The following is a 57,002-nucleotide window of genomic DNA, read 5'->3' on the forward strand; positions in this document are numbered from 1 at the left end:
TGAACATTCTGGTAACAGAAGGAGCCGGTCAGGTTGGCATGTGGGAAGACGCTGCCGGGCGTAGTGGCGATATCAACTTGCTGAAAGGTTTTCGCGGCAATATTGCCGAGTTTGCGGCCAACAGCGGGCTGGCGAAAAAATCCTGGCTGGAAAAGCCTGAACTGGATGCCTGGCTGATCTGGAACCACTGGCAGATTGACAACCCCGAAATTGCGGATGCCGTAGCCGTAGAGCCGGAACTCACCATCTGGCGAGCCACGGGCGTTGCCCTGACTGACAGGGGAGAAAAACTGCCTGCCGCCAGCGAATTTGTTGCTTACGTCAAGTCAGCCCAAGGTGAAGCTGTCTTCAAACAACATGGCTGGAAACGTTAAAATCTACAGGAGCTTTCTTATGTCTCAGAATAATCTTTCCCGGCATTTCCGCTGGTTGGCGGCTACCAGCCTGCTGGTTTCACTGGCAGCCTGTAATGGCGATGACAATCAAACATTGCTGCCAGAACCGACGCCAACCCTGACTACGGGAGCGGCTGTGCCACCGGGTACAACCCTTGAAACCAGCCAGCCTTACAACCGTGTTGTTGTACAGGAAAGCGCCCCCAGCGATGCAGATATACGCACGGATAATGAGTTGGGTGACATCCTGACCGACAAAGCAGATGATCTGACCTTGTATGTCTTTGCCAAAGATTCCCCCGACGTATCGGTTTGCGAGGTGTCAGACAGCTCGCAATGTGCCAATGTCTGGCCGCCGTTATTTGCCGCAGAAACAGCGCAACCGCAAGGCGACTACACCATTATCTCGCGCGCGGATGGCTCGCGGCAGTGGGCGTATCGGGGCCTGCCGCTGTACTTTTTCAACGGCAACGTCAGCCAGTTGCCTGACCTGATACCGGGCGATACCAACGGTTTTCTGGTCGGGGGCGTATGGTTTGTCGTGCGACCCGACCCTTTCGCGGCAGCAACAGTGAATGGCACTGATATTTGGGTCGGGAAAGGCAGCATCCTGGATGTTGGAGCTGATGCCGATGTCAGCATCAAGGATCCGCTGACAGAGCTGGACTCCACCCGCCGCCGTTCCGTGGATGGCCTGACGCTTTACACCTTCAATAATGACCCCGGTAATGGCACATCTGTCTGCAACGGTGAATGCGCTCGCAAATGGCCACCGTTGTATGCAGACCTGTTCAGCATTCCACCTGGTACGGATTTCACCATCATCACCCGTGATAATGGTACGCTCCAGTGGGCTTACCGTGGCAAGCCACTGTATTTCTGGTATCAGGATCTGCAACCGGGCGACACGCTGGGGACACTGGTTCCCAACTGGTCGCTGGCAACACGCTAAGGAGGACAGGGTGAATCTGGGTGAGGCTCTGACGGCTTGCATTCCCCGCCTGCGCCGCTATGCACGCGCATTGCATGGCGACGCGGCGGATGATCTGGTACAGGATACGCTGGAGCGTGCCTGGCGTAAGTCTCACCAATGGGACAGGGGCAGAACCATCTGCCCCTGGCTGTTCAGCATCATGCATAATCTGCACATTGACCAGCGACGCAAACCTTACATGGAAACCTTGCCTTTGGAAGACAGCCTGCCGGAAGCTGTAATCAGAGCACCCCAGGAAAGCCTGATTGCTGCACGCGACCTACAAGAGGCTTTACAGCTATTACCGGTGGAACAGCGCGAAGTCCTGTTACTGGTGGCGGTTGAACAAATGAAATACCGGGATGTCGCCGCGACCCTCGGCATTCCCCAGGGAACCGTCATGTCCCGCCTGTCACGCGGCCGGGATCGTCTGCGGGAATTACTGGAAGGTACTGGCGGCAAAACATCCCTGAAGGTGGTGAAATGACTCAAACCCCAATAACCGAAACTGACTTGCAGGCTTACGTTGACGAGCAACTGGAACCGGCACGCAGGGCGGAAGTGGATGCATGGCTGCACCGCCACCCGACAGACGCTGCCCGTGTACAGGATTTCCAGCGTCAGAACGAAGCACTGCGCAAACTGTTTGACCCTATGCTGGAGGAACCGTTGCCACCGCAATGGGCATTGCCCAAGCCACGCAACAGGCTTGCCCCAAACTTGATGCGCATGGCAGCCATGCTGTCAGCACTGGGCGTGGGGGTCATACTGGGCTGGTTCGGGCGGGGTGGTCTGCTGTTACAGGAACCGGTTACGGTAGCTGACAGTACCCCACCCGTAACGGCCCTGGCAGTGGCAGATTCAGGGTTGGCGCACAGGGCTGCCATTGCCCACGCTGTCTATAGCCCAGACATCCGTCGCCCGGTGGAAATCGGCGCAGATCAGGAGTCACAACTGGTGGCCTGGCTTTCCAACCGTCTGGGAATCAAGCTTAAACCACCCAGCCTGGGGGCCTTGGGATACGAGCTGATTGGTGGGCGACTATTGCCCGGTGCAGCAGGGCCGGTTGCCCAGTTCATGTACCATGATGCTTCGGGCAAACGTCTGACATTGTATGTTTCCCATGAAGCGGATACACCCTCGACCACAGCCTTTCAGTTCGTCAAGGAAGGCCCCATCAGTGTGTTCTTCTGGGTTGACGAAGACATGGGCTACGCCATTTCTGCGGGCACGGACAAGGCCGAGTTGGCTCAGGTTGCCCTGACAGTCTACAAGCAGCTGCATCAGGATTAAAGAAACAGGCCGCGTGTGTGAGGCTCAATACCGGCTAAGAGAGGTGCGCTGGAACAGCAAATCCCCGATATAACGCGCGCCATCCTGGGTCAGGTGGCCACCGTCGTAGGAAATCAGCTTCAGGTCGTCGGTAAACACCAGGCAGCTCGCAGGGGCTTCGCAGACCAGCGGCTGCACGTCGACGAAGGCATTTGCGTCGAGGCTGGACTTGAGGATGCCATTGATTTTTTCCTGGTCACTGTCGGGTTTGTTGCGCAAGGCACGCAGTTCTTCCTCCGTCATGCGCAGGTAGTTGTTGACGGATATTTTGCCGAAACTTTTGCGGCCAACGACGAACAGTTTTTGTTGTGACGTCAGGTTCAAATGGCTGATGGTGGTGGGTAGTTCACGGGCAGACCATTCCTTCCAATTGGCTACCAGCACGATGATGTCGGCTTCGGCAATCTGCGGCTTGGCCTCTTCCAGGCTATCCGCTTTTTCACAGAATTCCTGATCCTGCCTTGCGCTGAATTTGGTGGCATTTTCGCCCAGCGCTGGCTGGCAGCGGGTGGGGATGTCGCGCGTCCTGATCTGGTAGCCATCCTGCCAGTGCCCGCCTTCAAATACCATATTGGTGAAATCCTGTGCATGACTATCGCCGAGGATCAGCACCTTTTTCCCGCCATCGGGCTGGAACGGTTTTTTCAACAGTTCAAGGAAACGCTTGCGGACGTACTGGCTGCTGGTTTCACGGTCTGCGGCCTGCATCAGGGCGTTACGCACGCTGGAATCAGCAAGACTTTGGCTACTACTGGCAAACGCTGCTGCCGACAAAATGATTGGGAGCATGGCGCGAGGATAGCGCCAGCCCCTGGGTAACGAAATGAGCATGTTTAATATGATGCCGTTATGTGCAAAGACACCATTATACCCCAACTGTGGCGTTAGCGCTTATGCCGCCTCAATGTGCATCGGCAACTGTCCTGTTTCCATCAGGGTCGGGTACAGATGGACAATCTCGTCATCAATCCGGCGGATCATCAGGGTAAAGAGTTCGCGCGTGTCATCGACGAAGGCGGTATGGTCGCGGATACGCAGCGCTTTGCCCTTGCACCAGCGTTTTTGGTACTGGTTGATGATGCGCTTGATCTCGCCGGAACCGGAGAGGAATTTTCTGCCAATATTGCGCACGTCATTGTCGCTATCAACCAGCAGTGCCTGGTACAACTCGCGTTCTTCCACTTCCAGATGCTCGCGCACCATGTTCATGTAACGGAAAAACAGCTCACAGGATACTTCGGAATCACAAATGGATCGTTCGTTGATCAAGTAAGTCAGTACGTTGGAAAGTTCGGTAATCTTATGGTTTTGTTCGTTCAATTCCATGTAGGAAATCATGGCGGCTTCTCCTGTGAGCATTCATCCTAGCGGTTATATTTTCCCAAATAATAAGGGTTTTTATACTACCCCAACAGCAAGGGTAAAACCAATATTTTTCAAGGGTCTGCACTAGGTTTAGGGCGGAGAAAGGGTTCGGCACAGCCAGCGTGCTTATTTTGCACCCAAAAGGAGCGCCTCCCACTCCTTCCCCTCTTGCGGGGGAAGGTTGGGATGGGCTATGAGGATGAGGAATTAATACGCCCCCAGCAAATCCGCCCCGATAGTGCCGCGCAGATTATGCAGGTATTCCGGCTTGCGGATGTCAGCCAGTTTGGCCTGTGCCTGTTGCAACCTGCCCGCAATATCCATACGCTCGGCCACGTCGTGGTGCGTTTCTTTTACCAGGAAATGTTGCAGGTAGCGGCAATGCCGTTCCCATAACTCCACGTCACGCTGCTGTTTGGCTTCCAGACGTTGCTGATACCAGTGCGAATTCAACAGGTAATCACGGGTGAACATGGCGCGGATGTCAGGGTGGTGCGCATCCTTGCCCCCGTAACTGCCGGTCGCCATGATGTGGAGCAATGCCTTAATCGGTGGGCAGGCATCTTCAATGCTGCCGTCGTCAAGGTAACATTGGGCAACCTTCTGCTGGGCTTCGACGATATTGTTGATGCCATCGACATACACCTCCAGCCCCTGCGTTTCCGGCTTGAGGATGTCTTCACCAAACACCACCGCCGGATTGTCGAAAATCTTGCCCATAAAAGTGGCAACAAAGCGGTCGGTAATGCGATAGCCGAGGCGGCTGGCCAACACGGGCTTGCCATTGTGCTCAAAGTCTTTCAGCTTCTCCAGATAGCCATTTTCGATCATGTAGCCTGGGTCGCGTTCATGCACGCGCAGCCGTGACCAGATTTCCGGGATCAGCAAACTGATGTCGTGATCAACCCGCAGCCGGGAACCGATGTAGCCCGCCGCGCTGGAAAAACCAGCATAGCCGCTGATCAGGAACGACACCAGCGTGTTGTTCAGGTCGGCGGTCGTGCGCAGGGCGTTGAACGGCCCCTTGGTCAGCGCCCCCTCGCTGCCCGCTCCGGTGGTCGATGGCGACTTGCCGGTAACGCTGCAAATGAAATCCATGAACAGTTCCGGCAGCTCCTGATAATGGATCGGGTTGAACACCGCCAGCGGGCGGATGCCTGGCTCCGGCGGATTGTTACGCCGCCCGGTCAGTACCGCATTGACCGGGTTCATCAGCGGTTGCTCCAGCGGCACGCGCCGCAGGAAACGTGCGCCCATTTCCGCCGCATAAGTACGCAGCGGGCGTTGCAGGTCAGGGCGGATTTGCAGATAGCGCGGATTCTTGCTCGGTTTGCCACCGACCAAACGCGGGTTGGCGGAAGACACCGCGTATTCGCCTGACTTGCTGGCCGTTTTCAGCAACTTGCGCATCGGCTTGGTGTACTTCTGGAATTCAACCACATCGTCAACGATTTCGCTCAGGCTATCACCATGCAGCGGCTCGAAGTTGGCAATGAAGTTGCCCGGCTGCGCCATGTCAAACTCGGTCTGTTTATCGAAACCACGATGGATAGCCTCGTCCGGGCGCTGGAACAAACGGTATTCACAGTTCTTGGCCAACTTGACGCTGGGGTTGGGGCACTTGGGGGAATGGTTGGGCAGCATGTCAGCCCTGACCACGACCGAAGCAGTGATGTCGTCTTCCATCTGCACTTTTTCGGTGGCGATGAAATCCTGCCGAACCTTGTAGGTGCGCCACGCACCGGTCTCGCACAAGCCTACCCGCAGGTAAGACGCCACCAGTTCGCGTCCCTCATATTTCAGCGCGTGCCCCGGCATACCGTTGATCACATCCACCGAGAAATGGCTGCGCCAGTTGTTGCCCCAGTCCGGCTCGTACATACGCTTGATGATGAAGGCTTGCGAAAAAATACGTGGCGGAATGCACGCCAACCATTCATTGTAAGCGTCGGTATTACTGGGCGAAGGCGTCAGCAGCTTGATCACGGAACCCAGGCTGCGCTCCTCACTGAGCGGCTGGCGGCTGGAGTCACGGTCTTCGGCGGCGAACTCCGGCTTCAGGCGGCTGCTGTAATCGTGGTTGAAAATGGCTGCGACCTGATCCATATCCTCCTCAAAATCCTGCACGAATACCGGCCCGTAGATCACGGCATCATCCAGCGACTTGGAGATTTCTGACTTACCACCACCAGACACGGTACACGGCTTGTGACAGAAAGTGCCTTCCGCATCGGTACCAAGAATACGCCAGCTGGGCGCAGACGGGTGTTTCTGCATTTCGGTCTTGTAACCGTTGGGCTGCATGTAAATCTTGCCGGGGCGCAACTTGATGGTGTGCTCGCCATCAGCGTTTTTCCAGCGGATGGTCTGGCTACGCAAATCCATGCGCACATCCAGCGGGATGTAAACCAAATCGGGGAAACGCTTGTCGATGGCGTAGCCTTGCGGCTGCACATCCATGATGTCCCCGAATTGTGCCAGCATATTGTCGAAGGTGTAGATGTCGGGGTGCTTGCGGGTGCGGCTGTCCGCGCCGTATTCCTCGCCGTGGTTGCGGCGCTGGAACGCGAGCGCACCCCCAGCGTGTTCCTCCTCCGCCAGCCCGAACAGGTTGGTGGAATAGCTGATCTGGGTTTTGACTTCCTTCTTGCAATAACCGTAGTAGTTGTCGGCCAGGATGGTGACAATCACGCCGCGCTTGTCGCGGGCAGTAATCTTGAAGGCGTTGCCATCGTTGTAACGCTCGTTTTCATCCTGCCAGCACATGCCGTCTTTCCGATGGCGCTCGGTGGCATGGTCGTAGTGTGGCAGACCCAATTCTTTCTTGGTCAATTGCGTCAGGTGCGGGGCGAGGATGACACAGCCGGTATGGCCAGTCCAGTGCTCCACATCCAGCGCGGAATCATTGACCGGCAGGTAGGGGTTGCCCGCGTTGCCGAAAATGCTTTCAACGAAATCCAGGTTGCTAACCAGGTTACCGGGGGCGAAGAAGCGGATTTCCATGCTCTTTTCCGCTTCCATGCCGGGAATGGCCGGGCATACCACCGGGCGCAGCAGCAGCGAGACGAACAGGCGCGCTTTCTGCTCCTCGTTGGCGGTGAAGGGCAGCGCCAGCAAATCCTCCGGCGGATTGAGGGCATGAGCCAGCATCCGCGCATAGGCAATTTTCGGCACGGCCTTCTTGTCACCGGGAACCGGCAAGCCACCTTCGGCAATATGGAAGGAACCCTTGGTGGTGCGGCGGTCATTGGCCGGATTGTGCAGGATGCCCTGCTTCACCCGGTAGCTGGACACGATATCGGATTTGAATTCGTCGCCATCGGCAGGCAGGGACAGTTCCCGCGCCACCCCGTAGCGGTCAAGCACTACGCTGTTGCAGGGCAGGCGTACCTTGCCGTCTTCCCCGCACTCTTCCAGATAGCTGTCGAGGAAATCCTGGATGCGGCGGTCAACCGGGCACAGGTAATTCATCAGCAGACGGTTTTTTTCGCGGTAACTGGCCAGAAGATCGTGGGCGACAGTGAGGAATTCGTTGTCTCCGGCTTGGGCTGCGGGTTGGCCGGAGGAGGAAAGCTTGAGGTTGATGTAAAGTTGCAGGCGGCGGCGTTCCGCCTCGGGGTCAGGGCGCGTGTTTCCCAGACCCAGCGATTGTTCCATGTTCATGCCGGGCTAACTCTCTGTGGTGGACTAACTGTAGTGATTGGGGCAAAGGTTACCGACAAGCGGCGCAGAAAGCCATATCCCATGTAAACTTGTATATTAGCAAGTGCTTATTTTGGAAGGGGATTTGCCAGTAGCTCGTGGAACCGTCCGGCGATGGAAGGGCTGTCATGTCCGGTGTAAACGTCGACATCAACCATGTTGCGCTTTCAGGTCGTCCAGGGTGGGCAGGCTAGCATTTTTTGTCGTGAGGATTTTACCCAGCACCATCAGCACACGGTCAACCTTGCGGATACCAATGTCGTTGTAAGCGTTGCGTTCCAGCGCGCCGATGGTGGTGCGGTCGAGATGGCACAGGTCGGCAAGCTGTTGCTGGCTCCAGCCGCGAGCTTTGCGGGCAGTGCGAATGGTTTCACCGATGGTTTCGAGCATGATGAATATATCCATCATTTCAAGTAGTAGGTGCGACCCTACACATGGACATCACATGACAAACCGATCTTTTTCAGTATTTCTTCAATCTGTCCGGCTTCAGGAATTTTCATCCTGCGGGCGTCCGCCAGCGACATGCTGAACAACTCACTTATCCGCTCAGAATTACGGGCTGCATCCATCTGCCACAGCAGGATGGCAAGCTTGGCTCGGCTTACCAGTAACTCATGCGTATAGCCTGATTTTTCGAAGACAGCGATTTCCCTTTCCCGAAGCTCCAGCGCCTTGTCGAGTTGGCCGGAAACCTGATAGATGTCTGCCATCTGGCTGTGGGTGCGACCAATCTGCATGGCATTCTGCAAAGACTGGAAAATGATGAAAATTTCAGAGAGCGTCTGGAACGATTTTTCCAGCACCTCAGTAGGAGGAACTGTTTTCTTGTCCCAGATAAATTGCCATAGGCTATCCAGTTTATTCCGGGATTGCAGGATGTCGGCGATCTTACCCATGGTCACGGCTTTTTCTCGGACATCGCCGAGCTTCTCATAGACGGGTAGCTCATGGTTCTCACGAATGTTGAGTGCCTCGTCGAGTTGCCCGCGTGCTTGCAGGATGTCGGCGATCTTACCCATAGTCACCGCTTTGGATCGGACATCGCCGAGCTTCTCATAGACGGGTAGCTGCTCTGTCTGGCGAATGTTGAGCGCCTCGTCGAGTTGCCCGCGTGCTTGCAGGATGTCGGCGATATTACCCATGGTCACGGCTTTGGATCGGACATCGCCGAGCTTCTCATAGACGGGTAGCTCATGGTTCTCAAGAATGTTGAGCGCCTCGTCGAGTTGCCCGCGTGCTTGCAGGATGTCGGCAATTCGGCCATAAGCAACCGCAATTGACCTTGTATTACCGACTTTTTGGAACATGGGTAATGCGAAGTCTCGCAAACGTTTTTCAGATGAATCCATCTCACCTTTGAGATAGTCTACGTGTGCCAAAATTGAATGAAAACGAGCTTCCATATCCATATTTGGTCGTTTCTTGCATAAGCCCCCCCCCCCATGAAACAGTTGTTCTGCTTTAGTATATTCTCCAGCCTCGGTCTGTATATATCCGTAAAAATAGCAAAGCGAGACTCCCTCTTGAGTGGCAGGAATGGGAGAGTCATCTACCGCCTCCCAGAGCGCGCCCCACTCTTCACCCGCATAGGCAATGTCGGCAGTCACATCCCGTAAATCCCGTTGGTAATAACTGAACCATGCCCTGCAAATGGCGCGGCGGCGCGGCATCGGCCAGACAAGATGATGCTCCGACATAATGCGCGTGAGTGTTGCGACCGACAACTCGCCACTTTCCAATTTGTCCCGCACATGCTGCTGCAATTCCGCCGCAAACTCGCTTTCGACCTGCCATGCCAGGCGTTCCCGCAAGGTATGGGCGACGGCGCGGGCGGCATGGTTCGCCAGCCGCAGCAAATACGCCGCCTGATTGCGGCTGGGTGGAGACCAGCGTTTTTGCAGCCAGTCCAGCAACTTGTGCGCTTGCTCCTGCCGGGTGGCGGGATCAATGAGCAAGGCAGTCAATAACGGACTTTGGAAACGGTATACCAGCCCCTGATCCTGCATCCCGGCAAAATGCCAGTCCGCGCAATGCAGCAACGCCGGGCTGGCATTGACGTAAACATCATCCAGCACATCAATCAGGTCATCGCGGGCATTCCTGTCATTGACGCCCAGATAATCCAGCAGCACGTCGACAGGAATCCATTCCCCGCCCAAGGCAGCCAAACCGAACAGTCGCCGTAGCAGAGATTGCTGGTCGGCGGGCACGAGTTTCCGACGGGACTGCCAAAGTTCCTCGATATTCCTGCCGACAACCTTGCGCCAGCGTTCCAGATCATCGGCAGGCGCAAAGAACCAGCTCCCTTCCTGCTGCGTCAGCAAGCCTTCATCCATCAGCTTATCCAGCAACTCTCCCAGATGCTCGGCGTCAACCACACCACTGTGGAGGGCTGTATGCGTCAACAACCAACGCATGAATTCATCGTCAGCAATCCGTTTGCCGAAAGTTTCACGCAACGCGATCAACGCCCGTTGGGGTGATAACGGCATGACCGAGGCAAGTACATAACGCGCCCGGTCGCCCAGCAATTCAGCCAAAGGAAACGCAGGCGGAAAGGAAAAAGCCAAGCCCATGAACCCTCTGCCCGCGTCAGCATCATCATTCAGCCAGCGAACCGTATGCCACAGCTTTTCCAGCAGCCCCATGTCCAGCAGTTCGGCATTGCGCACATGCAGGATGACGTTACTGTCTTGCAGCAACTGCCTAAATAATGCTTCCGCCTGATCAAAAACATTAGCATTCTCATCACCACTATCCGGCTTTGCAGTGGGCCAAAAAAGTGCTGCAAAGACCTTTTTCAGGTTTACGGACATGTCAGCCGGTCCAAACTTGGTGGACAGTTTTGCATCTACTGCATCCCCCAATGTTTGCAGCCGCCCCCACAAGGATGGATTTTGCATTTCAAGCTGCTGTTCGAAATCCTCCAGCCTTGCCTGCATATGCTCAAACTGCGCTTCAGGATCGGGCGCGTCCCGCAATTCCATATCCCAGTGAAACACCACCACCGGCAAGCCCGCATAGGTTTGCCGGAAATGCGCCGCCTCTAGCAGATAACGCCTGCCTGAACCAACATCGCCTTGCAGTACCAACGGGTAGACCTGCTGGTGCTCACGGAATTTGGTTTTGCTGGCGGCAAACCAGTCCTGCACCGCCTGCGTTTCTGTTGCGGGGTGAAAGTTCAACCAACGGTATTGTCTAGCGATTTTATCCGCCTGCCCGGATACAAGGATTCCCATGCAAGTTCCCCAATAAGCCCCAGATGAATATTTGCTTAAGAGTCTACCACATGTAAAAAGTTCTGCACTAAACTGGATCACAAGCTATTGGCGTACCAACACAGCCAACACCTATACTATAATTAACATTATCTGACCTTGTGATGATTTTAAATGGCAAAAGCGTCCTCCACTCTGTCAACCCGCACCCTTCTGACCTTGCAAACCTTTGGCGGCATGATCCGTGCTGCACGGCTGGAACGCGGGATGCCGCAACAGGAGCTGGCGGAACGCCTCGGCGTCAGCCGCCAAACCGTCAGTGCGCTGGAAAAAGGCGCTGCCAAAGTCGCCATCGGCACGGTGTTTGAAGCCGCTGCCATCGTCGGCATTCCGCTGCTGGCGGATAACAGCCGCGATTTGCAGCGCCTTGCCACCACCGTGGCGGGGTTCGCCAGCCTGTTGCCGGAACGCGCCCGGCATTCACAAGAGGAACTGAATGATGACTTCTAAACCAACCCCAGCCAACAGTGCTTATGTTTGGGTGTGGCTACCGGGGCAAAGCCAGCCGGTGGTGGCGGGGCAAGTGGTCAAACAGGGGGCGTTGCACCGCTTCACCTATGGCCGCCGTTACCGCGAGCGGGAAGATGCCATTGCCTTATCGCCGTTCGAGTTGCCGTTGCGTAGCGGCACGTTCACCCCGGAAGGCATGAATACCTTGCACTCCTGCCTGCGGGATGCCGCGCCGGATGCGTGGGGGCGACGGGTCATCAGCTACCAGTACGCGCATTTCACCCCGGATGAGCTGGATTACCTGCTGCTGTCCGGCAGTGACCGTATCGGGGCGCTGGATTTTCAAGCCAGCGGAAGCGAATACCAGCCCCGGCAAAGCCAGCCGCCACGTTTGCAGGACTTGCTCACCGCTGCTGAGTTGGTGGAACAACGCCAGCCTTTGCCGCCAGAACTGGACTTTGCCCTGCTGCACGGAACCAGTGTCGGCGGCGCACGTCCCAAAGCCCTGATTCAGGATGGGCAGCGCAGTTACATCGCCAAATTCAGTTCCTCAACCGACAATTACGACATCGTGAAAGCCGAGTATGTCGCCATGCAACTGGCAAAACTGGCGGGGCTGGCGGTGGCGGAAACCTCGCTGCTTTCGGTGCTGGGCAAGGATGTGCTGCTGGTGGGGCGCTTTGACCGTGCGCCATTACCAGCAGGCCAAAGCAGCCGCCGTTTGCTGCTCAGTGGTTTGAGCCTGTTGGGCTTGAATGAAATGGAAGCGCGTTATGCCAGTTACCGCGATCTGGCTGATGTGATCCGCCAGCATTTTGCTGACCCGCAGGCCAGCTTGCGCGAGCTGTTCCAGCGGCTGGTGTTCAATATCCTGATCGGCAACACGGATGACCATGCGCGTAACCACGCGGCGTTTTGGGATGGCAAGCACTTGCGCCTGACCCCGGCTTATGACCTGTGTCCACAATTGCGGGCGGGGCGCGAGGCGACTCAGGCGATGCAGATCGGTGGGGTACAGGGTAACTTTTCGACGCTGGAAAATGCTTTGTCGGTGTGTACGGCCTTCCAGTTGACGCCAGCCAGCGCCCGTGAATTGATTGAACAGCAAGTCGCCATGATCCGGCAGCACTGGGATAGCGCCTGCGATGCGGCAGGATTGGCGGCAGCAGAACGTGGACGCTTGTGGCAACGGGCGGTGTTTAATCCATTTTGCTTTGGGGGGTGAGAGGGATTCCCCCTGCACCAAACCTGCACTTCGCTCCACCCTTTTTCCACATCCGCCCCACTGATTTTCAATAATCATTTTTTATGATTGAGGCAACCCGTCACCAAGAACAAGGAGCCTCCCGTGCCAAACCAGCGTTTCTACCTCAAACTCACCATCATCGCCGCCCTGATCCTGCTGTTGCTGATCCCGCAAGCCTTCATGCTGGGGCTGGTGGGGGAACGCGCCAGTTGGCGTGAGCAAGCCTACCAGAGCATCGGCCAGAGCTGGCCGGGGGCGCAAACCCTCGCCGGGCCGGTGCTGGCCGTGCCCTACCAACGCACCTACAACAGCAAGGAAACCGTCAAGGACAAGGGTGGCAAGGAACGCGAAGTGCTGCGCGAAGTCACCGACAAAGACATCCTCTACCTGCTGCCCAGCCAGTTGAATATCCGCAGCAAATTACAGAGTTCGCTACGCTACCGGGGCATTTACGAAGTACCGGTCTACGCCAGCGGCTTGCAGGTCACGGGCGAATTCAACACTCAGCCGCTGCTGGATCTGCTGGCCGACAACAAGGGCAAGCAAATCCGCTGGGAAACGCCGCAACTGTCGGTGATGGTGCGCGACCAGCGCGGTATCGCCAGCCCACCCGCCCTGCAATGGATCGGCGCGGAACAGGCTTTCAAACCCGGCAACAACCTGCCCGGCAATGCCAGCGCCGGGATGCACGCCAAACTACCCACCATCGACCTGACGCAAGCCAACCGCCTGCCGTTCGCCTTCGACCTGGAACTGCGCGGGATGCGCGCGATGAATTTCGCCCTGCTGGCCGAGAACAGCAACGTACAACTGAGCTCCAACTGGCCGCACCCCAGCTTCAGCGGCGAACTGCTGCCGGAAACCCGCGAAGTCAGCGATGCCGGTTTCAACGCCCACTGGCGGGCGTCGTCGTTTTCCTACAACGTCAGCGGCGCGTTGGAACAGTGCCGTCAGGGCGAATGCGCCGGGTTGCTGGAGCGCGCGGTCGGTTTCGACCTGATCCAGCCGGTGGATGTCTACCAGCAGTCGGAACGCAGCATCAAATACGCCGCGCTGTTCATCATCCTCACCTTCGTGGTGCTGATCCTGTTTGAACTGCTGAAGAAATTGCGGGTGCATCCGGTGCAATACACGCTGGTGGGGATGGCGCTGCTGGTGTTCTACCTGCTGCTGATTTCGCTGTCGGAACATGTCGACTTCTTGCGCGCATACACGGTGGCAGCGTTGGCCAGCACCGGTTTGCTGACGCTGTATTTCGGCGCGATATTGCACAGCCGTAAGCTGGGGCTACTGCTGGGTGCAGGGTTGGCGGGATTGTACGCACTGCTGTACGTGATCCTGCAAGCTGAGGAAAACGCCCTGCTGATGGGTAGCGTGCTGATCTTCGCGGTACTGGCGGTGCTGATGCTGGCGACCCGCCACTTCGACTGGTATGCGCTGACGGGGAATACCAATGTTGGGACACCAGTCCCCCATATTGCCACCACTACCGAAACGGAATGAATATCACGCAGACTGCACTCGCATAGCCATTGGTTCGGAAAGCTGGCGGTGAATTAACGTCCCGCCAGTTTGCGGCAGAATTCGGCATAAATGGCCTCCGTAATGTAACGCGGGTTGTTCCGGTGGATTTCCAGAGCCACCCGTTTGGCCGTGTCCGACGCCAAGCATTGACAGGCAACCAGCTCCAACATCAGCCGCAAGCCCCACAGGGTTTCAACATTTTCGAGCTTACAAAACTTATGCAGGGGTTTTTCATTGGTCACGCATATCCATTGATTGGCCTTTGCCAGCAGCAAGCATACCTTGTCCGGGTTTGATAACGGGCCGAGCCTACTGTTGGCTGCCTGCATCAGTATTTCCAGCGGCTCATCCACAATGGTCAAGCCATAACGCTCACAGTCGTCGGCGTCCAACTGCTTCACTTCCCGTAAAATGACGCGCGGTATAAAGACATTGCCCAGACAACGGCTGGCCAGCCCCAATATCGAGGGATCAGCCAATGCATAATCAATCAGCACATTGGCGTCGACGATTAACAGCATCCGTCAACAGCCCCACTTTTCCCAGGAAGCCGACAGCTCACGCATTTCATACAAAGACAGGCGCAAAATTTCGGCGGCACGGGACAAGGTAATCGCCTCCTGCTCCACTACCCTGCGCACCAAACGGGACAGGCGATCCTGCTGGAAGTCGTGGTCACGCAGACCTTCCGGTTCGATTCCGGTAAAAGTGTCGTGGTAAACCAGCGGACTGATACCATCCGGTTCGTCATGCTTCAACAGGGTACGTTGGTATTTACGCTGATATTCCAGATTAAATTGCTGCCAAAGTTGTTGGCGTAAACTTTTCTTGTAGCGCAGGGATACCCGGTACAGCACAGTACGCCAGCCGACCTTGAATACCCGCTTGACCTTCAGCACACGATCTACCAGCGGTAATCCCGCAGTTTCTTCCCACTCCTGACAAAAACCAGCCTCCGGCATCAGGAAATGGGAGGCAAATTCATTCGCCTGCTGTTCCTGCTCCTGACTTTCATCTTCACATTCCACGTCGTAGGCGGACAGATGCAGCAGCAGATGACCCAGTTCATGGGCTGCGCTGAAAATCCAGCCCTCGACAGGAAAACGTTCCCAGGTATTGACGATGACTGCCGGGCCACCATCCCCTTCAGCTACCGACAAACCCATGAATGCATCACTGGCAACAGACAGGGAATAAACCTTGACACCATGCGCTTCCAACAGCCCACAAATATCATGCACGGGCTCATCCGGTTTCAAACCAAAATGCTGGCGTACCTGCCCTGCAAGGTCGGGAATTGCGTGCTTGCCGACCACAGGGGGCAAAGTACAGGGTGAGGTTTCACCCAATAGTTTTTCCAGTTCCGCAAAATCATCCAGCCACCGACCAACCTCCACCAGTATCTGGGTACGGCTTTTCATCCGCTTGAGGGAACGGAAGCGGACTTTTTGCAGGGGACTAGTGCTGGCAAGCAACTCGAACAGACTGACATTGAGTGCGGCGGCGAGCCGATGCAGGGTTTCAGCACGAGGCTGGGCGCGGCCTTTTTCCAAGTTGCGAAAAGCAGGACGTGACAGGCTGGCAGCTTCTGCAAGCTGTTCCTGGGTCAAGCCGCGATCCTTGCGGAGACGGAGCAGATTTGCCGCGATAACCTGGGTTTCCATGTCTTTGCCTGTCGCCAACTAACCATTTTTCGATTTTCAAAGATATGGATAGTATAGTTTATTCAGGCTTCCCCGTACAACTTCCGGTACAGGCCATCCTGCGACAGCAGTTGCTGATGACTCCCCTGCTCGCTGATGCAGCCATCCTCGAACACGAAAATGTGATCCGCCTGACGCACGGCGCTCAGGCGGTGAGCCACGATCAGGGTGGTGCGCCCCTTGAGGAATTCGCTCATGGCGGTGTGCAGTTTCTGTTCGGTTTCCATATCCAGCGCCGAGGTGGCTTCGTCGAGGATCACCACACTGGGTTCGGAGAGGATCATGCGCGCAATCGCCAGCCGTTGCCGTTGGCCGCCGGACAAGCGCATTCCCTGCCGCCCGACGATGGTTTCCAGACCTTGCGGCTGTTCGCGGATCACATCTTCCAGTTGGGCGATGCGCAGCGCTTCCCACAGCTTTTCATCCGCCTGCTGGCGACCCAACGTCAGGTTGGCGCGGATGCTGTCGTTGAACAGCGCTGGCTGTTGCAGCACGGTAGCGACGTGTTCGCGCACCACGTCGAGGCCGATTTTGGTTACGGGCACATCATCGAAATACAATTGCCCCTGCTGCGGCTGGTAAAGCCCCAACAGCACTTGCACGAAGGTGGACTTGCCGCCGCCACTGGCTCCCACCAGGGCAATTTTCTGCCCGGCGCGAATGGTCAGGTTTACATCCTTCAACACCGGCGGCTTGCTGCCATAGGCGAAGGTGATGCTTTCGGCACGCACGCTGACCGTGGTTTTGCCCGCAAACGGGTTGTGGTGATGCGGATAATGCGGCTCCGGCTGCATCGCCAGCAGGGTATTGATGCGCTGCAAAGCCGCTTTCGCCCCGTACCAGCCGTACTGGATGGCCAACACTTCCTGCACCGGCCCCATCATGAACCACAGGTAGCTGAACACTGCCAGCATTTCGCCAATGCTAAGGTCGGAAAACACCACCATCAACATGCTGACAGCACGGAATACGTCAAAGCCGGAAATGAACACGGTAAACGACAGCCGGTTGGCGGCGTCGCTGCGCCAGGCGAAACGCCCTGCATGTTGCCTGACCTCGGCGGCCTGCTCCGCCACCCGCCCGAAAAAGCTGCCCGCGCGGTTGCTGGCGCGGATTTGCTGGATAGTGTCTAGGGTTTCGGTCAGCGCCTGCTGGAACAGCTCAAACGCACTGTTTTCCTGCTTTTTCAGTTCCTTGACGTATTTGCCGAGTTTGGTGGTGAGCATGATCACCAGTGGGTTGAGCAACAGGATAAACAGCGCCAGTTGCCAATGTAGCCACAGCAGTACAGCCGTGACGCCCACCAGCGACAGCGCCGCGACGATGAACTTGCTGATGCTTGCACCCAGAAAGGCGTCGATGGTTTCCACGTCCACCACCAGCCGCGAGCTGACCGTGCCGCTGCCGAGGGTTTCGTACTCGGTCATGGAAATGGTTTCGATGTGTTGTAACAGGCGGCGACGGATGCGGTAAGTCAGATCCTTGCTGATCAGGGTAAATTCACGGGTTTGCCACACCGTCATCACCAGCCATAGCAGGCGCAACAGCATGGTAAGCAGGGTGATGCCGGTAATGTACAGCACCGGCCCATGCCACGCGGCGGGGAACAGGCTATCCATGAAGTGGGTCATGGCGGCTGGCTTGTGCAGCAAGACTTCATCGACCAGCAGGGGAATCAGCAACGGAACCGGCACGCTGATCAGCGCCGCCAGTATCGCGACAGCGTTAGCGATGAGCAATTCCTTGCGGTGGGTCAGCGCCTGTCGGAACAGGTCATTCCAAGTGTATTCGGTGGCGGCATTCATGGCGCAATACTACCCGGAATTGCGTGCGTCGCACAAAAAGAAAGGCGCTCTTGAGCGCCTTTCCTGTAGCGGGTTTAGCCGATAGCCTTACTTGGAACTGTTGGCCATGTAGTCAACCGCCGCCTTGATTTCGTCGTCAGACAGCGCCGGGTTGCCGCCTTTGGCAGGCATCGCACCCTTGCCGTTGATGGCATTGTTGTACATAGCGTCGTTGCCTGCCGCGATGCGCGGTGCCCAGGCTTCCTTGTCACCCAGTTTCGGGGAACCGGCAACGCCTACGTCGTGGCAGGAGAAGCAGATGCCCTTGTAGACCTTTTCACCATCAATGGCGGCAGCCGGGGCTGGGGCAGCAGCTTGTTCAGCTGGAGCGGCGGCGGCCTGTTCAGCCGGGGCAGCTTGTTCAGCTGGAGCGGCGGCGGCCTGCTCAGCCGGGGCAGCTTGCTCAGCTGGAGCGGCGGCGGCCTGTTCAGCCGGGGCAGCTTGTTCAGCTGGAGCGGCGGCGGCTTGCTCAGTACCCGCTGCCGGAGCAGCTGTTTTCGTCTGGCTTGACAGGTCGATGCCAGCCTTGCCAGTCATGTAAACAATCGCGTTGCTCAGTTCTTCGTCGGTAATGGATGGGTCACCACCACGCGCCGGCATGGAGTTCAGGCCGTTGATGGCATTGTTCATCAATCCGTCCAGGCCATTGCCCAGACGTCCTTCCCAGGCACCTTTGTCGTCAATCTTGGGTGCGCCGAGTACGCCAGCCGTATGGCAAGAAGTACAAACGGCATTGAAGACCGCTTCGCCAGAACGGGCTTCTTTGACAATGGATTTGTCAACAGCAGTGACCGTGCCGATAGGCGTGAGGTTAGCGTCTGCGGCTGCTGCCTGCATGGTAGTGTCTTCAGCGCCTTTGGTAGAGTTTTTCGCAATTGTGTTGAACAGATTGTTAACCAGAACGCCTACAGCAGCGACGATCAGTAACAGACCAATAAGCAAAACCGGTTTTGCCATAGGGTCTTTAGGTGTTGAGTGAGCCACGTTTTCCTCCTGTGAACCGGGCATTTACCCGCCCGACGATCAGTGAATCCAAGAAACCAGAAAATTCGTAAACCGACGGATTATATTCAATATCCCTAATATTCGCTATCCATCCGGAGGAAAACTTGATGTGAATCATGCTAAAAATCCTGGATTTTGTGTATGAAAGCCAGGATGGACGCGAAGCCAAGGGTTGGGTATGATGCGTTTTCCACGACGCACCCGTAGCTCAGGGGATAGAGTATCGGCCTCCGAAGCCGAGGGTCGCTGGTTCGATTCCAGCCGGGTGCGCCAATATTTTCAATCACTTACATAAAAATAAAAATCTGCAAAAAATCTTGAGTCACCGATAAGTCACCAATGGATTCTTTCATTCTTGGCCTGAAGCCACTGTTTTTGCTTGTGTGACTCAGTTAAGCAGCAGACTTCAGAACGTTGTAAACACTTGCCACCGATACCCCTAACGCCTTAGCAATCTTTGGTTTGCTCATGCCTTCAGCCAGCAGTTTTTCCATTTCTTGCCGCTTCGCTTGCGCTGTTGGTTTGCGCCCGGTGTAAGCGCCCTCCTGCTTCGCTTTGGCGATACCTTCAAGCTGGCGCTCTTTACGAATGTTGGTTTCAAATTCAGCAAAAACCGCCAGCATTCCCAAAAATGCCTTGCCGTGCGGTGTTCTGGTATCAATGGCCTGATCCAGCGCCATGATGGTTACGCCCTTGTCTTCCAGATCATGAACAAGGTTGTGCAGGTCACGGGATGAACGCGCCAGCCGGTCAATTTTAGTAAATACCAGCGTGTCACCTTCCCGTAGGTAGTTCAGGCATTCATCCAGTGCGGTACGCCCTTTCTTGCTGGTTCCAGATTTCTTCTCACTGAAAATCTTTTTGCAACCCGCTACTTTCAGACGGTCAATCTGCGTAGTGTGGTCTTGGTCAAGAGTGCTTACCCGTGCATATCCTACCAGCGCCATGATTCTTCCCCTTGTGTAGCTAGATGTCGTTAAATGTTCTAAATAGGATTTAGATGTTGCTAGAATATCTTCTAAAAACACTGAAATCAACCCTATTTAGATGGTTTTTGAGGGGTGCTTGATCCTCTAATATGGGTATACCCTATTTGTGATAACAAAATATGAAAAAGCCGGGAGCTTGCCCCGGCTTCCTGGTGATGGTTGCAGGTTGTCAGGTGGTGGCCTGCACCAGTAACAACACTTCCTTGTCGATCAATGCCGGGTCAGCATCCGCCGGAAATTCCGCTATCCTGTAATCAGCAGAAAACGCCCCCACCTGAACGGCAAGGTTTGCGCTTTCCGGGTCTGTCCAAAACCCATCACGCCAATAGGCAACTTTCTTGGTAGTGGTTTCGGTGTTCATGGTATCCATGTGTTTTTCCTCGATTCGGTTTCAGAGTGGGGCGCTATCCACGCCCCCGGATGGTTCAGGCAATCCATTGGTATTTTGGCAGGCCGCATTTAGGGCTGGTGTACTTCGGGTTAAGCCGTGCGTAGCCGTCACGGATTGCTCTGGCGAAGAACAGTTGCACGACTGCGGTTATCTCCCGGTTGTTGAAGGTCAGCTTTTCGGCCTGGTTGCCTGCAATCTGCTTTTGCACCCAGCCCCATGATTGCTTGACGGATGCCGCACACTGCCCCGCCCGGATCGCGCTTACCCAGCGTTCATACAGCCCGTCGGTGAGGGTGGCTTTTTCGGCCTCCTGACCTTCGGGAACCTTCGGGATTGCACTCTCCTCTGTACCCTTCGGCTGAAGGGTCTGGATACCTTCGGCTGAAGGTCTGGAAGGGTGGCTATCCTGCCGACCTTCGGGAACCTTCGGAGAGGCTTCAAGGGGTAGGGAATAGTGTTCCTCTGCCGTACCCAAAGCCGGATTCTGCAAACCAGTTCCGCCGTTTTTCTGGTTGGCTGGCAGTGCCGGTGCTGGCTTGTCCAGTGACATATCGCGGAACTGTTTGGAACCGCCGCGCAATTCCTGCCGGTAGGTCTGATTGGCTGTCCTGGCGTCCAGCGTCTTGCGGTCTTCGCTGCCATCGGCAAGGTTCAGTGCATCCAGCACCGCCTGTTTTGCCGGGTCAGTGAAGCCATAGAAAGGCCGGTCATCCTGTTTGCCTTCGCGTTTTGGCTGGCGGTTCGGGTCAACAAAGCCCACAAAACCCAGCCCGTTGGCCTTGGCTTCCTGCTGGCCTGCCTGCTGGTACTTGAACAGTGGGGCAGGCGCTACCATGCCGCCGTTGCCGACAGCGCCGCCGTAGCCGTCCAGTTGCGCGGTTTGCGGGATGAACCCGAAGTCCGGTTTTGTCTGTTTGTAATCCTGGCGGTTTGCCTGCGGTTCCGGTTTGGGGATTGCGCCGCTTTCAAACTCGGCAAAATCACCAGCGTCAAACGCCTTGCCGGTGCTTTTCAGGTAATCCGCCTGATACTGGACAAGGGCATGTTTCAAACCTTCCAGCCGTTTCAGCTTTTGGCCGAGGAACAGGATTAACAGCAGGTGGCTGATTTCAAAAATGACGCTGACAAACAGGGTGACAATCATCACGCCGGTACTGATCGACACGCCGAATGAATCCCGAATGCTTTTGAATACCGGTTTGTAGGCGTCTTCCTTCAAGTCCTGCATGGCTTTGGTTTTGGCTTCCAGCGCCGCCACGGATGCCGCCGCCTGATTCGCGGCATTGTCAGCTTGTGCGGCTTTCAGGGCATTCAGCCGCGCCCGGTCGCCTTCGCAGTGCTTTTCCCTGCCACGCTTCAAGTTTTCCTCACATCGCGCCAGCTTTTGGGATGCCGCCGCCACTTCGGAACCCGAGGAACCCATCACGGTTATTTGTGTGTTGGTCAAAGCCTGAAAGGTTTTGCTGCCTTCCGCCGCGCTGGTGCTGATGTGTTGTTGCTGCGAACTGGATGATATGGATTCATAGACCACGCCCGCCAGCGCCAGTATGCCCACGATCAACACAATGACGCTGGTAGGGTTTGGATACTTGGCAAAATGCTTGTAACCAATTTCCTTAATCATCGCCATCGCAAGGGGCAGGGTCAGCGCCAGCACGGAATAGACCACCAGCGCCGCCACTTCGGAGAGGTTTTGCACCAGCCAAGTGGTAAAGCCCCACAGGTCAGACACGTACATCATCCAGACGAAAATGAAGTAGACAAGGAAGGTGGCGACAAACGCCAGCTTGTAGGCGGTTTCGGTGAATTTAACTTCCTGTTGGGTTTCGGCTATGTCTTCCTGCATCAGCCTTATGTGTTGGTGTTGTTTGTATGCGGTTGAAATATCCATGTTGTTATCCTCAGAAAGTCGCCACGATGCCCAGCAAGCCCAGCAGGAACAGGAAATTGAACCCGCTGTGATGCTTGCCGGTGGCGAAGGTCATGAAAGTGAAAAATGCGCCCATTGCGTAATGCCCAGCGCCGCCCATAGCCCCCAGCCCGTCGGCTTGCGCGTAGCGGTAAAGGGTGTAGGTCAGCAGGGTAAGCCCAGCCAGCGCCAGCAGGCGGGATGCAATACGGAACAGCAGGGCATAGTCACGGGTAGCGAGGAAATGCCCGATTGCCGCTAGTTCAAGCTTCATGACTTCGCCCCTCCGTTACCGTTGAAACTGTGGTGGTTAGCGATGTCCGCCCCACGGATGGCGTTGTATTCCGTCACCCATGCCGCCCGCTTCGCTGCGGTCAGGTCATCCATCGGGATACCGGCACGGGCAAACAGCGTATCAAGGCCGCGAATGTCATCCACCAAGGTGCGCAAGCGTGTTTGTCTGGCTGTATCGGTACGCTCTTGCTCGGCTTGCTGTTGCGCCTGCAAGGTGCTGCGGTCAAGTGTGCCTTGCCGTGCGGCTTGTGCCAGTTGGTGCAGGTAGCCAAGCGGTGATTTCACCTTGCCTGCCTCCATGCCAGCCGTCAGCAACAGCAGGCAATCCCGTGCATTGTCCGGGGTCAGGCCATCCAGAATGCGGGCGGCGGATTTGCGCCCTTGCTTGCCGAAAGCAGAGGGATAGGGCAATCCCTGTTCACTGTCAGCAACAGCACTACGGCGACTGTCTGCCGTTGGCGGGGGCGGTGTGGTGGTAGGTGTAGGGTTAGATGCAGTAAGGTTAATAGATGTATGTTCCCGTTTTTCGGAAAGCGCTTCCGTTAAGCGGAAATTTTCCCCATTTTTTGGAAGGGTAGGCACAAAGAAGCCGTCAGGGTAGGACGCCAGAAAATCCGCCGGGATGCGATACTCGAATTCAAAGACGGGGTGAGGTTGCGCGGTAAACAAGCCCTTGCCGGTCACGCTGGCGATAGCGGGGGCAAGCCTATCCTTGCGGATGTGGGTCAGGCTTGCCAGCCGTTTCAATGTGAGGGGATCAGCCGTCTTGCCATAGCATAGGGTTTGCCGAAACAGGGCAAGGAATACCCGCAGTTCGTTTTGCGTCAGGTCAGCAGCCAAAGCCGCATCAATCAGGTCACGGGCAAGGCTCATGCTGCACCCCCGAACGTTTGCCGGATGAACTGGATAGCTTGTGCAGCCGTCTCGAAATCGGCGGTTTCAAGGTTGATGCCGTGATGTGTTTCGCGAAGAAAAACCACATCCACAAAACAGCAGGTCTTGGGTTTCTTGTTCAAGCGCCCGGAATGATGGCCTTGAACGATCCATGCAAGTGGTTGGCGTTGGCGGTAGACCATCCAGCCCGTATAGGTACGGCGGAAGGTGAGGGGGCGGTTTCTGGTGGGTTGTGCTGATAGTGGCAGACGCGCCAAAGGTGGCGGATAGCCATGTGCAGGACGCAATGCGCCCGTCGTGATAGCGTTCATCGCTGATTCTCCAAAGAAAGTTTTTAGATTGGGCAAAGTTGCCGGGTACTCTAATCGCCTCTTTGGAAAGCGACGCGCTTGTTTCTGCCGAAGCAGTCTTGTAGTCCACGCATACCCGGCAAAACCGATGTTGCGTAGTCTACAGGCGTAAAAAAACCGCCTGCGACGCTTGGGCGGTGTTGCCGCCAAAGATGGGGATTAGAGTCCCAGAATTTTGCATTTGCTGCCCGGTTGCCCGGACTGCTTTTTTAGGATAAGGCAGAAATTCACACCCTGCAATCACCCAATGGCTGAATTCAGGCAAATTCTGTTATATCTTGTTATGACGGTGACGGCACAACCGCGCACAAACGCAAGAGAGGTAAGCAATGGCAATGAGTGAACTGGTGGGGAAGGGCTTGTATTCAGCCCGCGAAGCCGCGCACATCATCCGCGTGCCTGCTGCCACCTTGCGCCGCTGGATGTTTGGCTACCAAAGCAAGGGTGTTGAATATGACGGCTTGTGGGAGCGGGAAATCCACGAACCGGGTGTGATTGGCTTCCATGATTTGCTGGAATTGAAGCTGGTACATGAATTCCGTCAACATGGTTTGAGTCTGGCAGTCATCCGCGAAGCCGCACGCATTGCGCGGGAAGAATTCGGCACGTCTTACCCCTTCGCCCGTCAACACTTCCACACCGATGGCAAAAAGGTGTTTCTGGAAGCTGCTGAACAGGTAGGTGATACGCATCTGGTGGATGTCATCAGCAAACAGTATGTGATGGAACAGGTTTACCGTTCGTCATTTCTGGCAAGCATTGATTATTCCAGTATTGGCGATGCAGAACGCTGGTATCCGATGAATGATGACCATCACCCCGACAAATCCATTGTGCTTGACCCGAAACGCGCCTTCGGTAAGCCGATTTTGACAGAATCCGGCGTATCAACACGGGTACTGTATGATGCTTATCGACTGTCTGAACCCGTGGAAGTCATTGCCGCCAATTACGCCATCACGCCCGAAGCCGTCAAACAAGCCGTGTTGTATGAATTACAGTTGCAGGATGTCGCTTGAAGTTATTTCTGGATAACAATCTGCCGCCAGCCTTGGCAAAAGCCCTCAATGCCTTGCTTGAACCTTACTATCATCAAGCCGTTCATTTAAGTGAAGAATTCCCAACCAATACATCTGATCTTGAATGGATCGCAGCCTTAAAAGAACAGGGAAACTGCATCATCCTGACTAATGACAGCTTCAAAGAATATGTTGCCGAACGCAAGGCATTGGCTGAATCGGGATTAGTCGTATTTTGGCTTTCTGGCAAGCAATGGGGCAGACTGAAACTGCTGGAAAAGAACCTGTCCATTTTGGAATGGACAAGTGCCATACTGAATCATGCCGAACCCGCTATTGCCGAAGCCATACGGACAGGTAGAGGTTCTATTTGGGCAATGCGGCATGTTCCCAACAATCGTAAATATAAGTTTGAGCGAGAGCAGCTATCTTAATCCCCCTTACTCGCCCAAAATCATACGTTCTACCTGCACTTTAGCATCTGCCAAAGTTTGCGCAGCCTCACGCTGCAATTCTGCTGCTTGATTGCGAATAGTTTGGATGTGTTGGGCGATACGTATTTGTTTAATCATTGGCGGCATAACAATTTGCTGACTTAAAAAGCTACTCATAATCAAATTCCTAATGCCATTTGTTTGACTTTGCATCGCATCAGTTAGCCTAATTTGATGCATAACTTTTAAATAATTGAACAAATATTCAGAATTAATTAATGAATTATCTACTCGAATTTTATGAATAAAGTTACTATAGCAAAGTGTTTTACTTAAATTATCATTAGTAATGATTGCTACACGTCCAACTGGTTGATCAGGGCTTCCACCCGATTTTTCAATTAACAAATCATTAACTTGAATATCAATTTTTCGTAATTTTTCATCAGCAATTAAACGATACTTTGTACGACTTCCATCTAAATTAAGATTGTATTGATTATCAAATTCAGTAGAACGGATCACCAAACATTTCTGAAAACCATCACAAATTTCATCATCAATATCTTTCCCCCAATCACCGGAAATACTTTGGATAAGTAAAGTTCGCAATGATCGTTTTTCAAAAGCAGATTGGTACAAAGCACTTTTTAAGCCTTTAGTGCAACTATCATACAGTTTAGGATCGAAGCGACCTCCAAATACTTCACTCGAAGGAACAAAAAATACACGCTTTCCAATGCTATTGTCTTGTTTAGGTAAGGTAACACCCAATTCTCCCAATAAATATGCATCAATCCCCGCTAATAAGGATTTGGCTTTTTGTTCTTTTTCTGCTTTGTTTATTAAAGCCGATTCATATAAATCCACTGCCTTTTTTTGCACTGACAAAGGAGGAATGACAATGGGTATAGGTGACAACTGTTGATAATTAATATTTTTCTGGGCAGACTGCGGCGCGAGATCATTCAAATAGCTTTTGATAAACTTAAAATAAAGACTAATGTACTCCAGCATTAACTCATTATTTTTAGGCTGCATCCCAATCAAACTATCAGGAAAACAAGCGGGATAGTCCAAAATAGCAGTATCGCCAATATTAGCCGCTATTGTAATAACAACAACAGGCTTATCAAATAAACGACTGGTTTTCAAGCCCAACTCGTTCAATGTTTGTGAATAAGTGATTTTGCCATTGGATTGGCTGGCTCGAACAATATCACCCGTTTGTATAAAAGGGTATTCTCCACCATAAAATCGTGGATCATTGCGCGGGCGATGCCCAAAACGCCCACGGGTCATTGCAATCACATCGGATAATTTCTTAACTGGATACACGGTAGCGTTCACAATATCCAAGTTATTGACAGAAAAGTAATACAACGGGTCAAGCCGCCCATCAAGATCAGAGAAGTTTGTGAAAAATACCTTTAAGTCGCTTACTTCTGGACTAAGATCAAATGGACTCATGGCTCACCTCTTCACGAATAAAGCGTGCCAATTCTGCACCAATCACCTCTAACTCATTTGTGCCAGTCGGTTTATTCGTTGCGTCATAGCCGATGTCTTCCGCAATCGCCATAAAGATACTGTAATCGGGTAACGCGCCTTGTTTGCGCTGCATATACATTTCTTCAAGGCGTTCTTTTAGCTCATTAAGTTGCTCGGTAAATTCTGCGGTTTTTTCCGATTTCCATTGTTTGTATTGCTCTGTTTTCTTAAATTCTTTCAAGTCACCACTAAATTCAGCACCAATCGCATTATCCAAGACGTGTTTTTTTGTTTTCTCTATTGACGCTGATTCAACTTGATAGCGATTTTCTCTTTTAATAGCATCTTGCAGTTGACGTTTTAGCGTTTGTAATTTCTCCGTGGTTTTAGCACTGTTTTTACGCAAAAATAGCACGGAACTTTTTACACCTGCTCCCGTATGCGTAAAAGCGGTTTGCGGTAAACTGACAACAGCAACAATACGATACCAATCTTCAATTTGATCACGCACGTATTGCAGGCTACTATTCGTCAACACACCATCAGGAATAACAATGGCAAGATAGCCGCCTTCCGTTAGAAACTGGTGGCATTGCTCGATAAAGAGTACCTCCGTGCTTTGTGTGTCACGGTTTTTAACGCCACTGTTTTTTAGGTCAAGCCACGTAGTATCTTTCTGCCCAAAGCTATAAGTCTGCAAATAGGCTTGCTCTGTCAATTTTACCGCGCTACCAAACGGCGGGTTCGTGATGATGAAATCAAAACGACCGTATTGAAAACCAAGATTCTTAGAAATTGCTTGTAATCTTGTATCTGTTAATAATCCATCTGCTGTAATGACATTGGTATGCCCATCATCGTGAATAATCATATTCATCTTAGCTGCGCGGCTGATTTGCTCATTTATTTCAATGCCATAGAGTTTTTTCTCAGCAAACTCATGCCAATGCTTCCAATGCTCTGTACTGGTAGGCTCATAAAATTCACTGGCTTCTTGGCGAACTTTTTCAAGTGCATGTAGCAAGAAACCACCACTGCCACATGAAGTATCTAAAACCAGTGAATCATGGGTAATCGGTAAAACATCAACAATAAATTTGACGATAGGGCGGGGCGTGAAATATTGCCCAAAACTGCCACGAAAGAAAGAATCCATGAAAGTTTCAAACGCCCGACCTTTGCTATCAAGATCAGTCTTATTGAGGTTAATATCTTGCAAGTATTCAACGATAGTACGCGCACGTTCTGGCGTAAGTCGGATATTGTCACGGAATACTTCAGGGTCTTTTTTTCTGCCCTCTTCATATAACTCAGTAATACGTTCAAATAATTTGGCATTGGTTTTCTTTAGGGCATCCGCTTCAACTTCTTGTGGCGTTTTACCTACACCTTGTTCTTTAATAATTTGAAAATCGTAAGGCGTGTCTATTTTTCGTGGTTTTCGTTCATCCCAAATTTTACAAAAAATCAGCTTATCCAATTCATCAAACGCTTCGGAGGGGTTCAGTTGCCCACCGCCCCAAAGCGCATTATGTGCCTGTTTGAAACGGCGAGTAAGCTCATCCTCTGATACTATCTGTAATTCAGAGAATTTTTGTTGCCCTTGCTTTCGTACTTGAGTATCTGCACCTTTGACAAATTTATAAGGTGCAATTCTGTCTACACCATAGGCGGGAATATCGGTTTCAATTTCACGGCTTTGCTTATTTTTATCAACCTGAAAAAAGGTGTTTTTAATCTTGGATGTAACCCAAACCCACTTAATATCCCGTGCCATCGCAAAAGCATAGGAGTAGGCTTGATTGATTGCCTCTTTGAACTCAGGCTCGCTAATATCTTCTTTCTTACACTCGACCAAAATATGCGGCTCTTGGCAAGCATCATCGTTGTAAACAACAATGTCAGCCTCCTTTCGGTCAACCCCCATCGGCACGGTTACAAAACACTGCACTCGATGCTTGGGATAACCATACTCCAAAATCAAGGCGCAATAGGTTTCAGCCTGTACCTTCTCTTCTGGCTTTTCGTAGTTACGACGCTTGTTCTGATGTAAGTAGGTGATGTACTTTTTGTCATCATCAAAGCTGATTAAGCCCTTTTCAATGCCTTGCTTGATCAAATCCATGTGCTAGTGGTCGCTTCTCAGTAGTGTGTGGGGTTGTGCAGAATGTGCGCTGTATGGTGCGTGACTTGTCACAGAATCGCAACTATTCAACACAGGGGACTCATAATCCTCTGCTAACGTTCAGTCAACCCTTTGAATTGCATCCAAAACGCTGCAATGAAACACATCCGCTTGAGAACAGATGTTCCTAACGCTTGCCCAGTTGGTCGCCAGCGTTCGGGCATGTATCCGGTATTCCCGCCCGCTTTTCTTAATGCGCGTCCGCTTGGGCAAACTGCCCAGCCTGCTTTCCATATTCGCGGAACATTCCACATCAGCCAGCAAGGTTGCATTGTCCGGGTATACGCCCGCTGCTAACCATGCCTCTGTTGATTGGGCAGGCATACATAACACCGTCGTGTGTGTGGGCTGAACATTCCCCAACCATGAACACAACACCGCCCGCAATGCCTCAACCGTATTGTCAGGCGGCGGGCATTCCCTCTGACAAGGCAAATGTCCCCAATCCGCCCGCGCCGTCACCGCTAAATCAGCATAAGACTTGCCCGCTACATCCGCATCCAAATGGATAATGAACACGTCAAACCGTGCCAATGTCGGGTCACTTTCCAGCGTAGCCGCCCCTCTGGACTGAAATTCTCGACACCATTTCAGCACACCGCCCCAACCACCACCCAAATCAGGGCGGGTAGCTTCCGGCTGCAACAGCGTCAAAATGAACGGTTCGGGCAAAATCGCCTTTAACGCGGCTTCAATCACAATAAAATCCGTCAGCCCCTCTGCCACCAACGCAATCCGTAATTCAGACATTCGGTACAGCCCCCAAATGCCCCATCAGCCACAAACGGGAAAGCGGGTATTCCGCATTCAGCGTTGCCAACTGATCGGTTAGCTGGATGCGCGTTACCCGCGTATGCCCATCGCTGTTGCGGTCAACCGCAAATAAACGCACCGCATCATCTTGCAAATCCAACCCATCCAGCACCGCCGGATTGTGGGCAGTAAACAATAATTGGCGTTCGGTATCGGTTTTGGCTAACCACCCCGCCAAATGACTGACCAAACGTGTTACCAGCCTTGGATTCAAGGCTTGGTCGAGATTGTCGATAGCAAACAAGCGCGGCGCATGGGGCGAAAGGCAAAGGATCGCGCAAAACAGGATATACAAAGCCCCTTCACTGGCATCATAAGCCGTCAAGGTATTGCGGTTTTGCTTCATAAAGCGGTCAGTGAATTTCAGCACTTGCTTGGAGCGGGCAACCGAAGGGGAAAGCAATTCCCCCACCATCGGGGAAGTATCAATATCGGCAACCCAATCTATCAACGCCAGCACACTATCGAAATCAATATCATCCGCCTGTTTTCTGAATTGAAAAAAGGCTTCTGCCAAGCGCCCACCCGATAAACCCAAGGGTTCGCGTGATTGTTGGTCACTGACCATGCCGCGCAAGGTCGGCGTGTTGGGGCAATAAATGGAATAGTTTTTCAAGCTCTGCATCAAGGTGAAAGCAGGGTTGTTTTCATCCAGTTCTACCAACTTTAGCGCCGCCAATCCCGCCATCGGATTAAGATTCTTTTTGTTTCTGACACCATCGGAAAGAATCGGCACAACACCATCAAACAGGTATTCTGTCTTGAATGCCCACGCGGGTTTAGGATTCTCCAACGGGTTCAGAATGGAAATCCGGTATTCCGCCCCTTGCGCTGTGCTTGCACTAAGGCCAATGTGGGCAGGCGTGCGCTGATCCTCAAAGGAGGCTTTATACAAGCGAGGCAAACCGGGACGCACACCACGCCGCAACAATGCCTCATCATCCACAATGCCATTGGCAGCAGCACCCAACACCCCAATAGCTTCCAGAATATTGCTCTTGCCCACCCCGTTAGCACCGATAAAGCAATTCACCCGACCTAACGCTAAGGTCATATCAGGGATGGATTTAAAACCGTTGATGCTAATTTGCTGGATCATAACAACACCTTGTACACATTATTGCTTGCCATACAATAGCTTATATTTTTACTCACTGCATTTTTTCAAGGACAGTACACTTGCTGCATAATTGCGTTCTGCTGGCGTAATCGCTTCCGCTTCCTGCCCATCCAGCCCGTAACGCATCCCGCCCGCTGCCACCGCTTGCAAGTAGTCACGTCGGTGCGTATGGGCATACAGCAAACGTTGCACCACCCGTTTGGATGCACTCAAATGATGATCGGCAATGTAGCGGAATACCTGCTTTTCGATCCCCAACGCCAACGGTTGACGCTGAAGCCACACCGCAAACCCATTCAGCGAATCATTCAATTCACGCGCCCGCAATTCGCTAGGCGGCGTTTTCTTGGGTTTTGGTGGTTGCCGGGGGCGTTTGCCCTGCGTTGGCTTCTTGGGCTTTTTAGGCGGTTTCTTGGGTATGCCGGGTTTCTGCACATCCGGCAATTGCTCACGGGTAATGATGCGCTTTCCCGTGCGCCTGATGCCCGTAGGCGGGTTAGCTTCCTTTTCCGCTTGTGATGCAACATCAGCAGGCTTGCGCGTGATAGAAAGCGTTTTACGCGGTTTTTCGTCGGTCATGATGGACTCGCAGTGGATCAGCAAGATTTTCCGTTGAAGCGGTGTTGTATCGCCAACAGCTTAACACAACATCCAGCTTCTTACGCGCGCGTATAGGGGTAACAAAATATGAAAATACTAGCAAAAACGCCATGTTCGCTTTGTCTGCCAATATTCAGCGTCACGCTTGACATAAACCCTGTAGTTCCTCCGATTTTTATTCTTAGTCAGTGCATTTAGCCATTTATGGCGTTGCCTCAACTTAGTGAATGAGCGAGGACTGACTCCTACAGCTTGAGCAATCAGTGAATCCGGCAAGCCTTGCTCGCATAACTCAGCAATCAGCGCTTTTTTTCCTGAAAGGTTAATTCGTGGTCTACTCATTCGTGTATCCATCTAGGCGTTACCGATGGTAACTATATACGCCCCTGAAATCAGGGGCAGAGATTGATGTGCAAAACAAAAGAATCAATAATTTACCATTGTTTCTCATGTTCTATGTTGCTTAACTTTTGATGGCTTGCCCCTGATTTCACTGACAGACTGCCCTTGCTTTCATGGGCAACACTGCCCCTGTTTTCATAGGTCGGGCTTTTTTCTTTTTCGGGGGCAATGGGCAGAGGTTCGCGCCGGGTTGCCATTGCATCCAATCATTCCATGCTTCACGATTGCCAACCTTGTGCATGGTCAGTTCCCATTGGCGGGCTTTACGCTCTTGCCAGCTTTCCAGATTCCTGAGGCGAATAAAGCCATGTTCTGCAAGTTCAACGAAAGCATTCATTGCTACCGGCTCTGTCACGTTCAGTCTTTCGGTTGCCGTGCGCAAGGATATTGATAATTCCCCGTTTCGACTTGGCCTATAAATCCGCAAGAACTCCACCAATAAAGCCCGTGCAGGCGGTTTTAAATCAAGGTAAGCAGGGCTGTTTAATAATGAATTTGGCAATCTGGCAACGTATTCTTTTGCCATCACTACTACAGGTTTAACCATGTGCAGCCCTCCTTGTCAGTCTGGAGACTTCACGTTTTGGCAGATACCGCCCACCAAAAATCCAGCGCCCCCCTGTATTATCGACTTCCGCAATGACTCGCCCATCTTCACTAGGACGCAGCCGGAGAATTGCAATAATAGCTTTTGGATGGTTCTGAACACGGGAGAGCGCCCAGTTTAAACAGGCATGTAATCCACCCTGGTGGACAGTTCCGCAAGATTTGTCGTGCGCTATGTAAGACAGCATGATGGTTAACCCCCAATGCGGTTTGCAGTGACAAATTCTGCACCATCGGATGCCCTGTATCGGACAAAACGCCCGACCTTGATATATGGAATTCTACGCTTTGTTACTCTATCGTTTTGCAGGAACCGCTCACTAACGTTAAACTTTTCGGCGAATTGCGCAGGGGTCAGTAGTTGCTCAAGGGTTTGATTTGATTGCATTTGATGTTACCTATCGTGTTATGTCGATAGGCGTATTCTGATGTCCGTCCAAATTGGGCAACAGGACAGTAATAATCAATATTAATTTTTATTGTCCAGCTTACCTTAGCATTCGCCAGGGTGAAGTGGATGGAGATTCTATCTCCTTAAGTGCTAGTTCAATCAGTCGTTTTGAATCTACTTGAGATGATCTTTTAACAAAAATCGACACCAGTGTATTGCAATGCGTTACTGAATTTGCAGATACCTCCACACTAGGCAGATATTTTTTTATTCCCTCAATAACTTTTTGGCACTTTCTTATCTCGAACCAGCTACTAGCAGGTTTCCCCCGTCCTTTCTTATGAGAAAGCAAGGTTCTTCTTATTTTTTGATTATTCAATGCCTTCATGGCTGACACCAATTGATTCAGCTTCTTTCCATTTTTATGAAATCCAATTTCATGAATTGCCTCTGGTGAGTTTGAAGCCTGGATTACCCCATTAATTTTGCTAACAGACTCTTGGTTAGCAAGGAGTGCTGAAAGAGAGGACTCAAGATTATCAAGAGCAGTGTAGAAATCATCTATTATTTTATATTGCGACGCAGGAATACTCTTTGAGATGCCTACCATAACCGGCTGTTTCTGACGCCTTTCTTCAAAAAACTCTATATCGGCCAATTCATTCGCCACTTCTTCAATGAAGGCGTCACCATCATCACCCTCCTTGAAGATTTCCTTCAATGTCCATCCTTCGTTTAATTTTATATCATCTATGATTTCCCTGCTTTTTTGCTTAACAAGCTGAATCTCTTCCTCGGTCAATTCAGAAAATTGGAACCTGGTCATGCTGCCGCCTTGATATGAACCTCAACAGATCGCCCGACACGCGACAGCAGGTTGATCAGCATATCCACGGTAAACCGCCCGATCTTGCCCCGGTAAAGGTCGCTGATACGCGCCTGTGATACGTCTAGCGCGGTAGCGGCCTCTTCCTGTGTGCTGAACCGTGTTTTCAGGATACTGGACAATTCCCGCATCAATTGCGCCCTGACCAGCAGGTTAGCCGCTTCCTCTGGCGCAAACCCCAAATCAGCAAAGATATTGCCGCCTGCCGGAGTGATGTGTTCCACGCTCATTCTGTACGCTCCTTAATCATTGCCTTGAACCGTTCCCGTGCAAGGTCGATGTCGTGTTGTGCGGTCTTTTGCGTCTTTTTCTGGAAGGAATACAGCACGTAGACCGCATCAGCAAACTTCGCCACATAGATCACCCGGAATGCCCCGGATGCCTCATGTATGCGGATTTCCTGCACGCCATGCCCGATTCCTATCATGGGCTTCCAATCGTCTGGTTCATCGCCCAATTGCAGCAAATGAAGCTGATAACCTGCTTCCCGCCGTGCATCTTCGGGAAATTCGCATAAATCGCGGTAACTTCTCCCCATCCAGCGGATGTCTTTCATGCTTGTTTGTCCATTATATAAAATTTGGCATATTTAGCCAGTATCATCATTTGGCGTTGGTTTTGTGAATCGGCAGTATCTCTGCACCAGCAGACTTGCCCGCCACACCCGTGATGCGTTTGCCGGTCGCTTCCAGCGCCTCCCGCAAATTGTCTTGCGCAAACCGCGCATAACGCTCTGTAGTGCGCAAGTCTTTGTGGTTCAGTATCTTGCCCACCAGATACAGCGAATTACCGCCCTGCACCAGCCATGAAGCGATAGTGTGGCGCAAGTCATGGATGCGTATGTCAGTCAGCCCTGAACGCGCCCTGATGCGTTCCCAGGGCTTTTTCAGGTCATAGAGTGGTTGGCCTTCCTTTTGACCGGGGAAAATGTGCGGGTTGCCTTCCAAACGCGGGATATTTTCCAGTACCGCCATTGCTTCGGTAGTGAGTGGCAAGTAGTGAGGTTTGCCATTTTTGGTTTTGGGTAAAACAATCTGCTTGGTATTGAAGTCGATCTGTTCCCACTTTGCCGTTCTCAGTTCACTCTTGCGCAAGCCCGTCAGCAGGTAAAGCCAGAAGGCGGAACTGACATGAATCTCTTCCTGCTCAATCGCCGCTATCAGTTTGGGCAGTTCTTCCGGGGTGACGTAACGATCCCGCCCTTCTTCTTTGTAGAAGCTGATTTCACGCGCTGGATTCTCGAAGGTTTTGGGAACTACCCCCCACTTTTTGGCTTCACGGAACATGACCGACAGTAATTTAACCAGACGGTTGGCGGTAGGTTGCTGCGTCTTGCCAATATCCAGATGCAGTTGGGCAACATCATCATGGGTAATGCTGATCATCAAACGCTTACCGAAACGCGGTATCAGGTATTTGTGAATACGGGAGTAGGATGAATCCCAAGAGCCGGGATTATGCGGTTTCAGATAGCGTTCCACGAATGAATCTGCAAACTCTGCAAATGTGCCGGATTCACGTTTCAGGTCACGCGCCGCCAATGGGTCAATATCATCCAGCAGCCCAACAAGGTCACGTTGCGCCCGTTCACGCGCCTGCACCAAGGTCAGTGTGCCATGCTGACCAATGGTTTTAAGACGTTTGCGCCGGTTGTGCCAATACATGATGATGAATGACTTTTTGCCAGTCGGATAAATGCGGATACCGAAGCCGGAAAGCTCCGTATCCCACCACACATCACGTTCATTCTTGGTCTTGTCACCACTATAAGCTAATGACTTTATAAGGGTTTCGGTTAGTCTGGCCTTTTTTTCGGTCTGCACTGAGTCACCATTTTTGAGTCACCTATAAGTCACCATGATAGCTGAATTCATGTGCATTTAGGTGTAGTTTGGTAAAAACAACAATGCTTTTAAATGTAACGACTTGTAGCCAGATGATGCAAGCTGTATGAGATTGATTCTCACTCCGAAGCCGAGGGTCGCTGGTTCGATTCCAGCCGGGTGCGCCAAGCCTTCCTTCCATACCCTCTCAGAATCTCTCACTCACCCTTATGGAATGCGCCTTGCAGGGGCTTTTTCCGTGTCACACCCTCTCACACCCTGCCATATCATCCCGCGCGATTGGCTGCATTATTGTCTGCATACCTTCAACAACAAGCTGAGGATGCAACCAAAATGGAAAGAAAGTTAACAAATACAAAGGCTAAGAACGGAAAAACCAAACCGGGCGGGAAACCCGCCATCCTGACAGATGGGGGAGGGCTTTTTCTGTACGTCACCACCCTGGGGAAATACTGGCGCTATTCCTACCGGTTGGGCGGGAAGCGCCAAACGCTATCCATCGGCAGTTACCCGGAAATCACCCTGGAACAGGCGCGGGAATTGCACCGGAAAGCGCGGGCGCAACTGGCCAGGGGCATCAAGCCAAGCAACCCAAGGCACACAGAAAGCACTGCGGACACCTTCCAGACCGTAGCCCTGGAATGGTTCAACCGTAGCAAGCCAGGGTGGTCTGAAAGCCACACAACACGGACAGAAAGCTGCTTACGGCGCGATGTATTCCCATGGATCGGGAAAATGGAGGTGGGTGCGGTAACACCAAGCAACATCATCAAGATTCTTCAGCGGGTAGAATCCAGAGGGGCGGGTGACACCGCCAGACGTGTAAGGCAGATAATCAGCCAGATATACAAATACGCAGTAACCATGGAACTGACCGACCGCAACCCGGCGACGGACATAGACACAAGAATCATTCTGAAACCGCTGCGGACGCGATAGAACGGCAGCTCGCACACAAGGAACCCAACAAGATCAGGGCGGCATACAACCGGGCGGAATACCAGGAGGAACGCACCCGCATGATGCAGGCATGGGCGGACTACCTGGACGAACTGAAAGCAGGCGGGCAGGTTCTGGCATTCAAGGCCAAGGCAAGATAACCACGCCAGACAACCATGGAAACAAACACTTAGCCGGGAATCCCCGGCTTTTTTGTGCAGTGAACATGAAGTTTCGTTTTCGGAAGCGTTACTTTTTACGTGTCCTTGGTGTCCCGAAGGGTTTATTTTGTTGTTTCTATGGGTATTTTTTCGGGACACCAGCGGGACACCATGCAAAAGTGCTGGTGTCCGTGGCGTCCTTTTTTATCGTTGAAAATTCTACTATTGGTTTTTTCAATAATTAAGGCAGGGGATATGCTTCCCTGCATGGTTTGCCATGCTACACTTCCCGCCATACAACACCGCCACGCGGGAAACCCCGGAACCACCCAACGGGTACAGGAAACCATGAACGACACACCCAAAAAGACTTTGACCCTCACCCGCCAGCCAGCCAGCCAGCGGCGAAGCACCCGCACTGGGCCAGGTGAAACGATCCGGCAAGCGCATCATCCGGCGCGAAGACATCCCCGGAATCAACAAACCGTCAACAAAGCCAAACCCGCAGCCAGCAAGGGGAGGGAAGGGCAAAGACCCGAAAAAGAAGCCCGCCCGCAAGCCTGCCATCAAGCCACCCGTTACCCCACCCAGCGACCTGAAAGCCCGCGAACTGAACGACCGCCTGAACGCCTTCACCGTCTGGCGCGATTACCTGCCGTTGGCTATCGGTATCGACAAGGACGTGTTCCGCCTGGTGAATGAGGAACACTTCCCCGGCGCATCCAAGAAAGTTGTCCGCAAAACGCTGGCCATGCACGCCAACCATGGGTGCTACCTGCAAGCAGTCACCCAGGGCGAGGCGCGTTACCGCCTGGACGGCACGGAAGAGGGCGACATTACCGCCTACCAGCAGCAACTTGCGGCGGAAACCCTCACCAAACGGCAAGCACCGAAGGGCTGAATGTTTCTTCTCGCTTATCCAGCTTTCTGTATATACAATTAAATCATGAATACATGGGATGAAAACAAACGCACCGAAAACATGGAACGGCATGACGGCATAGACTTTGCCGAACTTGAGTGTTTGTTTGATGCGCCCATGGTGACGGTGGAAGATGCGCGGGAAGCCTACGGGGAAGAGCGGCTGCAAAGCCTTTGCTGGTATCGTGGGCGGGTTGTCTTCCTGGTATGGACAGAACGCGGCGAAGATGCGCACCTCATATCCTGCCGCTATGGTAACAAGCATGAAACACGACAATACTTCAAAGCCTTGGGGCTTTAGCCCTGAGCAAATCGCAGCGGCTTTGGATGCTGCGCCCTACAAAGTAGAAGACCCTGATACCCCGTATGACCCCAATGACGAAGCGGCGGTCAATGCGTTTTGGGAAAATGCTGAAGTACGGATGCCAGGGCAACGCGGCAAACAGAAAAAGCCGGTAAAAATCCCCGTTTCCATTCGGCTTAGCGCCGAGGTGGTGGATTACTTCAAGCAGGGCGGTGAAGGTTGGCAAACCCGTCTGGAGGAAGCCTTGCAAACCTACATTGCAGAACACCGCAAGGCAGCATAAACAGCAGATTGAACCTACAATGAAAGCGATTACAAACCATGAGGCTTTACCATGGGCATACCTACCAATAACAGGATCACGATCGAAGCAGGCAAGCGCGGCGGCAAGCCATGCATCCGTGGATTGCGGATTACGGTTTATGATGTGCTGGGCTGGCTGGCGGCGGGCATGGATACACAGGAAATCATTGACGACTTCCCGGAACTGGAAGCCGCAGACATTACCGCTTCCCTGCAATTTGCGGCTAACCGTGAACACACCCTGCAAGTGCTGGTTGCGGCATGAAGCTGTTGCTGGATGAAAACCTTTCGCGGCGCATCATTCCGCAGATTCTGGACGCCTACCCGGATTCCTCACAAATCGCCTTGCTGGGCATGGATTCAGCCAATGACCGGCAAGTGTGGGCGTATGCGCAGCAGAACGGCTACATGCTGGTAACACAAGACAGCGACTTTAACGAAATGTCGGTACTGTATGGGCATCCACCCAAGGTTATCTGGCTGAAATGCGGCAACCAGCCAAAACAAATGATGCGTGCCATCCCGCCGTAACTGTTCAATCAGCCCAAACTCCCAGTCCAGATAGGCTTGCATGACTTCCGGAGGGGCATCAGTACCTTCGTAAGGGCGTTGGTAGCGCCGCTTTCGTCGTTTTCAGTATCCAGCAGCGTGGTCACCTCATCCACAAATTGCTGCAACGGTACTGGCAGTGGATTGTTCTGCATCTTGTTACCCTCCTCTGATAGTATCCTTCCCACTATATCGGAAATACGCTTTAGAGGAAGTCATGAGCAAGCCAACCAACGAAAAACAGGGGTTTTCCACCCGCGCCATTCACCACGCCTGGAACCCGTATGCCGGAACCGGCGATCTGAACCCGCCGGTGCACATGAGTTCCACCTACACCTTCCCGACAGTGGAAGACGGGATGCAGCGTTTCCTGGGTGAGCAGGAAGGCTACGTCTATTCGCGCGTCGGCAACCCGACCACGGTATTACTGGAACAGCGCCTTGCCGACCTGGAAGGCGGGGAAGCCGCGCTGGTAACGGCTTCCGGCATGGGCGCGACAACTTCACTGTTATGGACATTGTTGCAACCGGGTGATGAAGTGATTGCTGACAAGACGTTATACGGTTGCACTTACTCTTTCTTCAATCACGGCTTGCACAAGTTCGGCGTCACGATTACCCATGTCGATATGGCTGACCCGGCTAATCTTGCCGCCGCTATTAGCGCGAAAACCCGTATCGTGTTTTTCGAGTCCCCCGCTAATCCCAATATGCGGCTGGTGGATATTGCTGCGGTTTCCGACATTGCCCACCAGTACGAAAACTGCAAGGTGGTGGTCGACAACACCTATTGCACGCCCTACCTGCAACGCCCGCTGGAACTGGGCGCGGATTACGTGGTGCATTCCGCCACCAAATACCTCGGCGGGCACGGCGACCTGATTGCAGGTGCCATTGTCGGCGATGCGGAAACCCTGACACAGGTACGTTTCTACGGCGTCAAGGATATGACCGGCGCGGTGATGTCGTCGCAGGATGCCTTTCTGGTGTTACGTGGCTTGAAAACCCTCGCGCTGCGCATGGAACGCCACAGCCAGAACGCGCAGGCGATTGCCGAATACCTTTCCACGCATCCCAAGGTTGACGTTTGCCATTACCCCGGACTGGCAAGCTTCCCGCAATACGCGCTGGCGCGGCGGCAGATGGCGTTGCCGGGCGGCATGGTCGCGTTTGAACTCAAAGGTGGCTTTGAGGCAGGTTGCCGTTTCATGAATGCGCTGAACCTGATTACCCGCGCGGTGAGTCTGGGTGATGCGGAGAGTCTGGCGCAGCATCCGGCCAGCATGACGCATTCCACTTATTCACTGGAAGAGCGCGCAGAACACATGATCAGCGAAGGGCTGGTGCGTGCGTCTGCGGGGTTGGAGGATACGGCAGATTTGCTGCGGGATGTGGCGCAGGCGCTGGATGCCGCCTGAGTTATGCCGCAATATTATTTATTGCAGCAATAATTTCGATTAGCATCTCAACAGTAAATGGATTACTTTATTGACAATATGCTGAAATATATTTCTCTTTGCTAACAAATAAAGCAGAGCGGCATCTGTTTCATATAAATTTTCTGGGACTTAAACTCCATTAATAACAACAGTCAACAATAAAAACACATCATTCCATTTTGCGGGTGAATTTTCTCGGCTCAGTGAGAGCTTTCCAGACAGGTTGCCGGTGCAAACCCGGCAACCACACCCGTGTCCCGATGGCAACCGTAATCTGTAGTGCCAGCGCGAGGGAGACATGGGTCAGCCGCCGCACTATCACGGGAGATATGGGGTGGAAAGTACTCGCAGTGGCGTCCGGGTGGACGTCGGACAACAACATGACAAGACCGGGGCTGATGTCACCCGCGAACGGCGGCAGGAATTGCTGGCGTTCCTGTTTGAATGCGAGTCACTGGCGCAGGGCATGGTCAGCGCCGCCCCCAACAGCGCCCTGATGGAACATGCTGTTGCATTGTGCGAAGGCTACCTGAAAACCATGTTGGACATGCACCACGTCTGGCAGCGCCTGCAACGCGCGCAGGAACAAGGCTGCGACCTGAAAGCCCAGCTCGAAAAAATGCAAACCGTGTTGCAGGAAGTCTCGCAGCAGGCCAGCCGCAACGCCCACCGTGACCAAAACAAGGAAGCGCAAGCACGCTACTGGAATACAGTCGGTGGCCTGATCGACGAGGTATTGCGGCTTTCGCGCCAACAAACCCCGATTTCGCCCCCTACCAGGCGAACACCTGAAGACCCGGAACCCGCACCAACAACAAGGGTGCAAGACGGCCACTGCGAACCTGCCAGCGCAACATTAGTCCCCGAAGCACCATCACCATTCCCTGAGCAGCAAACTGCGTTGCAACTAACCGCCCACCTGTTCGGCAAATTCAAAGCCAGCCTCGGCGGGCGTGACATGCGCCGCTGGCCACGAGGCAAGGGGCTAAAAATATTCAAATTCCTGCTCCTGCATAGGGCTTCCCCCGTTTCCCGCGAACGGCTGATGGAAACCTTCTGGCGGGATACCGAGGCCCGTGCCGCCCGCAACAACCTCAACGTCGCCCTTTACCACCTGCGGCAAGACCTTTCCCGTTACCACAAGACTTTCCCATTCGTGAGCCACCACGACGGCTACTACCAGCTCAATACCGAGCTTGCCATCTGGGTGGATGTGGAAGCTTTCGACCACGCTATCCACAGCGGCCAGCAACATGACGCCCGCCACGAAACCGCGCTGGCCATTACTGCCTACCGTAATGCTGAAGGGTTATACCAAGGGGATTGCCTGCAAGAGGATACGCATGAGGAATGGGCTGCGCTGATCAGCCAGGCATACCGGATGAAATACCTGAGTGCGCTGGATTACCTGGGTAAGCACATGTTGGAAAACGGTGACTATCAGGAATGCGTCACCCTGTGGCACAAGGCTGTGACGCTGGATAGCTGTAACGAGCAAGCACACCGGCGCATCATGCACTGCTACCTGCAAATGGGGCAACGGCAGATGGCCTTGCGCCAGTACCAATTGTGTGCCGAAAGCCTGAAGAAGGAACTGGGTCTGGAACCTACGCCGCAGACCCGGCAATTGCTGGAGCAAATTCGCCACGCCAGCCGCTGACACGGGTAATAGAAGTTGGGATTACCCATGCTCATCTTCCCGACTGAGCAAGCCCAGTGCCCTCAGGATGCCCGACAACCGCCCCCCCATCCACGAACAGGGGGCATCTTCCTGCAAACCTGACCAGGCCTCTTCGGAAATGCCTTTCTCATCGTCTGCATCCATCTGGGTTATCAACGTCTGGTACTCCTTACCGCCCTCGTCACCACAGCGGGACTGGTACTCGACAATGAAGGTCGCTACGGATTCCCATTCATCATTGCCCGTGAGCATATCCCCTGAAGGGTTAGCTTGATCATTACCGTTCATACAACGCCTCACTTTGATAAATCAGTATTCAGATCATCCATACGGTGAATGCTAAATCATCGCAATTAAACGGCAATTAACCTTCACATAAATTTGCCCTGCAAGTTTTTTAATCAATTAATTAATCAGGAAGGGATAATTTATCGCTAATTAATGCATGGAAATCGCTTGACGGCATTTCCATCCCAGCGACCGTGGTTTGTGCGGGGAGTAATCATGGCAATCCAACAGGCAAAAGCAAACGGGACTGAAACCAATCAGCGATCAGCAACAACGATTGATGCTGTCCTGCCTGAATTCGATACATTAATCAGCCACATGATTGAAACTGAGCAATTAGTACAGCACATGATCCATGCGGAAGCAGACAATGTGTTGCTTCGGCATACGGCGCTGCTATACCGCCGTTATCTGCAAAACCTGCTGGACATGCAGGATGTCTTGCAACGCTTACAACAGGGTTCCAGCCAAGAAGCCAGTCTGGGTGGCCAACTGATAACCTTGCTCAACACCTTGCAATCACCGGCTCAGGAAGAATCGCTGGGTGAGCACCACCCTGAGCCAATCAGCGCCCTTGCTGGCCATATCCAACAGTCCTTGCAGCAAGGGGGAAAGATACAGTCTGTGCTGAAAATACCCTGCAAGGCTTCCCCTAACCCACCGCCGACTGAGGCTCTTGGACAAAACTTGCAGACCCGGCACTTAGCCGCCAAAGCTATAACGCTCCCCATTCCCAAGCTGATGACGCCTATTACAGTCCACGACGTGCCGCAACAGGCGGGTTTAAGGCTGGATGTTTACCTGTTTGGCGAATTCAGGGCCAGCCTGAATGGCAAACCAATCAAACGCTGGCCACATGGCAAAGGCCAACAGATATTCAAATACCTGTTGTTGCACCGCTCCACCCCCGTCCGCAAGGAACGTTTGATGGAAACCTTCTGGCCGGACATAGACATCCGCGCCGCCCGTAACAACCTGAATGTTTCCATTTATTATTTGCGGCAGGATTTATCCCGCTACCATAAACGTTTCCAGTTTGTGTTGTATCAGGATGATTGCTACCTGCTGAACCCCGAACTCTCGTTGTGGGCGGATGCGGAAGCCTTTGATAAGGCCATCCGTCAGGCGCACCGGCATCTTGCCAAGCACGAAACGGCCCTGGCAACGGCAGCCTACCGGGATGCGGAAGCCCTGTACAAGGGGGATTGCCTGCAAGGTGAAACCACCGACTGGGCAACCCTGACCACCCAGGCATACCGGACACGCTATCTGGAAATCATCAACCATCTGGGGGAGCAACTGTTTGCGGATGGCGATTATCAAGGGTGTGCGGAATGGTGGCAAAAAGCCATCGCCTTCGATAACTGCGACGAACGGGCGCACCGCCACATCATGCAATGCTACCTGAAAGCTGGCCACCGACAGCTGGCTTTGCGCCAATACCATCTCTGCGTGGAAAGCCTGCATAAGGAATTGGGGCTGGAGCCTTCCGCCAAAACCCAGGAAGTCCTGGAACAAATCCGTCAGGCGGGGGCTTGATTGCCAGTTAGATAACCATTAGGCGTGGCCCTTGCGCCAGGTCAGGGCGGCTGCCAGCTGTGTCAGGCGTTACCGACAACCAGGCTTCATAATGCCCGGCTGGCAAGCTTAGCGCCTGCATCCGCGCAACGCCTGCGGTCTCCCCCGGCTCCAGCTGACGGAGCACATTACCTTGCAAGCAGGCACTTTCACTGTGTTTGCCGACAGGGATAACATGGCAGGCTGCGTGGTAGCCAACTGCCTGCCCAAGCCCTTCAGGCAAGCCTTGCAAGCTGAAACGGATGTCGAGACCAAAATGGCTTCCGGCCTCCAGTGTCACTTGCTTTTCCGCACTGAAGGGTGATTGCACCTGGAATGATCCGGTTGGCCAGTGCATCTCATAAGCAAGAATGCGGGCACGCAAATTGGCAGGCAACTTACCCGGTTCCGGCTGAACGTGATCCGTTGCGGTTGGTGATTCATCATGTGGGGCAATCTGCTGGCTTAGTAACGCTGCATCCAGACGCTGTTTCATCCACTCGCATGGCTGGTGTTGCTTTAGGCTCGGCCATTCTTCTGAAACGGCGCTATCCGTTTCCACATCCATCTGGGTCACCAGGGTCTTAAACTGCCGTTCGCCACCGTCATCGAGATAGGTCAGGTAATCAACGATGAACGTAGCCAATGACCTGCACTCATGGCAGTTGCCATTACCGTTGCCAGCGACCTGGCTGGCCAGTTCACCCGCCTCCTGAATCCAGCGGGTAATTTCTTTCAGGGACGGGGCTGCCTTTTCCAATGACAGTAAGCGTTCCACCTCCAACGGGTTTAACGCCGCCAGCGCCTGAAAGCTGTCTGCATTGAAATGTTCGAGCAGCCACTGCTGCCTGACTGGGCCTATCCCCTTGATCAGGGTTAGATCATCTGCATGGTTTGCGTCACTCATGGCCGTACTCCTCACTGACATGATGTATAGCTTTGGAGCGTAGTACCCGGCAATTAAGCGTCACTTAGGTTACACATAGCCCAACGGCAATACCTGCCTAAGCGGCCACCTAAGTGCATCTCCCTAAGCTTGTTCCCAAGTCGATGACAATGTGTCGACGGTTAAACGCCTTTAACCGACCTGACGGAAAGGGCTAGGTAAGTAACAAACTATGGAGGTTTATGTTATGTCTCATGAATGTACCCACAAATGCGTAATGGAATTCCCTCCCGCGTTCAAGGATCAACTGACGGCAACTATCGGTGTTGACCTGTTGGAAGCGCCTGAATATGCACCGGTCAATATCATCAAGAAGGGGCAGAAGTACGTTGTCCGTGTCTGCGTCGAACTGAATGCCCAGATCAAGAAACTGATCTGCGCCGACTGGTGCATCTGCGTTGCGGCGGAATCCATTGGCATCGGCCAGGAAGGCGAAATTTGCGAAACGCTTTGCATGGACAACTGCAACCCCGAGCCTGATTGCATTGATATCGAGGTGCCTGGCGAATGGCTGGGTGAAGGCGACGTCAAGTGCGGCAGGGTATTTTATATGGTGGTTACCGTGGTAGCCCTGGATAAGTGCGACAAGAAACCTATCGGTATCGCGGGTTTCTGCCGTGTCGGCCCGGTTATGGTGTTCGGTGATTAATTACAACCATGCCTAAGTTGAAACTTTGCCCTGGCAGTTAAAACGCCAGGGCATTTTCTATTTGGGTTCAATGCGCCTCATCCCAGTTATCACCAATCCCGCTATCCACCACCAGCGGCACATCCAGCTTGGCCGCGTTGGTCATCAGGGCGGTAATCTTTGCCCGCACGGCATCCAGTTCCGCTTCCGGCACTTCAAACACCAGTTCGTCATGCACCTGCATGATCATGCGGGTTTGCAAGCCACTGTCACGTAGCCACGCATCCACCGCGATCATCGCTTTCTTGATGATGTCGGCAGCCGTGCCCTGCATCGGCGCGTTGATGGCGGTACGTTCCGCATACTGGCGGGTGGCGGCGTTTTTCGATTTGATGTCGGGCAGGAACAGGCGGCGGCCAAACAGCGTTTCAACGAAACCTTGCGCGCGCGCCTGTTCGCGGGTGTCGTCCATGTACTGTTTGACACCCGGGTAGCGGGCAAAATACAGGTTGACGTAATCCTGCGCATCCCGGCGGTCAACACCTAATTGCTTGGCGAGGCCGAAGGCTGACATGCCATAAATCAGCCCGAAGTTGATTGCCTTGGCGGCACGGCGCTGTTCCGTGCTGACTTCATCCAATGGCGTGCCGAAGACTTCCGCTGCGGTGGCGCGGTGCACATCCAGCCCGTGCGCGAACGCATCCAGCAAGCCTTTGTCGCCGGAGAGGTGTGCCATGATGCGCAGTTCGATTTGGGAATAATCCGCCGCCAACAGCTTGCAGCCCTTTTCCGCAATGAAAGCCTGACGGATACGCCGCCCCTCCTCATTGCGTACCGGAATGTTCTGCAAATTCGGGTCAGTGGATGACAGCCGCCCGGTCGACGCCACCGCCTGATGGTAGGAGGTATGCACGCGCCCGGTACGCGGGTTGATCTGTTCTGGCAGCTTGTCGGTGTAGGTGGATTTGAGTTTCGCCAAACCCCGGTGTTCCAGGATCAGGGTCGGCAGTTCATGCCCCATGGCGGAAAGCTCTTCCAGCACATCTTCAGCAGTGGAAGGCTGCCCCTTCGGCGTCTTGCGGATCACCGGCAACCCCAGCTTGTCGAAAAAGATTTCCTGAATCTGCTTGGGGGAAGCGAGGTTGAACTCTTGACCCGCAACAGAATAGGCGTGTTCCATCACCGTTTGCATTCGCCCGTCCAGCTCCTTACTCTGCTTGGCCAGCATCATCGCGTCGACTTTCACGCCGTTGCGCTCGATGGTGGAAAGCACGCTCACCAGCGGCACTTCCACCTCTGTGTATAACCTGCGCTGGCCGTCGAGGGCTTGCAGTTGCGGCCAGAAATGCTGGTGTAGTTGCAGCGTCATGTCAGCGTCTTCGGCAGCATAAGGGGTGGCCTGTTCCAACGCAATCTGGTTGAAAGTGAGCTGATTTTTACCTTTACCCGCGATGTCGGTGAAACTGATGTTGGTGTGGTTGAGGTATTTTTCGCACAGCGTATCCATGTCGTGACGGTTGGCGGTGGAATCGAGCACGTAGGATTCAAGCATGGTGTCGTGGGCGATACCACGTAGTTCAATGCCGTGGTTGAGCAGGACACTGCGGTCGTATTTCAGGTTTTGGCCGATCTTGCGCAGGCTGGCATCTTCCAGCAGAGGCTTGAGTTGGGCGAGAGCAGCTTCGCGGTTGAGTTGTTCGGGAACGCCAAGGTAATCATGCGCCAGCGGCAGGTAGGCGGCTTCACCCTGCTGGATGGCGAAGGAGACGCCAACGATTTCGGCATCCATGTAGTTGAGGCTGGTGGTTTCGGTGTCGAAGGCGAATTCACCGGAATCCTGTAGGCGCTGGAGCCAAATGTCGAGGCCGGGTTGGGTTAGGATGGTTTGGTAGGAAGCGCCTTCAACGGAAGACTCCCCCGGCTCCGCCGAAGAAACCCCCTCCAACTCCCCCTTATCAGGGGGAGAGCCGGGCGTGCCACCGTCTTGTTCCTCCCCTGCTAAGGGGAGGTTGGGAGGGGTTTCTTTCCCCAACGCCGCCAACCGTGTCCGGAACTCATACCGCTCATACAACTCGCGCAATTTATCGGCATCCGGCAGAGCAAACGCCAGCGTTTCCGGCTGCAAATCCAGTTCCACATCGCATTTGATCGTCACCAGATCGTAGGAAAGCGGCAGATGCGCCAGCGCTTCACGCAGGTACTCGCCGATCTTGCCTTTGAACTCGCTGGCGTGCGCCATGATGTTTTCCAGTGAACCGTATTCCTGTAGCCATTTCACCGCTGTTTTGGGGCCGACCTTGTTCACGCCGGGAACGTTATCCACCGTATCGCCGATCAGGGCAAGGTAATCGCGGATACGCTCCGGTGCGACGCCAAACTTTTCCACCACGCCTGCCGGGTCGGAATACAGGCCGCTCATGGTGTTGATCAGGTGGACGCGCTCATCGACCAGTTGCGCCATGTCCTTGTCGCCGGTGGAAATGATCACCTTACCGTCGTATGCCTGCGCCAGCGTACCGATTACATCATCGGCTTCCACATCAGGAATGATCAGCAACGGGTAGCCTTGCGCACGGATGATGTCCAGCAGTGGTTCGATCTGGCAGCGCAAATCGTCCGGCATCGGCGGGCGGTTGGCCTTGTATTCAGGGTACATGTCGTCGCGGAAAGTTTTCCCCGGTGCGTCGAAAATCACCGCCATGTGTTCGGGGTCATAATCCTTGCGCAGCTTGTCGAGCATATTGAGCACGCCGTGCATAGCGCCGGTGGGTTCGCCGTGCGAATTGGTCAGCGGTGGCAGGGCATGAAAAGCACGGAACAGGTAGGAAGAACCGTCAACGAGGACAAGCGGCTTGGTAGTATTATCGGTCATGGGGCTGGCAGGGCTGTGTAAAAGCCTGAGTATAGCGGTTTCCGCCGCCTGCCCCTACGCCAAATCGGCGAACGTTAGCCCGTACTTCTGTAAATACACGCGCAAGCGGTGCGAATCATTGTTGCTGGCGCGTTGGGTACGGCTGACGTTGAACAGCGTGCGCCCCGCTTCCGCCAGACTTTTGCTGGTGCGGCATACGCGGATCACTTCCGCCAGTTGTACTTTGTCGAAATGGTCAATCTCAGCCAATACCTCTTCCGTTAGCACTTCACGTAACAAGGAATCGGCACTGATAGCTCGCGCCTCTTCCTTGAAACTGCCCCAGTCGTAGCGCAACCGCCCGATTTCCCCAACCACAAGCTCCTCGGTAATGCGCCCACCGCTGGCCAGTGTCGCCATGCGGGTAATGCTGGAATTGAGGTCGCGGAAATTGGCCCGCCATATAGCTTCCGGCGAATATGTGAAAGCGAGGTACTGTTCCCGTGCCGTCTTGTTGAAGCTGACCTTGTGGCCAACCTTACGGGTGAATTGCTGGAGTTCGTATTCGATATTCGGCTCCAGATCTTCGAGACGGTTGCGCAAACCGGGCAGCTCATACGTCCACAAATTGATACGCGCCAGCAGGTCTTCGCGAAATTTGCCTTCACGCACCTGCCAGAACAGGTCGCGGTTGGTTCCGGCAATCAGCTGGAAGTCGCTGCTGGTTTCCTTGTCGCTACCGAACGGGGTGAATACCTTGTCTTCAATGGCTCGCAGCAGCATGGCCTGTTCATCCAGCCCCAACTCGCCGATTTCATCCAGAAACAGCAAGCCCTTGTCGGCTTCGCGCAGTAGACCCGTGCGATTAGTCAATGCACCGGTGAAAGCGCCTTTTACATGACCAAACAGTGCCGACATCGCGTTGTCGCCGCGCAGGGTGGCGCAGTTGGTTTCCACCAGTTTGCCGCTGACCTGTCCGCGTTGCTTTTTCAGCTCGAAAATGCGCTTGGCCAGTCTCGACTTGCCCGCGCCGGTCGGCCCGGTCAGCAGGATGGGGGCAGCGGAACGGATCGACACCTGTTCCAGTTGCGCAATCAGGGCATTGAAAGCGGGGTTACGGGTTTCGATACCGCTTTTCAGATAGGCAATACCCTCCTGCGCTTCATGCTCGAAACGCGAGGCAATCTGGTCGTAACGCGACAGATCAAGATCGATAATCTGATAGGTTCCCTGCACGCCTTCCTGACTGGGTGAAGTTTGCAACAACTTGCCAGGAATGTAGTTGGCTTCAGTGAGCAGGAACAGGCAAATCTGTGCCACATGCGTACCGGTAGTGATATGCACATAGTAATTATTCTGTTCCGGGTCAAAACGGTACTGGCGGGTGAAGTCATGCAGCTGGCTGTAAACTTCACCGAAATCCCACGGATTTGCATAATCGACCACATACGCACTGAAGCGGGTCTGAGGAGAGAGTCCGCGCATGTCACGCAGGGTAATACCTGCCAGTTCCGCCTCCTCTGCATGATGAATCAGCACAAATTCATCAACCGGAAATTCGGGGTGCATGAGGATACCGACAGTAGGCCGCCAGCGTGAGTGGCGACGCTTACCCAGCCCCTGATGGTCGAGGCGGGAACCTAGGATGCCGATGACGGTATTAGCTTGCACCATCAGCCATTAGCGCCACTTGTACGCCACACCCACTTGCCCACCCCAGACCGTGCTTTTATCCACAATCGGGCTATCGGTAATTTCTGCGTTGTAGTGGGTAGCGTCCACCCCACCTATCAACGTCCATTTGTTGTTGAGGGGCTTTTCCAGCCGCACACCGGCTTTCAATGCCAGCGAGTCGCCAGCCTGATATGCAGGGCGGCTAGCCTTGACCTCACTGGCATCCACGCCGACGTAGTAATCCGCCATGTCAGACGACAGCCATTGACCTTCCACGTAAGGGCGCACCACTGCCGCATCGGTGAGCGAATTCAGGGTATAGCGCAAATGTGCCTGCGTGCCTTTGTGGGCAGCAACATCCTTGGCGACTTCGGCATTGACGACGCCGGAAGGAAGTTTCCAGGCAGCGCCCAGTTTCAGGTTGATGGCACGGTCAAGCTTGTTCATGTCCTGTAATTGCGGGCTGTCGCCACGTTCATGATCCCATTCATCCAACCCTGCGCCGATGTATACCTGATGACTATCCGTTTTGTTGAATGACCAGGTAGCTCCTTTGATGTCAAAACCCTCCCGATCAGGCGTAGTCCATGTGGCACCCACATCAGTATCACCCCCGACAAATGGCGACTGCCTGACTGAAACGCCCAAACCCAAATCGACAGGTAACAGGGAGTCCGTATCTGCGAATGCAGCAGATGGCAACAACAGCAGCAGAGGTAAAATTCCGGTTTTCATGCGCGTCTCTCGTCAGAATGAATAATGACAGCAGTGTAGCATGACTGATGATTTTTGCATTTATCGTAATTATCTTAAAAATTAAAACTCTATCCAGAAAAATAAATTCAGCTCCAAGACAAATTATCATTAGACTGAACATGATTGATACTTATATATTTATTTTCAATAATTTACATTAATAAAGTAAAATTTGGCACAGCTATTGCCATGTAATACCTGTAAGCAACAAAAAGGAAACAAGGAAAGCAGCATGACCATTACCGGTAACTACGAAGTCCTGCACGAACAAGGCCACGCCCCCATCAAATCCTGGACACGCGGCGTACCCTTTGACGACAACGCCAAGCGTCAAGTGCTGAACATGGCGCAGATGCCCTTCATCCACAAATGGGTGGCGATCATGCCCGACGTACACATGGGTAAAGGCGCGACCATCGGCAGCGTGATTCCCACCATTGGCGCGGTGATCCCGGCGGCGGTCGGAGTCGACCTTGGCTGTGGAATGATGGCGGCGAAAACCACCCTGACCGCTTCCGACCTGCCTGATTCGCTGGAGCTGATGCGTAGCGCCATCGAAAAAGCTGTTCCACATGGTATGTCGCGTACCCGTGGTGGCCGCGATAAAGGTAGCTGGGGTGAACCGCCCGCTGACGTACTGGAAAAATGGCTGCAACTCAGCGAAGGTTTCCAGCGCCTGTGCGACAAGCATCCGTTCCTGAAAAACAGCAACAACCTAAAACATTTGGGAACGCTGGGAACCGGCAACCATTTCATCGAAGTGTGTCTGGATGAAGATCAGGCCGTGTGGGTGATGCTACACAGCGGTTCACGCGGGGTCGGCAACAAGATTGGTTCGCACTTCATCGCGCAGGCGAAGAAGGAGATGGAACGCTGGTTCATCCACCTGCCCGACAAGGATCTGGCCTACCTCCCGGAAGGCAGCCAGCACTTCCGCGATTACGTCGAAGCGGTAGCGTGGGCGCAGGATTTCGCGCAGGTCAATCGCGAAGTAATGATGGCGCGTACCCTGCAAGCGATCCGCACAGTGTTGCCGAAAGCGTTTTCCGCCGATGTGGAAGCGGTCAATTGCCACCACAACTACATCAGCCGCGAAAACCACTACGGCGAAAATGTGTGGGTAACGCGCAAAGGTGCGGTGAGCGCGAAGATAGGCGAAATGGGCATCATCCCCGGCAGCATGGGGGCAAAATCCTACATCGTGCGGGGCTTGGGTAACGCGGAAAGCTTTTGCAGTTGCAGCCACGGCGCAGGCCGCGTGATGTCACGCACCGAAGCCAAACGCCGCGTCTCGATGGAAGAGCACCTCAAGGCCGTCGCGGGCGTGGAATGCCGTACTGACGCCGACGTGATCGACGAAACGCCATCCGCCTACAAGCCGATCGAAGCGGTGATGGAAGCGCAGAGCGATCTGGTGGAGATTGTGCATACGCTGAAGCAGGTGTTGTGCGTGAAGGGGTAACAATAAAGGGTGTAGGCACTTGCCTACACCCAACCCCCAACAGAGAAATACGGTAGCACGGTAAATTCGGAACGCTGTTGTGGCATCTCGCCGCCGTAAACCAGCACCAGTTGCCTCACGCGCTCACCCAGGAACCCCGCCACTTTCTGCGCCGGACGCATCGCGTCGCTCGCCACAGTTTGTGCCGCCTTGACTTCCAGCAGTCGTAGGCCATCACCCGCTTCCAGCACCAGATCGGCTTCATTCTTTGCGGAATCCCGGTAGAAATAAGCATTCGGGCGTTCGCCACGATTATAAAAAGTCTTGAAAACTTCCAGCACCACCAGATTTTCAAACAGATTTCCACGCAACGGATGCGTCGCCAGATGCTCCTCGCGGGTAATACCCATCAGCCAGGCCGCCAACCCGACATCGTAAAAATACAGTTTGGGCGACTTGATCAGACGCTTGCCGACATTGGCGAACCACGGCGGCAGACGAAATACGATGTAGGAGGCTTCCAGCAGGTTGATCCACTCGTTGATCGTATAGCCTGACACTCCAACGTCATTGGCCAAACTCTGCATATTGAGCAGTTGCCCGCTACGTCCTGCTGTCAGCCGTACAAATTTCTCGAACAATTGCAGGTTCTTCAGCTGCAACAACTCACGCAAATCACGCTGTACATAAGTCTCGAAGTAATCACCCAACACCATCGCCGGGTCTAGCGCCTGCTCGTAAATACGCGGATACCCGCCTTTGTACAACAGGCTATCCGCCGCTACCGGCAGCCCGGCATCCTGCAATTCCGCCATCGACAACGGTAGCAACTTCAATAAAGCGGTACGCCCGGCCAACGACTGTGAAATTTCCCGCGACAACTCGAACTGATGACTTCCGGTCAGCACGAACTGCCCCATCTGTTTCTTTTCATCGACTTCAACCTGTATCCAGGACAACAACTCAGGTACACGCTGAATCTCGTCGAGTACGACCCCATCACCGAATTGCGCCAGAAATCCCCTTGGATCAGAACGGGCAAAATCCCGCGTATCTGGTCGCTCCAGATTGGCGTAAGGCTTGTCAGGGAAAGCCTGCTTGCACAGGGTCGTCTTGCCGGACTGTCGCGGCCCCGTCACCGTAATCACGGGGTATTGCTCCGCACGGTTTTTCACAATCGGCAAAAGATGGCGGGGAATAATCATCTGCGAATACCTAACCGTACAAAATCGAGGTACAACCTCAGTATTACATGACAAGACTCAGGACAACAAGAACAAACTCCGCCGAAGGGTTTCCGGTATCCGCTAATTGCGATTTGTTCCACGTATAAAATCGTATTGAGCGACAAACTTGTTATCACTTGCCGAATACAATTAAATGTATTACATATGAATACATTCATGACCTCATAGGAGGCAGCATCATGAGCAAAAGCGCCATCATCACCACTCGCATCGATCCTGAGCTGAAAGCCAGTGCAGAACAGGTACTCGCGCAACTCGGCATGACCACAGCCCAGGCAATCACCATGTTCCTGAAACAGATTGAATTGCAGCGCGGCCTACCCTTCACCCCGCGCTTACCTGCACAAAACACCCAGACTCACAAGCCATTCAGGGTTGAAACATTCAGTCTGGGCAGCGATGTCATGCCTGACCGGGATGAGCTGTATGCAGAACGTGGTATGTAAGTCGCATGTACGCACTGGATACCAACCTGCTAGTGTATGCGCACAATATCGACGCACCATTCCACAAGGCCGCCAAAGCCTTTATTGAAAAAGCCCTGAATGAACGGGATGGCGAAGGTAAGCTGTCCGTCTGTATTCCGGCACAAGTTTTGATAGAGTTTCTCAATGTCATCACCTGGACAAAGCTCGGCTCGCCGTTACCATTGCCTGAAGCTTTGCAAGTTGTGCAGCAGTACATGGATACCGGTGTAACGATCGTGCACCCACTTCCCACTCAACTGGACACATTTCTGAAATTGTTTGCAGACATCCATACCCGTAAAAAAGTGTTCGATACCTCGTTGGCTGCGACATTACGCGACAATGGAATTGCCGGGTTATATACGCTCAATGTCAAAGATTTTGTGTGCTTCGAGTTTTTGGATGTTGTGAATCCATTGGCGTGAAATATACCGTCGGCAATTGAAAATTCGGTTTCTCATATTTTAGCCGCCCTGAAATTATCAGCGAGCAAGGTGGTTAATCCATCATGATGCCGTCCAATGGAGCTGAAGAAATCTACATGCCATTTAATCAATACCTTCGCCACTAAGCCGCCATTTTACGTTCATGAACCCGCCCCAGGATGGGAACATTCCTGATCCAGTCCTCAAAATTATAGGACTTACGCATTGACGGCGGCCTGAAATTGTGGGTTGAGGTGCTGCTTGCCTTGCATGAAGCGGCTGACAAAAGCAGCCACAGCATCCGTGTACAAGTCGTGTTGCCATTGGTAGGCGTTGCTGATGATGTCAACAAACTGCATCTGTTGCAGGTGGACATAGCTGCACAAGGCGGCAAAGATATGGTTACGTATCGGGACGTTGCCGCGTACCTGGAATTTCTCGATATGGCAGACCTGCTTGATCATGCGGTGGTATTGCTCAATCTGCCAATGCTGGTCATGCAGGGTCTGGAAATCCGCTTGCTGGAAGGTGTCATAGGCGTCAGCATTCGGGAGGAAAACCACGTAATGGCGCAGTTGGTCTTTTAACTGCGTCCGAAACAGCTTTACCTCGCCAAATTCGCGTAACCAGACCCTCAGCCCGTCAGCAGGGATGTCCAGTTTCTGTACCTGCACCCATGACCCCTTTTCGGTGGATACCCGGCGGTTGCTTTCCACAGCGAACAGGAACCCCATGCGGTGGTTTCTTACCGTTTTGAGGTTGCCCACACAGGAATACCAGCTATCCCCGGTCATGAAGGCGGGTTGCAGCCCCCATGCCAACACGTCCTCCAGCATGTCGAGGAAATAATCATTCTTGGTCTTGCCCTCTGCCTTGTCATACACCCGGTAGTTGACCGGCAGGCTGCGCCCTTGCGGGTCACTGTAATACAACGTGATCAGGTTCAGCCCCTTGACCACCCGGTGGTGCTTGCCTGACCAGAAGTGTCCAACCAGCTCCATATGCTGGCTGTAGGGTTTGTCCAGCGTGCTGTCATCCACATTCAATGTCCCGCCCACCAGGTTCAGCAGCCGCGATGCTTCGTTGAACAGGTCTTTTGGCTCATAGGCTTCCCGCAACAGGAAGCGGTTTACACTGTCATGCGAGATGCCCATCACTTCCGACAGGCGGGTGCAGGTGCTTGATTTCGGTTCACTCATCAGAAACCCCATGTACATTGGCAGGGTGCAATTGGCTGTCGGTGGGCGTTTGGGCCTTCTTATCATTGGCTTTTATGTCGCGTGAAAAACTTATTCCTGACACAGACAGGGCTGCTTCGTCAATGCGTAAGTCCTAAATTAATCACTTTGGCGGTTTCAGGAAGTATTTTAAATGCCTCGCGGGCGTAACAGAGGCCGTGGTAGCGTGCCTTCAGGTCAAGGATGCCCGCCTCATCCGAGGCAGCCAATAATGTCTGGGAGACATTGACCATGAACAGGGACAAATTGGCGGAATTGAAGACCGCCTGTTGTCGTGTCACCATGAAATCTTCCAGCCCCCAGTGTTGTTTGGCGTCGCGGAAGTTGAACTCGATCTGGAATCTCAGGCGGTAGTCATCCACCAGGTCATCTGCTTCCAGTTCCAGGTCAGTGCTGAACAAGATGACCTTGGCCGTTTTGCCGGTTTTGAGGTTTTCCTTGTGGATGATGGCCACATTCAAAGGGTCGGCAAATTTTTTGTGGATGGCCTTGAACGGGTAGGTACGGGTGCGGATGTTGTGATGGGTTTGTTCGGACTTCAGGTGGGTGGCGGGCAGGTTGTCATAATCCACCCGCTCCCCATAGGTGCGCCGCCGCCCCTTGCCGGAATAAACGCCTTCCCATTGGAAGTGCAGCGCAGAGTTGCTGCGCAGCTTGGAAATAAGGTGCAAGCCGGTTTGCCGTGTCATCTGTACGGCGGCAGGGTTGCCAAACGCGCCATCGTAGACGAAGTAAGCCGGTTGCACGGTATCCCCGACCAGCCCAAGCAGTGTTTTCAGCATCGTCTGCACCTGGAGCATTTCTGCATTGGGTTGGACATCACGGCTGTTACGGTTTTTCGAGCCTTTGGGCCGTCCCCTGCGCTGGTGGGTTTTGGCTACCTTGGGTTGGGCTGGCGTTTCCGGTTTGGGTGGGGGTTGGATTTGCTCCATCAGGATGGGCCAGGACTTCCGTGTTGCGGTATCCACCAACGATAGTGTCTGGAACGCAATGCCGGGAACCGCGCGGGAGTAAATGGAAGAGAAAAAGCGTCCCAGGCCAAAGGTCTCCTTCCCGGATTTGGTGACGGTGGTGGCATCACCAGCTATCAGGATGGCTCCGGTTGAGGCTTTCACCGATGCCTTGGCCAACGTCCAGTTCAACTTGCCCCACGGCAGGGGCTTCACGAAAAAGCGCTGGATCGTCCGGTAGCTGCCACCTTTGCCTGTCCAGCGGCTGATCCCCAACAAGGTGATACGCCCTGTCATCGTGAGCAATGCCTCACTGATGGCAGTCAGTTGGCGCAGGGTGCTGCTATCCAGTAGGCAAGACAGGCAGCCAAGAAGCATGGTAAGTTCGTTCATGAGCAGTTGTTGTTATTCTTTGGACTTTGTTGTGATTGCCCATGGTAACAATGACTGCTCTCTTTTTAACCTATGAACTTACCACCGGTTTGGCGAAGGTATTGTTAATGATTTGCTGTTGATGCTGTTCGCCTTCCTTACCTCCCTGCTGACAGCGGTGATGGGGCTGGGGGGCGGGCTGATCCTGATTGCGTTGATGCCGGGGCTGCTGCCAGCAGTGGCGGTGATTCCGGTACATGCCGCGACACAGCTAGTTTCCAACACCAGTCGGGCATTGTTTGGGTGGCATGACATCCGCTGGGAATTTGTGCTGTCCTTCCTGATCGGCTCCATGGCTGGCGGGTTGCTGGCGGCCAGAATCGCTACCCTGATCAATCTGGACTACCTGCCGTTGCTGATTGCGGCTT

58 protein-coding genes and 1 tRNA gene (2 of these 59 only partly in view) are annotated in these 57,002 nt (G+C 53.5%); 24 read left to right on the plus strand and 35 right to left on the minus strand.

Annotated elements, in window-relative coordinates; all coding sequences use genetic code 11:
- The 4 genes in view from THINI_RS09730 to THINI_RS09750 are tightly spaced (at most 19 nt apart) and all read left to right on the plus strand, a layout consistent with a single transcriptional unit that may run on beyond the window.
- A protein-coding gene (locus tag THINI_RS09730) for a substrate-binding domain-containing protein (protein WP_002708422.1) crosses the window boundary here: on the plus strand, positions 1–374 show its 3' portion. 427 nt of this gene lie to the left of the window's left edge; only the last 374 of its 801 coding nucleotides appear in the window; its start codon lies beyond the left edge, outside the window; its stop codon occupies positions 372–374.
- 19 nt (positions 375–393) lie between these two features.
- On the plus strand, positions 394–1,347 hold the full coding sequence (locus THINI_RS23365) for a COG4315 family predicted lipoprotein (RefSeq protein ID WP_002708423.1): 954 nt from the start codon (positions 394–396) through the stop codon (positions 1,345–1,347).
- A 10-nt stretch (positions 1,348–1,357) separates the two neighbouring features.
- Positions 1,358–1,855 (plus strand): RNA polymerase sigma factor, encoded by a 498-nt coding sequence (locus THINI_RS09745; protein WP_002708424.1) that lies wholly within the window; start codon positions 1,358–1,360, stop codon positions 1,853–1,855.
- Positions 1,852–2,661 (plus strand): anti-sigma factor family protein, encoded by an 810-nt coding sequence (locus tag THINI_RS09750; RefSeq protein ID WP_002708425.1) that lies wholly within the window; start codon positions 1,852–1,854, stop codon positions 2,659–2,661. Before THINI_RS09745 ends, THINI_RS09750 begins: the two co-directional genes overlap by 4 nt.
- 24 nt (positions 2,662–2,685) lie before the next feature.
- Here THINI_RS09750 and THINI_RS09755 read toward each other — a convergent pair whose 3' ends face one another.
- From THINI_RS09755 to THINI_RS09775, 5 genes are all read right to left on the minus strand, one after another.
- The gene (locus tag THINI_RS09755) at positions 2,686–3,489 is read right to left on the minus strand and encodes an SGNH hydrolase domain-containing protein (protein ID WP_040839346.1); all 804 of its coding nucleotides are present in this window, start codon (positions 3,487–3,489) and stop codon (positions 2,686–2,688) included.
- Positions 3,490–3,591: 102 nt separating this feature from the next.
- Positions 3,592–4,038, minus strand: coding sequence for a hypothetical protein (locus tag THINI_RS09760; protein ID WP_002708427.1), 447 nt, complete (start codon positions 4,036–4,038; stop codon positions 3,592–3,594).
- A gap of 234 nt (positions 4,039–4,272) precedes the next feature.
- Positions 4,273–7,728 carry a PPi-type phosphoenolpyruvate carboxykinase family protein gene (locus tag THINI_RS09765; RefSeq protein WP_002708428.1) on the minus strand — a complete coding sequence of 1,152 codons (3,456 nt, stop codon included), beginning with the start codon at positions 7,726–7,728 and terminating at the stop codon, positions 4,273–4,275.
- 189 nt (positions 7,729–7,917) lie between these two features.
- Positions 7,918–8,157 carry a helix-turn-helix transcriptional regulator gene (locus THINI_RS09770; protein ID WP_002708429.1) on the minus strand — a complete coding sequence of 80 codons (240 nt, stop codon included), beginning with the start codon at positions 8,155–8,157 and terminating at the stop codon, positions 7,918–7,920.
- Positions 8,158–8,195: 38 nt separating this feature from the next.
- Positions 8,196–11,009: a tetratricopeptide repeat protein gene (locus tag THINI_RS09775; protein WP_002708430.1), complete on the minus strand. Its 2,814-nt coding sequence runs from the start codon at positions 11,007–11,009 to the stop codon at positions 8,196–8,198.
- Between the two features lie 153 nt (positions 11,010–11,162).
- On the opposite strand from THINI_RS09775, the gene THINI_RS09780 reads away from it, so the two are divergent.
- The 3 genes from THINI_RS09780 (at position 11,163) to creD (ending at position 14,247) form a co-directional block, all read left to right on the plus strand.
- On the plus strand, positions 11,163–11,498 hold the full coding sequence (locus THINI_RS09780) for a helix-turn-helix transcriptional regulator (RefSeq protein WP_002708431.1): 336 nt from the start codon (positions 11,163–11,165) through the stop codon (positions 11,496–11,498).
- Complete coding sequence (locus THINI_RS09785; RefSeq protein WP_211206970.1) at positions 11,485–12,723, plus strand: type II toxin-antitoxin system HipA family toxin; 1,239 nt, start codon at positions 11,485–11,487, stop codon at positions 12,721–12,723. Before THINI_RS09780 ends, THINI_RS09785 begins: the two co-directional genes overlap by 14 nt.
- A 123-nt stretch (positions 12,724–12,846) precedes the next feature.
- Positions 12,847–14,247: a cell envelope integrity protein CreD gene (creD, locus tag THINI_RS09790; RefSeq protein WP_002708433.1), complete on the plus strand. Its 1,401-nt coding sequence runs from the start codon at positions 12,847–12,849 to the stop codon at positions 14,245–14,247.
- A 53-nt stretch (positions 14,248–14,300) separates the two neighbouring features.
- On the opposite strand, the gene THINI_RS09795 is transcribed toward creD, so the two are convergent.
- The 4 genes from THINI_RS09795 to THINI_RS09810 all read right to left on the minus strand — a co-directional run bounded on the left by THINI_RS09795 (position 14,301) and on the right by THINI_RS09810 (position 18,799).
- A complete protein-coding gene (locus THINI_RS09795; RefSeq protein ID WP_002708434.1) occupies positions 14,301–14,789 on the minus strand; it encodes a PIN domain-containing protein in 489 nt (162 codons plus the stop codon).
- Between the two features lie 3 nt (positions 14,790–14,792).
- Positions 14,793–15,932 (minus strand): helix-turn-helix domain-containing protein, encoded by a 1,140-nt coding sequence (locus THINI_RS09800; RefSeq protein WP_002708435.1) that lies wholly within the window; start codon positions 15,930–15,932, stop codon positions 14,793–14,795.
- 62 nt (positions 15,933–15,994) lie between these two features.
- Entirely contained in the window at positions 15,995–17,776 is a 1,782-nt protein-coding gene (locus tag THINI_RS09805) for an ABC transporter ATP-binding protein (RefSeq protein ID WP_002708436.1), read from the minus strand.
- Positions 17,777–17,863: 87 nt separating this feature from the next.
- Positions 17,864–18,799 carry a c-type cytochrome gene (locus tag THINI_RS09810; RefSeq protein WP_245536609.1) on the minus strand — a complete coding sequence of 312 codons (936 nt, stop codon included), beginning with the start codon at positions 18,797–18,799 and terminating at the stop codon, positions 17,864–17,866.
- Positions 18,800–19,017: 218 nt separating this feature from the next.
- Between THINI_RS09810 and THINI_RS09815 the strand changes: the two genes are divergently transcribed.
- Positions 19,018–19,093 (plus strand) — tRNA-Arg (locus tag THINI_RS09815).
- 119 nt (positions 19,094–19,212) lie between these two features.
- Here the strand turns inward: THINI_RS09815 and THINI_RS09820 are convergent.
- From THINI_RS09820 to THINI_RS09845, 6 genes are all read right to left on the minus strand, one after another.
- Entirely contained in the window at positions 19,213–19,767 is a 555-nt protein-coding gene (locus THINI_RS09820; RefSeq protein WP_002708439.1) for a recombinase family protein, read from the minus strand.
- Between the two features lie 211 nt (positions 19,768–19,978).
- Positions 19,979–20,179, minus strand: a complete 201-nt coding sequence (locus tag THINI_RS09825; protein ID WP_002708440.1) for a hypothetical protein — start codon at positions 20,177–20,179, stop codon at positions 19,979–19,981.
- A 55-nt stretch (positions 20,180–20,234) separates the two neighbouring features.
- Positions 20,235–22,091 carry a hypothetical protein gene (locus tag THINI_RS09830; RefSeq protein WP_002708441.1) on the minus strand — a complete coding sequence of 619 codons (1,857 nt, stop codon included), beginning with the start codon at positions 22,089–22,091 and terminating at the stop codon, positions 20,235–20,237.
- Between the two features lie 10 nt (positions 22,092–22,101).
- Positions 22,102–22,383 (minus strand): hypothetical protein, encoded by a 282-nt coding sequence (locus THINI_RS09835; RefSeq protein ID WP_002708442.1) that lies wholly within the window; start codon positions 22,381–22,383, stop codon positions 22,102–22,104.
- The gene (locus tag THINI_RS09840) at positions 22,380–23,276 is read right to left on the minus strand and encodes a replication protein (protein WP_002708443.1); all 897 of its coding nucleotides are present in this window, start codon (positions 23,274–23,276) and stop codon (positions 22,380–22,382) included. The genes THINI_RS09835 and THINI_RS09840 overlap by 4 nt, the downstream gene beginning before the upstream one ends.
- The gene (locus THINI_RS09845; RefSeq protein ID WP_002708444.1) at positions 23,273–23,608 is read right to left on the minus strand and encodes a hypothetical protein; all 336 of its coding nucleotides are present in this window, start codon (positions 23,606–23,608) and stop codon (positions 23,273–23,275) included. Before THINI_RS09845 ends, THINI_RS09840 begins: the two co-directional genes overlap by 4 nt.
- A 368-nt stretch (positions 23,609–23,976) precedes the next feature.
- On the opposite strand from THINI_RS09845, the gene THINI_RS09850 reads away from it, so the two are divergent.
- Positions 23,977–24,666, plus strand: a complete 690-nt coding sequence (locus THINI_RS09850) for a DUF433 domain-containing protein (RefSeq protein WP_002708445.1) — start codon at positions 23,977–23,979, stop codon at positions 24,664–24,666.
- Positions 24,663–25,100 (plus strand): PIN-like domain-containing protein, encoded by a 438-nt coding sequence (locus THINI_RS09855; RefSeq protein WP_002708446.1) that lies wholly within the window; start codon positions 24,663–24,665, stop codon positions 25,098–25,100. The genes THINI_RS09850 and THINI_RS09855 overlap by 4 nt, the downstream gene beginning before the upstream one ends.
- A gap of 6 nt (positions 25,101–25,106) precedes the next feature.
- On the opposite strand, the gene THINI_RS09860 is transcribed toward THINI_RS09855, so the two are convergent.
- The 11 genes from THINI_RS09860 to THINI_RS09910 all read right to left on the minus strand — a co-directional run bounded on the left by THINI_RS09860 (position 25,107) and on the right by THINI_RS09910 (position 35,417).
- Entirely contained in the window at positions 25,107–26,570 is a 1,464-nt protein-coding gene (locus tag THINI_RS09860) for a restriction endonuclease subunit S (RefSeq protein ID WP_002708447.1), read from the minus strand.
- Complete coding sequence (locus THINI_RS09865) at positions 26,557–28,716, minus strand: type I restriction-modification system subunit M (RefSeq protein WP_002708448.1); 2,160 nt, start codon at positions 28,714–28,716, stop codon at positions 26,557–26,559. The genes THINI_RS09860 and THINI_RS09865 overlap by 14 nt, the downstream gene beginning before the upstream one ends.
- Positions 28,717–28,836: 120 nt before the next feature.
- Positions 28,837–29,526: a hypothetical protein gene (locus THINI_RS09870; RefSeq protein WP_002708449.1), complete on the minus strand. Its 690-nt coding sequence runs from the start codon at positions 29,524–29,526 to the stop codon at positions 28,837–28,839.
- Positions 29,519–30,688 carry an AAA family ATPase gene (locus tag THINI_RS09875; RefSeq protein WP_002708450.1) on the minus strand — a complete coding sequence of 390 codons (1,170 nt, stop codon included), beginning with the start codon at positions 30,686–30,688 and terminating at the stop codon, positions 29,519–29,521. Before THINI_RS09875 ends, THINI_RS09870 begins: the two co-directional genes overlap by 8 nt.
- Before the next feature lie 48 nt (positions 30,689–30,736).
- A complete protein-coding gene (locus THINI_RS09880) occupies positions 30,737–31,288 on the minus strand; it encodes a ProQ/FINO family protein (protein WP_002708451.1) in 552 nt (183 codons plus the stop codon).
- A 511-nt stretch (positions 31,289–31,799) separates the two neighbouring features.
- A complete protein-coding gene (locus tag THINI_RS23370) occupies positions 31,800–32,258 on the minus strand; it encodes a hypothetical protein (protein WP_002708452.1) in 459 nt (152 codons plus the stop codon).
- A 252-nt stretch (positions 32,259–32,510) separates the two neighbouring features.
- Positions 32,511–32,705 (minus strand): helix-turn-helix domain-containing protein, encoded by a 195-nt coding sequence (locus THINI_RS27245; protein WP_002708453.1) that lies wholly within the window; start codon positions 32,703–32,705, stop codon positions 32,511–32,513.
- A gap of 100 nt (positions 32,706–32,805) precedes the next feature.
- On the minus strand, positions 32,806–33,534 hold the full coding sequence (locus tag THINI_RS09895; RefSeq protein WP_002708454.1) for a hypothetical protein: 729 nt from the start codon (positions 33,532–33,534) through the stop codon (positions 32,806–32,808).
- Entirely contained in the window at positions 33,531–33,824 is a 294-nt protein-coding gene (locus THINI_RS09900; protein WP_002708455.1) for a helix-turn-helix domain-containing protein, read from the minus strand. Before THINI_RS09900 ends, THINI_RS09895 begins: the two co-directional genes overlap by 4 nt.
- A complete protein-coding gene (locus THINI_RS09905; protein WP_002708456.1) occupies positions 33,821–34,150 on the minus strand; it encodes a type II toxin-antitoxin system RelE/ParE family toxin in 330 nt (109 codons plus the stop codon). Before THINI_RS09905 ends, THINI_RS09900 begins: the two co-directional genes overlap by 4 nt.
- Before the next feature lie 46 nt (positions 34,151–34,196).
- Positions 34,197–35,417, minus strand: coding sequence for a tyrosine-type recombinase/integrase (locus THINI_RS09910; RefSeq protein WP_002708457.1), 1,221 nt, complete (start codon positions 35,415–35,417; stop codon positions 34,197–34,199).
- A gap of 354 nt (positions 35,418–35,771) precedes the next feature.
- On the opposite strand from THINI_RS09910, the gene THINI_RS09915 reads away from it, so the two are divergent.
- The 6 genes from THINI_RS09915 to THINI_RS09940 all read left to right on the plus strand — a co-directional run bounded on the left by THINI_RS09915 (position 35,772) and on the right by THINI_RS09940 (position 38,597).
- Positions 35,772–36,377 carry a tyrosine-type recombinase/integrase gene (locus THINI_RS09915; RefSeq protein WP_050988028.1) on the plus strand — a complete coding sequence of 202 codons (606 nt, stop codon included), beginning with the start codon at positions 35,772–35,774 and terminating at the stop codon, positions 36,375–36,377.
- Positions 36,378–36,965: 588 nt separating this feature from the next.
- On the plus strand, positions 36,966–37,439 hold the full coding sequence (locus THINI_RS09920; protein WP_002708458.1) for a ProQ/FINO family protein: 474 nt from the start codon (positions 36,966–36,968) through the stop codon (positions 37,437–37,439).
- A 45-nt stretch (positions 37,440–37,484) separates the two neighbouring features.
- Complete coding sequence (locus THINI_RS09925) at positions 37,485–37,760, plus strand: BrnT family toxin (RefSeq protein WP_002708459.1); 276 nt, start codon at positions 37,485–37,487, stop codon at positions 37,758–37,760.
- Positions 37,723–38,046 carry a BrnA antitoxin family protein gene (locus THINI_RS09930; protein WP_002708460.1) on the plus strand — a complete coding sequence of 108 codons (324 nt, stop codon included), beginning with the start codon at positions 37,723–37,725 and terminating at the stop codon, positions 38,044–38,046. The genes THINI_RS09925 and THINI_RS09930 overlap by 38 nt, the downstream gene beginning before the upstream one ends.
- 51 nt (positions 38,047–38,097) lie before the next feature.
- Positions 38,098–38,331: a DUF433 domain-containing protein gene (locus THINI_RS09935; protein WP_002708461.1), complete on the plus strand. Its 234-nt coding sequence runs from the start codon at positions 38,098–38,100 to the stop codon at positions 38,329–38,331.
- Positions 38,328–38,597 carry a DUF5615 family PIN-like protein gene (locus tag THINI_RS09940; RefSeq protein WP_002708462.1) on the plus strand — a complete coding sequence of 90 codons (270 nt, stop codon included), beginning with the start codon at positions 38,328–38,330 and terminating at the stop codon, positions 38,595–38,597. Before THINI_RS09935 ends, THINI_RS09940 begins: the two co-directional genes overlap by 4 nt.
- Before the next feature lie 8 nt (positions 38,598–38,605).
- Here THINI_RS09940 and THINI_RS25150 read toward each other — a convergent pair whose 3' ends face one another.
- Positions 38,606–38,770, minus strand: a complete 165-nt coding sequence (locus THINI_RS25150; protein WP_154724390.1) for a hypothetical protein — start codon at positions 38,768–38,770, stop codon at positions 38,606–38,608.
- A 62-nt stretch (positions 38,771–38,832) separates the two neighbouring features.
- Here THINI_RS25150 and THINI_RS09945 point away from each other — a divergent pair, with 62 nt between their 5' ends.
- Both THINI_RS09945 and THINI_RS09950 read left to right on the plus strand, forming a co-directional pair.
- A complete protein-coding gene (locus THINI_RS09945) occupies positions 38,833–40,032 on the plus strand; it encodes a methionine gamma-lyase (RefSeq protein WP_002708463.1) in 1,200 nt (399 codons plus the stop codon).
- Positions 40,033–40,387: 355 nt separating this feature from the next.
- Complete coding sequence (locus THINI_RS09950; RefSeq protein WP_040839349.1) at positions 40,388–41,713, plus strand: AfsR/SARP family transcriptional regulator; 1,326 nt, start codon at positions 40,388–40,390, stop codon at positions 41,711–41,713.
- 21 nt (positions 41,714–41,734) lie between these two features.
- On the opposite strand, the gene THINI_RS09955 is transcribed toward THINI_RS09950, so the two are convergent.
- Positions 41,735–42,022, minus strand: coding sequence for a hypothetical protein (locus THINI_RS09955; RefSeq protein ID WP_002708465.1), 288 nt, complete (start codon positions 42,020–42,022; stop codon positions 41,735–41,737).
- A 216-nt stretch (positions 42,023–42,238) separates the two neighbouring features.
- Between THINI_RS09955 and THINI_RS23375 the strand changes: the two genes are divergently transcribed.
- Positions 42,239–43,561 (plus strand): BTAD domain-containing putative transcriptional regulator, encoded by a 1,323-nt coding sequence (locus THINI_RS23375; RefSeq protein WP_002708466.1) that lies wholly within the window; start codon positions 42,239–42,241, stop codon positions 43,559–43,561.
- 7 nt (positions 43,562–43,568) lie between these two features.
- On the opposite strand, the gene THINI_RS09965 is transcribed toward THINI_RS23375, so the two are convergent.
- Entirely contained in the window at positions 43,569–44,486 is a 918-nt protein-coding gene (locus THINI_RS09965; RefSeq protein ID WP_002708467.1) for a helix-hairpin-helix domain-containing protein, read from the minus strand.
- 226 nt (positions 44,487–44,712) lie between these two features.
- Between THINI_RS09965 and THINI_RS09970 the strand changes: the two genes are divergently transcribed.
- Positions 44,713–45,174, plus strand: coding sequence for a hypothetical protein (locus THINI_RS09970; protein ID WP_002708468.1), 462 nt, complete (start codon positions 44,713–44,715; stop codon positions 45,172–45,174).
- 67 nt (positions 45,175–45,241) lie between these two features.
- On the opposite strand, the gene polA is transcribed toward THINI_RS09970, so the two are convergent.
- From polA to THINI_RS09985, 3 genes are read right to left on the minus strand one after another with little or no spacing between them, the layout of a single operon-like run.
- Positions 45,242–48,025 carry a DNA polymerase I gene (gene polA, locus THINI_RS09975; RefSeq protein ID WP_002708469.1) on the minus strand — a complete coding sequence of 928 codons (2,784 nt, stop codon included), beginning with the start codon at positions 48,023–48,025 and terminating at the stop codon, positions 45,242–45,244.
- Positions 48,026–48,079: 54 nt separating this feature from the next.
- Positions 48,080–49,678: an RNA repair transcriptional activator RtcR gene (gene rtcR, locus THINI_RS09980; protein WP_002708470.1), complete on the minus strand. Its 1,599-nt coding sequence runs from the start codon at positions 49,676–49,678 to the stop codon at positions 48,080–48,082.
- Between the two features lie 6 nt (positions 49,679–49,684).
- A complete protein-coding gene (locus THINI_RS09985) occupies positions 49,685–50,413 on the minus strand; it encodes a MipA/OmpV family protein (RefSeq protein ID WP_002708471.1) in 729 nt (242 codons plus the stop codon).
- 253 nt (positions 50,414–50,666) lie between these two features.
- Between THINI_RS09985 and THINI_RS09990 the strand changes: the two genes are divergently transcribed.
- On the plus strand, positions 50,667–51,896 hold the full coding sequence (locus tag THINI_RS09990) for an RtcB family protein (RefSeq protein WP_002708472.1): 1,230 nt from the start codon (positions 50,667–50,669) through the stop codon (positions 51,894–51,896).
- Positions 51,897–51,919: 23 nt separating this feature from the next.
- Here the strand turns inward: THINI_RS09990 and THINI_RS09995 are convergent, their stop codons facing one another.
- Positions 51,920–53,080, minus strand: coding sequence for an ATP-binding protein (locus THINI_RS09995; RefSeq protein WP_002708473.1), 1,161 nt, complete (start codon positions 53,078–53,080; stop codon positions 51,920–51,922).
- Positions 53,081–53,301: 221 nt separating this feature from the next.
- Here THINI_RS09995 and THINI_RS10000 point away from each other — a divergent pair, with 221 nt between their 5' ends.
- Together THINI_RS10000 and THINI_RS10005 are read left to right on the plus strand one after the other, a co-directional pair.
- Positions 53,302–53,568 carry a type II toxin-antitoxin system RelB/DinJ family antitoxin gene (locus tag THINI_RS10000; RefSeq protein ID WP_002708474.1) on the plus strand — a complete coding sequence of 89 codons (267 nt, stop codon included), beginning with the start codon at positions 53,302–53,304 and terminating at the stop codon, positions 53,566–53,568.
- A gap of 5 nt (positions 53,569–53,573) precedes the next feature.
- Positions 53,574–54,014, plus strand: coding sequence for a type II toxin-antitoxin system VapC family toxin (locus tag THINI_RS10005; RefSeq protein ID WP_002708475.1), 441 nt, complete (start codon positions 53,574–53,576; stop codon positions 54,012–54,014).
- 218 nt (positions 54,015–54,232) lie between these two features.
- Here the strand turns inward: THINI_RS10005 and THINI_RS10010 are convergent, their stop codons facing one another.
- A complete protein-coding gene (locus THINI_RS10010; RefSeq protein WP_081485965.1) occupies positions 54,233–55,276 on the minus strand; it encodes an IS701 family transposase in 1,044 nt (347 codons plus the stop codon).
- A gap of 56 nt (positions 55,277–55,332) precedes the next feature.
- Positions 55,333–56,595, minus strand: a complete 1,263-nt coding sequence (locus THINI_RS10015; protein WP_002708477.1) for a transposase — start codon at positions 56,593–56,595, stop codon at positions 55,333–55,335.
- Positions 56,596–56,716: 121 nt separating this feature from the next.
- Here THINI_RS10015 and THINI_RS10020 point away from each other — a divergent pair, with 121 nt between their 5' ends.
- On the plus strand, positions 56,717–57,002 hold the 5' portion of the coding sequence (locus THINI_RS10020; protein ID WP_002708478.1) for a sulfite exporter TauE/SafE family protein. The gene runs 416 nt beyond the window's last position; the window shows 286 of its 702 coding nt (coding positions 1–286); its start codon is at positions 56,717–56,719; its stop codon lies beyond the right edge, outside the window.

This window comes from Thiothrix nivea DSM 5205 (assembly GCF_000260135.1).
GTDB lineage: Bacteria > Pseudomonadota > Gammaproteobacteria > Thiotrichales > Thiotrichaceae > Thiothrix > Thiothrix nivea.

Coding starts and splice junctions, on each gene's coding strand:
- THINI_RS23365 (WP_002708423.1), top strand. CDS start 394: ATGTCTCAGAATAATCTTTCCCGGCATTTCCGCTGGTTGGCGGCTACC.
- THINI_RS09750 (WP_002708425.1), top strand. CDS start 1,852: ATGACTCAAACCCCAATAACCGAAACTGACTTGCAGGCTTACGTTGAC.
- THINI_RS09755 (WP_040839346.1), bottom strand. CDS start 3,489: ATGCTCCCAATCATTTTGTCGGCAGCAGCGTTTGCCAGTAGTAGCCAA.
- THINI_RS09760 (WP_002708427.1), bottom strand. CDS start 4,038: ATGATTTCCTACATGGAATTGAACGAACAAAACCATAAGATTACCGAA.
- THINI_RS09765 (WP_002708428.1), bottom strand. CDS start 7,728: ATGAACATGGAACAATCGCTGGGTCTGGGAAACACGCGCCCTGACCCC.
- THINI_RS09770 (WP_002708429.1), bottom strand. CDS start 8,157: ATGCTCGAAACCATCGGTGAAACCATTCGCACTGCCCGCAAAGCTCGC.
- THINI_RS09775 (WP_002708430.1), bottom strand. CDS start 11,009: ATGGGAATCCTTGTATCCGGGCAGGCGGATAAAATCGCTAGACAATAC.
- THINI_RS09780 (WP_002708431.1), top strand. CDS start 11,163: ATGGCAAAAGCGTCCTCCACTCTGTCAACCCGCACCCTTCTGACCTTG.
- THINI_RS09785 (WP_211206970.1), top strand. CDS start 11,485: ATGATGACTTCTAAACCAACCCCAGCCAACAGTGCTTATGTTTGGGTG.
- THINI_RS09795 (WP_002708434.1), bottom strand. CDS start 14,789: ATGCTGTTAATCGTCGACGCCAATGTGCTGATTGATTATGCATTGGCT.
- THINI_RS09800 (WP_002708435.1), bottom strand. CDS start 15,932: ATGGAAACCCAGGTTATCGCGGCAAATCTGCTCCGTCTCCGCAAGGAT.
- THINI_RS09805 (WP_002708436.1), bottom strand. CDS start 17,776: ATGAATGCCGCCACCGAATACACTTGGAATGACCTGTTCCGACAGGCG.
- THINI_RS09820 (WP_002708439.1), bottom strand. CDS start 19,767: ATGGCGCTGGTAGGATATGCACGGGTAAGCACTCTTGACCAAGACCAC.
- THINI_RS09825 (WP_002708440.1), bottom strand. CDS start 20,179: ATGGATACCATGAACACCGAAACCACTACCAAGAAAGTTGCCTATTGG.
- THINI_RS09830 (WP_002708441.1), bottom strand. CDS start 22,091: ATGGATATTTCAACCGCATACAAACAACACCAACACATAAGGCTGATG.
- THINI_RS09835 (WP_002708442.1), bottom strand. CDS start 22,383: ATGAAGCTTGAACTAGCGGCAATCGGGCATTTCCTCGCTACCCGTGAC.
- THINI_RS09840 (WP_002708443.1), bottom strand. CDS start 23,276: ATGAGCCTTGCCCGTGACCTGATTGATGCGGCTTTGGCTGCTGACCTG.
- THINI_RS09845 (WP_002708444.1), bottom strand. CDS start 23,608: ATGAACGCTATCACGACGGGCGCATTGCGTCCTGCACATGGCTATCCG.
- THINI_RS09850 (WP_002708445.1), top strand. CDS start 23,977: ATGGCAATGAGTGAACTGGTGGGGAAGGGCTTGTATTCAGCCCGCGAA.
- THINI_RS09860 (WP_002708447.1), bottom strand. CDS start 26,570: ATGAGTCCATTTGATCTTAGTCCAGAAGTAAGCGACTTAAAGGTATTT.
- THINI_RS09865 (WP_002708448.1), bottom strand. CDS start 28,716: ATGGATTTGATCAAGCAAGGCATTGAAAAGGGCTTAATCAGCTTTGAT.
- THINI_RS09870 (WP_002708449.1), bottom strand. CDS start 29,526: ATGTCTGAATTACGGATTGCGTTGGTGGCAGAGGGGCTGACGGATTTT.
- THINI_RS09875 (WP_002708450.1), bottom strand. CDS start 30,688: ATGATCCAGCAAATTAGCATCAACGGTTTTAAATCCATCCCTGATATG.
- THINI_RS09880 (WP_002708451.1), bottom strand. CDS start 31,288: ATGACCGACGAAAAACCGCGTAAAACGCTTTCTATCACGCGCAAGCCT.
- THINI_RS23370 (WP_002708452.1), bottom strand. CDS start 32,258: ATGGTTAAACCTGTAGTAGTGATGGCAAAAGAATACGTTGCCAGATTG.
- THINI_RS27245 (WP_002708453.1), bottom strand. CDS start 32,705: ATGCAATCAAATCAAACCCTTGAGCAACTACTGACCCCTGCGCAATTC.
- THINI_RS09895 (WP_002708454.1), bottom strand. CDS start 33,534: ATGACCAGGTTCCAATTTTCTGAATTGACCGAGGAAGAGATTCAGCTT.
- THINI_RS09900 (WP_002708455.1), bottom strand. CDS start 33,824: ATGAGCGTGGAACACATCACTCCGGCAGGCGGCAATATCTTTGCTGAT.
- THINI_RS09905 (WP_002708456.1), bottom strand. CDS start 34,150: ATGAAAGACATCCGCTGGATGGGGAGAAGTTACCGCGATTTATGCGAA.
- THINI_RS09915 (WP_050988028.1), top strand. CDS start 35,772: ATGGAAAGAAAGTTAACAAATACAAAGGCTAAGAACGGAAAAACCAAA.
- THINI_RS09925 (WP_002708459.1), top strand. CDS start 37,485: ATGAATACATGGGATGAAAACAAACGCACCGAAAACATGGAACGGCAT.
- THINI_RS09930 (WP_002708460.1), top strand. CDS start 37,723: ATGAAACACGACAATACTTCAAAGCCTTGGGGCTTTAGCCCTGAGCAA.
- THINI_RS09935 (WP_002708461.1), top strand. CDS start 38,098: ATGGGCATACCTACCAATAACAGGATCACGATCGAAGCAGGCAAGCGC.
- THINI_RS09940 (WP_002708462.1), top strand. CDS start 38,328: ATGAAGCTGTTGCTGGATGAAAACCTTTCGCGGCGCATCATTCCGCAG.
- THINI_RS25150 (WP_154724390.1), bottom strand. CDS start 38,770: ATGCAGAACAATCCACTGCCAGTACCGTTGCAGCAATTTGTGGATGAG.
- THINI_RS09945 (WP_002708463.1), top strand. CDS start 38,833: ATGAGCAAGCCAACCAACGAAAAACAGGGGTTTTCCACCCGCGCCATT.
- THINI_RS09955 (WP_002708465.1), bottom strand. CDS start 42,022: ATGAACGGTAATGATCAAGCTAACCCTTCAGGGGATATGCTCACGGGC.
- THINI_RS23375 (WP_002708466.1), top strand. CDS start 42,239: ATGGCAATCCAACAGGCAAAAGCAAACGGGACTGAAACCAATCAGCGA.
- THINI_RS09965 (WP_002708467.1), bottom strand. CDS start 44,486: ATGAGTGACGCAAACCATGCAGATGATCTAACCCTGATCAAGGGGATA.
- THINI_RS09970 (WP_002708468.1), top strand. CDS start 44,713: ATGTCTCATGAATGTACCCACAAATGCGTAATGGAATTCCCTCCCGCG.
- polA (WP_002708469.1), bottom strand. CDS start 48,025: ATGACCGATAATACTACCAAGCCGCTTGTCCTCGTTGACGGTTCTTCC.
- rtcR (WP_002708470.1), bottom strand. CDS start 49,678: ATGGTGCAAGCTAATACCGTCATCGGCATCCTAGGTTCCCGCCTCGAC.
- THINI_RS09985 (WP_002708471.1), bottom strand. CDS start 50,413: ATGAAAACCGGAATTTTACCTCTGCTGCTGTTGTTGCCATCTGCTGCA.
- THINI_RS09990 (WP_002708472.1), top strand. CDS start 50,667: ATGACCATTACCGGTAACTACGAAGTCCTGCACGAACAAGGCCACGCC.
- THINI_RS09995 (WP_002708473.1), bottom strand. CDS start 53,080: ATGATTATTCCCCGCCATCTTTTGCCGATTGTGAAAAACCGTGCGGAG.
- THINI_RS10000 (WP_002708474.1), top strand. CDS start 53,302: ATGAGCAAAAGCGCCATCATCACCACTCGCATCGATCCTGAGCTGAAA.
- THINI_RS10005 (WP_002708475.1), top strand. CDS start 53,574: ATGTACGCACTGGATACCAACCTGCTAGTGTATGCGCACAATATCGAC.
- THINI_RS10015 (WP_002708477.1), bottom strand. CDS start 56,595: ATGAACGAACTTACCATGCTTCTTGGCTGCCTGTCTTGCCTACTGGAT.